This window comes from Nocardioides sp. F233 (assembly GCF_057813895.1).
Window position 1 is genome coordinate 505232 of sequence record NZ_JBVASH010000001.1, and the last position, 57413, is coordinate 562644.

Sequence of the window (57413 nt, forward strand, 5' to 3'; positions counted from 1 at the left end):
TCGAGCCGGCTGGTCGGGACCGGCATGGCGGCGTACGCCGCAACGGCGGTGACCGCAGCGCTGGTGCTCGCCGACTCCGAGGCCGCGGCGACGACGACGCTGGTCGTCGGCGCCACCGGGCTGGTCTGGGTCGGAGGCTGGGCGGCTTGCAACCGGAAGCTCGGACGGATGGCCTCGCGCGCAGTCCGCGAGCACGAGCAGGCGGTGCGCGCCGACGAGACGGCCGAAGCGCAGGCGGTCGCAGCGCTGATCCGGGCGCGCTGGCGGCTTGCCGGGATCGAGGACGCGGCGTGCCTGCTGCGCGAGCTCGGCTGCACCCTGGACCCGGCATCCCCTGAGGCGCGAAGGCGCTGCGGCACCGAGGAGACCTACCTGCGCCAGCTGATCCTGCTCCCGCCCGAGCTGGTCAACATCGGCGGATGGATCTGCCAGGCGCTGTCCACCGCCCGCGAGCGCGACGTGAACCTCAAGATCCGCGCGGGCGTCGCGGACGTCGGCTCGGCGACCGCCGAGCGTTGGGGGCAGTACCTGATCGACGCGACCGCCGCCGTCGAACCCGGGACCGATCTCGTCGTCTCCCTCTTCGACGCCGGCGACGGGCTGCAGCTCCGGATGGTGGCCGACGACCCACGGGTCGCCGCGCTCGCCCGGGGCCGGGACTGGGGCGCCGAGGTCGAGCTGGAGATCCAGCAGTTCGCCGAGCAGCTGCTGGTCCGGGTCGGGCCGGCGTAGGCCCCAGTCCACCGCCGGGGCGAATTCCTCTGGCCCTGCGACCGGTCCCGTGCCACGCTTGACGCATGACCGCTAGCGGCACGGCCATCGAATCGGTCGACTTCGCCCTCGCCGCCTACCGCGAGGAGGGCGTGTGGCAGCTGGCCGAGCTGTCGCCCGATCATGCCACCGACGTCGAGACCCTCGCCGCCGCGCTGCGGCGCTTCCCGGGTGACGGCGGGGCCCTCGGCCTGGTCGCGGTCGAGGAGGACTTCTTCGTCGTCGTCCGCGTCGCCGGGCCACGCACCCGGGTGATGCTCTCCGACATCACCGCCGCGAGCGAGTGGGAGGTGGCCGCGGTCGTGCTCGAGCACCTCGGCCTGCCGCCGGTCGAGGACGAGGACAACCCCGAGCCCGCCGGCGACCTCGAGCTGCTCAGCGACCTCGGCGTCGACGCGATGGACCTCGCCGCGATCCTCGACGACGACGAGCTCTACCCCGACGAGATGCTGTCCGAGATCGCCCGCGGCCTCGGCTTCGGCGACCTCTTCGACGACACCGTCGGCCTCACCTCCGCGTGAGGGCACCGCTTGCCCGCTGGGAGGAGCCGATGCGCGCCGCCCTCGCCGAGGCCTCCGCCGCGCTCGCCACGGGCGACGTACCCATCGGCGCGGTCGTCGTGTCCGCCGACGGTGTCGTCCTCGGCACCGGCCGCAACGTCCGCGAGCGCGACGCCGACCCCACGGGCCACGCCGAGGTCGTCGCGCTGCGCGAGGCCGCCGCCGCTCGCGGCGAGTGGCGCCTCACCGGCTGCACCCTCGTCGTCACGCTCGAGCCGTGCACCATGTGTGCCGGCGCGGCCGTCCTGTCCCGGGTCGACCGGGTCGTGTTCGGTGCCTACGACGACAAGGCCGGTGCCGTCGGCTCGCTGTGGGACGTCGTACGCGACCGCCGGCTCAACCACCGCCCCGAGGTCCTCGCCGGGGTGCTCGCCGAGGAGTCGGCGGCGCTGCTCGACGGCTTCTTCGCCTCCCAGCGGGGTTGACGCACGAGCTCACCCCAGGGCGGCAGCCTCTGCGGCGAGCTTGCTGATCCGCTCCCAGTCCCCGGCGGCGACGGCGTCGGCGGGGGTGAGCCAGGAGCCGCCGACGCAGCCGACGTTCGGGAGCGCGAGGTAGCCGGGCGCGGAGGCGGGGGTGATGCCGCCGGTCGGGCAGAACCTTGCCTGGGGGAGGGGGCCGGCGACCGAGCGGAGGTACGGCGCCCCACCGGCCGCCTCGGCGGGGAAGAACTTCATCTCCGTGATGCCCGCCGACAGCACGGCCATCACCTCGGAGACGGTCGACGTACCGGGCAGGAAGGGCACGCCCGTGTCCTGCATCGCCGCCAGCAGGGCAGGGGTGCAGCCGGGGGAGACCAGGAAGCCCGCGCCCGCGGCCACCGCGGCCGACGCCTGGCCGGGGGTGACGATCGTCCCGGCGCCGAGCGCGATCTCGGGCACCTCGGCCGCGATCAGACGGATCGCGTCGAGGGCCACCGGGGTGCGCAGGGTCAGCTCGATGGCGGGCAGGCCGCCGTCGACGAGCGCCCGGGCGATGGGTACGGCGGTCGCCAGGTCGTCGATCACGACCACCGGGAGCACGGGGACCAGGTCGAGGGCGGAGTCAGGCGCGGACAAGAGGCACCTCCGGGGAAGCAGCAGCGGGGACGGGGAAGATCGAGGCACCCTGGTCGGCCGGGCCGACGGTGGCGCGGAAGGCGGCGAACAGCTCGCGGCCGGTGCCGGCCCAGGCCTCGCCCGCGGGAGCAGCCCCGACGGAGGGGCGTCCGGCGAGGTCGGCGGCGATGGTCAGCACCCCGGCGTCGGCGTCGAGCGTGATCACGTCGCCGTCGCGGACCCGGGAGAGCGGACCGCCGAGGGCGGCCTCCGGGGTGACGTGGATGGCGGCGGGGACCTTGCCCGAGGCGCCGGACATCCGGCCGTCGGTGACGATCGCGACCCGCTGCCCGCGGTCCTGCAGGACCCCGAGTGCCGGGGTCAGCTTGTGCAGCTCGGGCATCCCGTTGGCGGCTGGGCCCTGGTACCGGATCACCGCGACCAGGTCGATGCCGTCCAGCTCGCCCGCGGCGAAGGCGGTAAGGAAGTCGTGCTGGTCGTCGAAGACCCGCGCCGGCGCGGACACCAGGCGGTGCTCGACCGCGACTGCCGACGTCTTCACGACACCGGTCCCGAGCGGCCCGCGCACGACCTTCAGACCGCCGTCGGTCGAGAACGGCGCGGTGGCGGGCCGCAGCACCTCGACATCGAGGCTCGACGACGGGCCGGGCCGCCACGACAGCTCGCCGTCGACGAGGACGGGCTCCGCGGTGTAGCGCCGCAGCCCCCGCCCGACGATCGTCTCGACGTCCTCGTGCAGCAGCCCCGCATCGAGCAGGGTCCGCACCAGGAACCCGATCCCGCCGGCCGCGTGGAAGTGGTTCACGTCGGCCGCGCCGTTGGGGTACACCCGCGCCAGCAGCGGTACGACGGCCGACAGGTCCGCGAGGTCGTCCCAGGTCAGCAGGATCCCGGCGGCGCGGGCGATCGCGACCAGGTGCAGGGTGTGGTTGGTCGAGCCGCCACTGGCCAGCAGCGCGACGCAGGCGTTGAGCACGACCTTCTCGTCGACCAGCTCGCCGATCCCCGGGGCGGCGTCGGCGGCCCGGCGTACCGCCACCGTGGCCGCCTCCCGCGTGAGCGCCTCGCGCAGGGGCGTGTCCGGGTTGACGAAGGACGATCCCGGCAGGTGCAGGCCCATCACCTCCATCAGCAGCTGGTTGGAGTTGGCGGTGCCGTAGAAGGTGCACGTCCCCTTCGAGTGGTACGACGCCGCCTCGGCCTCGAGCAGCTCCTCGCGCCCGACCTTGCCCTCGGCGTACGCCTGCCGCACGCGCGCCTTCTCCCCGTTCGGCAACCCGGAGGTCATCGGCCCGGCCGGGACGAACACGGTCGGCAGGTGCCCGAAGGACAGCGCGCCGATCAGCAGCCCGGGGACGATCTTGTCGCACACGCCGAGCAGCAGCGCCGCGTCGAACATGTCGTGCGACAGCGCGATCGCGGTCGACATCGCGATCACGTCGCGGCTGTAGAGCGAGAGCTGCATGCCGTCACGGCCCTGGGTGATCCCGTCGCACATCGCGGGTACGCCGCCCGCGACCTGCGCCAGCCCACCCGCCCGGATCACCGCGTCCTTGAGCACGGGCGGGTACACGCCGTAGGGCTGGTGCGCGGAGAGCATGTCGTTGTAGCTGGTGACGATCGCCAGGTTGGGCTTGTGCCCACGGGCGAGCTCGGTCTTCGCGCTGCCCTCGGCGGCGGCGAAGCCGTGCGCGAGGTTGGCACAGGCGAGCCGGCCGCGCGCCGGACCGCGGACGGCGGCAGCACGGACCCGGTCGAGGTACGCCGACCGCGTGGCCGCGCTGCGCTCGACGAGCCGCTGCGTGACGTCGGCCAGGACGGGGTGGAGCTCGTTCATCGGGTGCCTTCCTGCCAGGTGCGGCCGTCCCGAGCAAGCAGCCGCTCGGCGGCCGCTGGCCCCTCGGTGCCGGGGTGGTAGCGAACGGGTTCGACCTCGGACTGCTGCCACCGGTCGAGGATCGGCTCCACCCAGCCCCACGCGGCTTCCACCTCGTCGCGGCGCATGAACAGGGTGGGGACGCCGCGCATGACGTCGCGGAGCAAGCGCTCGTACGGGTCCGGGCTCCGCTCGTCGAAGGCCTCGGCCCAGGTCAGGTCGAGGGAGGCCGGGTGCAGCCGGATCCCGCCGGGGCCGGGGTGCTTGGCGGTGAGGTGCAGCTGCATGCCCTCGTCGGGCTGCATTCGGATGGTCAGCCGGTTGGGCGTCGTGACGCCCTCGCTGTCGGGGAACATCGCGTGCGGCGGCTCCTTGAAGACCACCTCGATCGTCGACTCCTGGCGGCCCAGCCGTTTGCCGGTGCGCAGGTAGAACGGCACCCCCGACCACCGCCAGTTCTGCACCTCCGCGCGCAGCGCGACGAAGGTCTCGGTGGTGCTGGGGTGCCCGAGCTCGGTGCCGTACGACGTGTACTGGCCGCGTACCGTCGCCCGGTCGACCTCGGTGCCGGTGATCGGCGCGAGGGCACGCAGCACCTTGAGCTTCTCGTCGCGGACGGCGTCGTGCGCGTCGCCGCCGACGTACGACGGCGGCTCCATCGCGACCAGGCAGAGCAGCTGCAGCAGGTGGTTCTGCACCATGTCGCGCAGAGCGCCGGCCCGGTCGTAGTAGCCGCCGCGCTCGCCCACGCCGAGGGTCTCGGCGACGGTGATCTGCACGTGGTCGACCCAGCGGGAGTTCCAGATCGGCTCGAGGAAGACGTTGGCGAACCGCGTGACGAGCAGGTTCTGCACGCTCTCCTTGCCGAGGTAGTGGTCGATCCGGAAGATCTGCCGCTCCTCGAAGACCCGACCGACGGCGTCGTTGACCTGGCGCGAGGAGGCGAGGTCGGCGCCGATCGGCTTCTCGAGCACGACCCGGCACTGCGGGGTGACCAGGCCGAGGTCGTCGAGCCGGTCGCAGATCGGGCCGAACAGGTCGGAGGCGACGGCGAGGTAGTGGATCCGGGTCACCTGATCCTCGGTGGTTGAGGTGCGAGCGCCAGCGAGCCTCGGAACCCGGTCCTTGAGCAGGCCGTGCAGCTGGTCCCAGCCCTCGGCGGAGCCGACGTCGAGGGTGAGGTGGTGCAGCCGGGCGGTCAGCCGGTGCAGGGCTCCGGCCTCGAGGTGGTCCTCGGCGACGTGGTCGAAGAGGGCGCGGGTGACGAGGTCGCGGTAGCCGGCGTCGTCGAGGGGGCTGCGCGAGACGCCGATGATCCGGGTGCCGGCGGGCAGCTGCCCGCGGCGCTCCTGCTCGTAGAGGCCGGGCAGCAGCTTGCGCAGGGCCAGGTCGCCGGTGCCGCCGAACACGGTGAAGTCACAAGGGGGAAGCACGAGGTCGGGTGCGGTCACTCGCGCAACGCTAGTGCGTAAGGATGTCTGATGGAAGTCATGCTTATGACTTTTTCAGAACAAAGTGCACGGGGTTTAGAGTCTGCAGGCATGACGGAGGTGCGACAGCCGGTCGGTCGCGACACGGCGACGGCAGGTGAGCTGTTCGCCCTGGTGCGCGCAGGCAGGGCTTCGACCCGCGCCGACCTGGCCCGGCTCACCGGGCTGTCCCGCACCGCGGTGGTCGCCCGGGTGAGCGCGCTCGGCGAGTCCGGGCTGCTCCGGGTCGGCGCCGACCTCGCCTCCACCGGCGGCCGCCCGCCCGGCAGCCTCGCCCTCGCCGCCGACGCCGGCACGGTCCTCGCCGTCGCGATCGGCCGCTCCCGCTCCCAGGTCGCCGTCTTCGACCTGGGCGGCACCGAGCTGGCCGCCTCCGCTGTCGACCACGAGGTCGGCGCCGGCCCCGACCTGGTCATGCCGGGTGTCGCCGACCAGCTCGCGCGGCTGATCGGCGCGGACACCCCACCCGTGCTCGGCATCGGCCTCTCGCTGCCCGGTGCGGTCGACACCGAGCGGGGGGTCAGCGTCGACACGCCGGTCATGGCCGGCTGGGACGGCATCCCGCTGGCGCCCTACCTCGCCGCCGTGGCGGCCGACGCCCCGCTCTTCCTGGCCAACGACGCCGACATCCTCGCCCGCTCGGAGTACCTCGGCCACGTCGCGCAGGCCCGGGACCTGCTCGTGCTCAAGGCCTCGACCGGCCTCGGCCTCGGCGTCGTCGCCGATGGCCGGATCGTCGCCGGTTCCCTCGGCGCGGCCGGGGACCTCGGCCACACCAAGGTGCCCGAGGCCGCCGGGCGGCCCTGCCGCTGCGGGGACGTCGGCTGCCTGGAGACCATCGCAGCCGGCTGGGCGCTCGTCGCGCGGCTGCGCGAGGAGGGCCGCGAGGTCGAGCATGTCCGCGACCTGGTCGCGCACGCCCTGGCCGGCGACCCCGAGGCGAAGCAGCTGCTGCGCGAGAGCGGGCGGATGGTCGGCGAGCTGCTGGCCGTCGCCATCAACCTGCTCAACCCGCGCGCGGTCGTCCTCGGCGGCGACATGGCGGCGGCGTACGACGTCTACGCGGCCGGCGTGCGCGAGGCGGTCTACGCGCGGTCGTCCGCGCTGGCGACCCGCGAGCTGCAGTTCCTCCCGGCGACGTACGGCGACCGGGCCGGCCTCGTCGGGTGCGCCGCCCTGGCGTTGGACGAGGTGCTCAGCCCGGTCGCCGTCGACGCCCGGTTGCGCCGTCAGGCCTGAACGGCCCCGGCCTCCGCGTCGGTCAGCAGCCGCGAGCGGACCAGGAAGCGCACGCCGTGCGGCGCCTCGAGGGAGAACCCGGCGCCGCGGCCGGGGACGACGTCGATGGTGAGGTGGGTGTGCGACCAGTACGCGAACTGTGCCTTCGACATCCACACCGGCACCGCGCGGTCGAGGCCGACGTCGAGGTCGCCGAGGTGGACGTCGGCGTCGCCGAGCACGAAGTCCCCGTCCGGGTAGCACATCGGCGCCGACCCGTCGCAGCACCCGCCGGACTGGTGGAAGATCACCGGCCCGTGCGCCTCGGTGAGGCGACGGATGAGCTCCGCCGCCTCACCGGTGACTGCGACACGGCCCATCAGAAGAAGCCGAGGGCGTCCGGGCTGTACGACACCAGCAGGTTCTTGGTCTGCTGGTAGTGGTCGAGCATCATCTTGTGGTTCTCACGGCCGATGCCCGACTGCTTGTAGCCGCCGAACGCCGCACCGGCGGGGTAGAGGTGGTAGCAGTTCGTCCAGACCCGGCCGGCCTTGATCTCGCGGCCGGCGCGGTAGGCCTGCGAGCCATCGCGGGTCCACACGCCGGCGCCGAGGCCGTAGAGGGTGTCGTTGGCGACCTTGAGCGCGTCCGCCTCCTCGTCGAAGGCGGTCAGCGAGACGACCGGGCCGAAGATCTCCTCCTGGAAGATCCGCATCGAGTTGTCACCCTCGAACACGGTCGGCGTCACGTAGTAGCCCTCGGCGAGGTCGCCCTCGAGGACCGAGCGCTCGCCGCCGGTGAGCAGCTTGGCGCCCTCCTCCTTGCCGATCTCGATGTACGACAGGATCTTCTCGAGCTGGTCGTTGGAGGCCTGTGCGCCGATCATCGTCGTGTCGTCGAGCGGGTTGCCCTGCTTGACCTGCTCGACGCGCTTGACGGCGTCGTGCACGAAGTCGGAGTAGATGCTGCGCTGCACGAGCGCGCGCGACGGGCAGGTGCAGACCTCGCCCTGGTTGAGTGCGAACATCGTGAAGCCCTCGAGCGCCTTGTCGTAGAACGCGTCGCGCTCGTTGGCGACGGACTCGAAGAAGATGTTCGGGCTCTTGCCGCCGAGCTCGAGGGTGACCGGGATGATGTTCTGGCTGGCGTACTGCATGATCAGCCGGCCGGTCGTCGTCTCGCCGGTGAAGGCGACCTTCGCCACGCGCGGCGACGACGCGAGCGGCTTGCCGGCCTCGACGCCGAAGCCGTTGACGACGTTGAGGACGCCGGCCGGGAGCAGGTCGCCGATCAGCTCGACCAGCTTGAGGATCGACCACGGGGTCTGCTCGGCGGGCTTCAGCACGACAGCGTTGCCGGCGGCCAGCGCGGGGGCGAGCTTCCAGACCGCCATCAGGATGGGGAAGTTCCACGGGATGATCTGGCCGACGACGCCGAGCGGCTCGTGGAAGTGGTACGCCACGGTGGTCTCGTCGAGCTCGCCCGCCGAGCCCTCCTGCGCCCGCAGCACGCCGGCGAAGTAGCGGAAGTGGTCGATCGCCAGCGGGATGTCGGCCGCGAGGGTCTCACGGACCGGCTTGCCGTTCTCCCAGGTCTCCGCGACGGCGATCTCGGTGAGGTGGGCCTCGATCACGTCGGCGATCCTGTTCAGGATGTTGGCGCGCTCGGTGGCGGAGGTCCTGCCCCAGGCGGGGGCGGCCGCGTGGGCGGCGTCGAGCGCGGCCTCGATGTCCTCCTCGGTGCCGCGGCCGACCTCGGTGAACGGCTTGCCGTTGACCGGCGAGATGTTCTCGAAGTAGCCGCCCTTGATCGGGTCGACCCACTGGCCGCCGATGTAGTGGCCGTAGCGGCTGGCGACGGAGACGAGCGAGTCGGGCTGTCCGGGGGCGGCGTACACGGTCATGGTCTGCTCCAAGCGGTGTCGGGATCGTCGGTGTGACGGCGATCACGACGCTAGGCAGCGCCACGTTGCAGGTTCGTTGCGCTGCCGGCCGGGAGCGTCCTCCCGTCCGGCAGCGCGGGTGCGACCGTCAGGAGGCGAGCACGGTCTCGATGTCGATCGTGATCTCGATGTCCTTGCTGACGAGCAGTCCGCCGGCCTCGAGCACGACGTTCCAGGTGATGCCGAAGTCCTCGCGGTTGACCCGGGTGGAGGCCGAGAAGATCGCGCGTACGCCGCCCCACGGGTCGCGCACCTGGCCCTCGAAGCGCACGGCCAGGTCGACCGAGCGGGTCGCCCCGTGGATGGTCAGGTCGCCGGTGACCGTGCCGTTGCGGCCCTCGCCCCACGCGACGCCGGTGCTGCGGAAGGTGGCCTCCGGGAAGGCCGCGACGTCGAACAGCTCGGCCGAGCGCAGGTGCTCGTCGCGGTCGGCGCTGCCGGAGCTGACGCTCGCCATGCCGATCACGACGTCGACCTGCGACTGCGTGATGTCGTCGGCGACGGTCAGGGTGCCGGTGACGTCGGTGAAACGCCCCCGCACCTTGGTGACCATGAAGTGCCGGCCGGTGAAGGCGACGTCGGCGTGACCCGGGTCGATCTCCCAGCGGCCGGGCGTCGGGAGTGCGTGCGTGGTGACGTCGGTGGCGGTCATGCCGGCACCACGTTCTGGCCCGTCTCCACCGGGCGACCCGACTCGACCCAGTCCTGGATCCCGTCCGGGTAGGTGCGGACGTCGGTGTAGCCGAGCTGCTCGAGCCTGCGGGCGACCGCACCGCTGTTGCCGCAGGCGCGGTTGGAGCAGTAGGTCACGACGGTCCGGTCGCGGTCGGGGAGGACGACGGACGCGCGGGTGGCGACGTCCGGCTCGACCAGGTTGATCGCGCCCGGGAGGTGTGCCTGGTTGTAGTACGACTCCGGCAGGGCGTCGACCAGCGTCAGCGGGTGCCCGCTGTCGATGAGCTCGACGAGCTCGGAGCCGGTGAGGTCCTTGACCATGGGAGGTTCTCCTTCGAGTAGTTATGTGCGTGTGCACGCACATGATTGCTCGGGCCGATTCTGCTTGTCAAGGTGCGTGTGCGCGCACGTAGTTCTACGATGGGCCCATGGCACGCACCCCGGACGACGAACCCGGCGTCACCGCATGGGCCGCGCTGCTGCGCGCCCACGCGGCCGTCGTACCCAAGCTCGGGCGGGCGGTCGCCGCCGCCGGCCTGCAGATCTCCTGGTACGACGTGCTGCTGGTGCTCAACGCCGCGCCGGAGCGCCGGCTGCGGATGTCGGACCTCGGCGCTGCGGCCGTGCTGAGCCGTGAGCAGATCAGCCGCGTCGTCAGCGAGCTGGAGCGCGCGGGCCTGGTCGAGCGGGTCCCCAACCCGGACGACAAGCGGTCGTCGTACGCGACGATCACCGCCGCTGGTCGTCAGCGGCTGCGGGCCGCGGCGCCGTCGTACCTCTCCGCGATCGAGGAGCACTTCGCGCGACACCTGACCGCGACCGAGGTCGCCGCCGTCGCCCGCGCGCTCGGCAAGGTCGTCGCGGCGGAGGAGTAGTCCAACTCAGCCTCGAGGCTTCAGGCCAGGTCGGCGTCGAGACGCGCGAGCTGGCCCTCGACCAGGGCGCGCATCGGCGACGACGCCGGTACGACGGACCGCTGGGCCAGCCACATGTCGTAGTCGTCTCGGCCCCAGCCGGAGCGGGTCCAGGTCGACATCAGGTCGGGAGCGCCCGAGCGCAGCAGCGCCTGGCGCAAGGATGCGGCCAGCGACTCGCGCAGCCGGACGACGCCCGGTGCGGTCGAGCGGGGGAGCACCGGTCCGCCGTACCCCCGCATCGCGCTGCGCAGGTCGCCCGCCGCGAGCTGGGCCTCGACCGCGAGCCAGTCGCCGGTGACCGGCGCGGCGAGGCGGTAGGGGCGCGAGGCGAGCAGCTCGTCGCCGAGCAGGCCGCGCAGCCGGTTGAGCTCGGCGCGCAGGGTCGACGTACCGCCGTCCTCCTCGTAGAGCAGCACGCCGAGCTCGTCGCCGGACAGGCCGGCGGGGGAGGAGGCGAGCAGGGCGAGGATCTCGCTGTGGCGGCGGGAGAGGCGCAGCCGGGAGAGCTTGCCGCGGCCGTCGTCGATCGTCACCAGGGCCTCGTCGTGGCCGAGCAGCTCGAGCACGATCCGCAGCCCGGTGTCGCGGTCGCCGCGTGCGGGCGGGGGCGCCTGCCGGGCGAGCTCGGCCTCCGCGAGGCGGGCCGCCGCGCGGACCATCGCCATCGTCTGCGGTACGACGAGCGCGTCGCCGCCCGTCACGTCGAGCACACCGAGCACCCGGCTCGTGCCCGGGTCGTGGATCGGCGTTGCCGCACAGCTCCACGAGCGGACCGCCGAGCGGAAGTGCTCGTCGCGGGTGATGAAGGCGTCCCGGCCGGTGGCCAGAGCGAGCCCCGGTGCGTTGGTGCCGGCGAGCCGCTCGTCCCAGTTGCTCCCCTCGACGAAGCCGATCCGCTCCGCCTCGCGCAACCGCTCCGGCGTACCGCAGACCCAGAGCAGGGTGCCCTCCGCGTCGGCCAGCGCCATCACCGCACCGCAGTCCCGCACCTCGCGCCCGAGCACGTCGTCGAGCAGCGGGAACACCCGTGCCAGGGCGTGCGCCTCGCGCTGCCCGCGCAGGTCCGGCGTCTCGAGGGCGATCGGCGCTTCGCGCTGGGTGACCTCGACGCCGGCAGCGGCGGACCGCTCCCAGGACGCGGCGACCTCCGCGCGCATGCCGCGCGAGCGGTTGTCCATCAGCGCAGTAGCCACGGCGTCTCTCCCATGTGACGAGCGTCTCTCGGGACGACGATGACGGACAGAGGTTGCATCCAGGTTGCATCGCCCTCCGGGACGCGTGTCCCGGGGAGTCGGAGGACGGCTGTCCCGACTTCGCGTCCCCGCGTCCTGACTGCGCCCGAAGACCTTCTCCGCCCGGCCGCGGCTGCCTAGCGTCCTGCCCGTCCCCCTCCCCAGAGCCCCCGGAGAAGTCCCATGAGTTCCCGTCGTCTTGCCGCCCGCACCACCCCCGTCGGCCTCGCCGCCCTGGTCGCCGTCGCCGTCCTCGGCAGCACCGGCGGTGCGGTCGCCGGCACCCTGATCACCGGCGCCCAGGTCAAGAACGGCAGCCTCACCGGCCGCGACCTCCGCGACGGCTCCGTCGCCGGGGTGGACGTCGGCGACGGCTCGCTCACCGGAGCGGACGTGGGCGACGGCTCGCTCGCCGGCGGCGACATCGCGGACGGGTCGCTCTCCAGCAGCGACCTGGCCGACGAGGCCGGCGTGTGGGGTGCGGGCAGCGACCAGCACCTCACCGCGTCGGACAACGGCGGGGTGCAGGCCACCGCCACCTTCCCCACCGAGAAGGGCTTCCTCCAGGTCACCGGCACCCTCCAGGCCGAGGACGAGGGCGGTGACTCCGGGTTCGGCAGGGTGCTCTACCGCCTCCTCGTCGACGGCCGCCTCGCCTCACCGGTCCACCAGCTCGAGTTCGTCGCACCCGGCGTCAGCGCTCCCGGCACCGTCGCGACCGTCGTACCGGTCACCGCCGGGTCGCACACCGTCACCCTGCTCACGACCGAGGTCGGCACGGGCTCGGTCATCGAGGCCCGCGAGCTCACCGCCGTCTACGTCCCTTCCGGCGGCAGCACCTTGAACATCGGCTGACCGGCCCGCTACCCGGATTTCGGACCCTCGCCGCCGCTCCGGTAATGTCTCCCGCGGTGACGTGTCCGAGCGGCCTAAGGAGAACGCCTCGAAAGCGTTTGTGGGCGCAAGTCCACCGAGGGTTCAAATCCCTCCGTCACCGCCAGCCACGAGGGCGTTTGATCTGCGGATGCGGACCAAACGCCCTCGCGCGTTTCCGTCACGGGATCAGGCGAACCGGAGACATGCGCCGACTTCCTGCGGCAGGATGCGGACCCGGCCCGAACACAGGGGAACTCGTGAAGCTTGCTGCCGCCGGCGCCGTCACTGCCGCACTCCTCCTCGCCTCGGCCTGCGGGGGCGCCTCTGAAGGCGGCGCCACGGGGCAGTCCACTCGTGGCGCGGGGACCACGGAGGCCGCAGCCACGATTGGGACCGAGACGGCTCCAACCTCTGCTCCGGAGCCTGCGTACGCGCTTCTCCCGAAGAGCCGTCTCGACGCAGCACTGCTCACCATCGACGACCTGCCGGTCGGCTACAGCCAGGATCCTCCGAGCGAGCAGACCACCAAGACCTTCTGTGACTACAGGCAGCCCTTCACCGAGAAGGTGTCGGTCTCACGCGACTTCACCAAGGGTGGGGGGGTGTCGTCCGAGATCCTGCGTGTCGGGCTGCGCCAGTATGCGTCGGCGGACGAGGCCCGCGCGGCGTTCGAGGCGCTGACCGAGGCGCTGAGCACCTGCACGGGTGAGACGTACGACGGCAGCAGGCTGGTGTACGCCCCGATGTCCGCGCCCGAGGTCGGTGACAGGTCGGTGGGGGTGCGCATCACGGCAGACGGCTACACCCTGCTGCAGAACTTCGCCCTCGTCGGGCCGACCTTGGTCTCGACCGGCGGTGGCGGTCTCATGGAAGCCGACGCGGACGAGGTAGCGAGCCTTATCGAGGCCCAGGTCGAGCGCTACCAGGGAGAAGCGACTCCCTAGACCCCGCACTGCACCTACGGTCGGCGTCCTCGGAAGGTGCTGTGGAAGCCAGGGAGTCGCGGATGACTGCAGTCGGAGCGAGGGTTCACGCTGCCTTCATGTCCCCCTGCCTACGGTCAGCACATGACCGGGCTCCTCGAGCACCTCCTCGCTGTCCCCGCCTGGCTGGCCGTCCTGGTGGTGTTCCTGCTGCCTGCGCTCGAGTCCTCGATCTTCCTCGGCTTCGTGTTCCCCGGTGAGCTGGCTCTCGTGCTCGGCGGCGTGGTCGCCGGGCAGGGGCATGTCCCGGTCGCCGCGGTGGCGGCCGCGGGCATCGCCGGTGCCGCCGCGGGCGACACCTTCGGCTACCTCGTCGGTCGCCGGTGGGGCCGGCGGATCCTCGATTCCACGGTGGGCCGCTTCGTGCGGGCCGAGCGGCTGGACCAGGCCGAGCACGCGCTGGCGCGGCGCGGTGGCGCGGCGGTGCTGGTCGGCCGGTTCACGGTTGCGCTGCGGGTGCTGGTGCCGGGCCTGGCCGGGATGGGGCGGATGCCGTACCGCCGCTTCCTGCTCGCCAACCTCACTGGCGCTGTGCTGTGGGGCGGGATGATGGTGGCGGCCGGCTACCTCGCGGGCAGCAGCTGGCAGCACGTTGCCCACCAGCTCTCCAACGCCGGCCTGGTCCTGACCGGCGCGGTCGTCGTGTTCTTCGTCGGCCGCCACGTCCTCGGGCGCCTCCGGCGCAGCCGTCCGAGCACTACCGTGGAGCCGTGATGCGGGTACTGGTCGCCGAGGACGACGTGCGCCTGGCCGATCTGCTCGACGAGTCGCTCAGCGAGGCCGGCTGGGACGTGGAGGTCGTCCACGACGGGCGTACGGCGTACGAGCGGCTCCTCGCCGGTACGGAGTACGACGTCGCCCTGCTCGACTGGATGCTGCCCGGGAAGGACGGGCTGAGCGTGGCGCGCCAGCTGCGTGGTCTCGGCCTGGTGACGCCGATCCTGATGCTGACCGCGCGCGGCGAGGTGAGGGACCGGATCGAAGGCCTGGACGCGGGGGCCGACGACTACCTGCCCAAGCCGTTCGACCTCGACGAGCTGCTCGCCCGGCTGCGGGCGCTCTACCGCCGCAACAGCCTGACCGGCCTGGCGCCGATCCAGGTCGGCGACCTGGTCGTCGACCCGGGGGCGCGGCGGGTGAGCAGGGCCGGCCAGGAGGTCACGCTCTCGGCGCGGGAGTTCGACATCCTCGTCCTGCTCACTGCGCACGCCGGCCAGGTCGTCACCCGGTTGACCATCCTCGACGAGGTGTGGGACGGCGAGACCGACCTGCGCAGCAACGTGATCGACGTGCACCTGGCCGCGATCCGGGCCAAGATCGACCGACCGTTCGGGACCCGCACGATCACGACCCTGCGCGGCGTCGGCTACCGGCTCGACCCGCCGGACCGGGACCAGTGACCCCGGCGAGCCCGGTGCGTCCGAACTCCTGGCCGCTGCGGGTGCGCCTGGTCGCGGGCTTCTCGGTCGCGACGCTCGTCGTGCTGGTCGCCGCGGGTGCCTTCGTCTACTGGCGGGTCGACTACGCGCTCGACCGCGCGCTCGACACCGAGCTCGCCCACGGGGTCAGCACCCTGGGGCCGCTCGTCGGGGAGGACGGGACGGCCCGCGACCGCGACGCGGCCGAGGCGGTCGGGCTCGCCTGGCAGGTGCTGGACCCCGACGGGGCCGTCGTCGACCGCGGCGGACCAGCCGGTACGACGCCGATGCTCGTCACCTCCGGCTACGGCAAGCACGACGTCGAGGCGCGGCTCTCGACCGGGCGGGCGTCGTACCGGATCCGGGTGGTGGGGCTGGCGCACCAGCGCCGGCTGCTGGTGGGAGTACGGCGCGACCGCGAGGACGAGGCGTTGCGGGAGCTGCTCCTCCAGCTCGTCGTCGCCGGCCTCGGCACCCTGCTCGTCACGGCGTTCGTCGGTGACCGGCTGGCCCGCGCGGCGCTGCGTCCGGTGGAGCGGTATCGCCAGCAGGCAGCGGCGATCGCGGCCGGAGCGGCCGACCTGCGCCTCGAGGTCCCGGTCGGCCGCGACGACGAGGTGACCCGCCTCGGGCACACCTTCAACGACATGCTCGCCGGCCTGGAGCGGGCCCTGGAGCGGGAGCGCCAGTTCGTCGCCGAGGCCAGCCACGAGCTGCGCACCCCGGTCACCCTGCTCACCGGGCGGATCCAGCTGGCCCGTCGCCGGCAGCGGACCATCGAGGAGCACGAACGCATCCTCAGCGAGCTCGCCATCGACCTCGACCGCCTCGCGCGCCTCGCCGACCAGCTGCTCCACGTGGGCGCCGGTCCGGTCGGCGAGAGCGGGAGCGACCTGGCGCAGGTCGTCACGCGGGTCGTCGAGGAGCGCCGGGTCGCGGACCCGGCCGGGGCTGCGGGCTGGGAGGTCGAGCTGCTCGCGACCACGGCTCCGGTCGGCCTGGCCGACCACGAGGTGGAGCGGGTGCTGGCCAACCTGCTCGACAACGCCGCCCGGCACGGTGCTCCGCCGGTCCGCCTGGTCGTCGACCGGCCGGCTGCGGGTTGGGTGCGGCTGACGGTCAGCGACGCCGGTCCCGGGATGCCGCCGGCGCTGCTCGCCACTGCCACGCAGCGGTTCGCCCGCGCCGAGGAGGCCCGCTCCCGCACCGGCGCCGGGCTCGGTCTGGCCCTGGTCGCCGGGCTGACCGAGCGGGCCGGCGGCCAGCTGCGGCTGTGCCAGGCCGGGCAGCACGTGCTGCGACCGCCCGGAGCGAGCGTTCTCCCGTGCGACCACGGCGTCGGGCTGACGGTCACCGTGCTGCTGCCGGCACTGCTGGAGCGCCACGTCACGGATTGATCGCGCGTTGCCGCCGCGGGGTGCGTTCGCCGGTCCGGAACAACTCCGACCGCGCGCATCGCCCTGGTTCCGCACATGCCGGTGACCGCCTGCCCCTGTCCGGCACCGCGGCCGACCGTTGGCGGGCCGTGGACCCGCATGAGCCGCACCGGGTCTCCACTCCACTGGAGCTGCTGGTCGTCCTGGCCCTCGTGGTGGCCTTCGGCACGGCGGTGGCCGACGAGCTTGCTCGCGCGCTCGCCGAGGACGACGTGGCGCTGCAGGACGAGGAGGCCTGACCCCCGTTCGGGTGGCAAAATCGGTCGGATTCGCCCGGCTTTCTCCGGTGGCCGGGACTTCCGACCTACCGTCAGGTGAGGAGAGGTACGACACGGGCGCTCGGGCCGTTCGGCGTACCTGGTCCGGTCCATCACCGCCGCCGAGTGGCTCCCCGCGTGCAGTGCTGGTGGAACCGTCCGTTCATCGAAGCAACCCGGCCACAAGCCGATCAGGACGGGCTGGTGGACCCGCTGTCATCGCGGTCGGGGCGCCGGTCCAGGGGGAGTCATGGAGTTCACGTCCGAGGAAGTGCTGCTGGACCAGGTCCGTGAGGGAGACGAGGCCGCGTTCGGCGTCCTGTTCGTCCGTCACCGTTCCTACGCGCTCGCCGTGGCCCGGCGGATCGTCGGCGACCGAGACGCGGAGGATGTCGTCGCCGAGGCCTTCGAACGGATCTTCGCGATCCTCAAGAGCGGTCGTGGGCCGACCACGACCTTCCGGCCCTACCTCAGCGTCACGGTCCACAACGTGGCCGTGAACCGGATCCGGGTCCGCAGCAGGGAGGAGCTGACCGAGCCGACAGACCTGATCCCGTTGCTCGTCGCGGACGACACCTCGGGCAAGCACCTGACGAGCAGCGTCGTGCGCGAGGCGTTCATGGCGCTTCCCGCCCGGTGGCAGCAGGTTCTCTGGCTCTGCGAGGTCGACCGGATCCCGCACGGCGAGGTCGGTGAGCTTCTCGGCATCAGGGCCAACGCGGTCGCAGCCCTAGCACTGCGGGCCCGCCGCGGGCTTGCCGATGCCTACCTCGCGCAGTACGCCCAGTCCTCCGGTTCCGTCGAGTGCAAGAAGATCGCCACCCACCTGCCCGGGTACGTGAACGGCCACCTCGCACGCGCCCGACGTGAGGCCGTGGACCAGCACCTGAGGTCCTGCGGCACCTGCCCGGTCGCCGTCCTCGAGCTCGGCGAGGCACGCCGCGACGTGAGTGCCCTGCTCCTTCCGATCGCTGTGTCGGTCGCCGCCTCGGGAACGATCGGGGCGACGACCGTCGGCGGGATCGGCGCTGTCATCAGCGGTTCGTTCAGCAAGGGCCTGACCGGTGTGCTCGCCTCCGCCGCGGTCGCCAGTGCGGTCGCCGGCGTCGCCCTGGTGGCGGTCCGCTCGCCGGGCCCGCAGGAGACCGCCGCGCCGGTGGGGCCGCCCCGGACCGAGAGCAGTGTGGCGTCCGGCACGGGGACCCCGGTGCCCGCGCCCCCCTCCACGCGCCCGGCGCCGGACGCCGTGCACCCCGCGGCTGTCGACAGCCCGCCGCTCCGCAGGATCGTGCCGGCACCGGACGCCCCGCGCCGCCGATCCCCCGACCGGTTGCAGCCCGGCCCGAGCCCGGTGTCCGGGCAGCCGTCGAAGGCCGCCGCACCCGCCGCACCCGCCGCACCGCCGACCTCCTCGCAGCCGCCGACCACGCCGACCACGCCGAGCACCCCGAGCACCCCGAGCGCCCCGACCACCCCGACGTCACCTGCCGGTGACCCTCGGCTGGGCGTCCCGACCTGGGGCCCGTCCTCCTCCGGCCCGGCGTGGCGGCGGGTCACGATCCAGGTGGACGGCGACGGCCAGGTGGTCCGGGTCGCGCTCGGTGGCGTCGGTGCGACCAGCTACTGCGTGAGCGGCGCGGTCACCGGTGCTGGTGGCTGTACGTCGCGTGCCCAGCACATCGCCTGGGCCGACCTGGTCCCGGTGGGATCGGGGATCACCCAGCTGACGGTCGACGTGAAGGCTGCGCAGACGACATACCTCACCTTCGGCATCGTCGGTGCCGACAGCCGCGATGCCGACCTGGGCAACAACAACCGGTCGATCACGGTGCCGTCGCCGGGCCGCGGAAGCGCGGAACCGGCGGATTGAGGCGGGCGCGCCGAGTCGTCCAGCCGGGCCCGGGCGGCTTCGGCCGCGACGCGGCGGGCGAGGTCACGGCGAGATCGGACGCCGCGCGGCCCCGCTCGAGCTGTGCGACCAGGATGGCGTGCACGCGCAGCGCGTGGCGGCGCTGATGACACAGGCGGGGGCTCAGCAACGCGGTCGTGGTCAGGTTGTGGGTCATGCCGAGGGCGTGAGCAAGCACGACGTCGTCGACGAGGCCGGGCGCATCCGTCAAGCTCCGCAGTTGGAGCGCAGCGGGGTGGACGGCCAGCGCCCCAGGCACTCCACGACGCGGTGCGGCCAGCTCCAGGGTGGAGGGTGGGGGAGGTCTCGGCATGCTCAGTCGTACCTCGTAGGCGGACCAGGACCGCACCCCCGACGCGGCCCGCGATTTTCTTCCACGACCGCGTCATGTCGGCCGCCGCCACGTGTCAACCGGTCATGGGAGCCGTCACCACGAATCGTTGGTCGGACGAGCCGTCACCCGAGCGGGGCGACGGCCATCCGACCGAAGCCGCGCTGCAGCTGTTGGTCGACCACTTGATCAGCGAGAGCGTCGCCGACCTCGATCGTCCGCACGTCCTGGCCATTACCGAGGGTGGTCTCACCTACGTCTCCGGTCCGTACGCCGACGCTCAGGCGGCGGTCTGCGCGCTGGAGGACGACCGGCGGGTCAACGCCGACGTCGAAGGCGAGCGCAGCTACCGCGTCATGCCGTTGCTGCCGCCGTTCTGCCCCCACCCCGCGGAGCGGCCCGGGAGCGGGAGCGCGGATGAGTGACGTTCGCCTGACCCCCGAATGGGTGTCATTCGTCCGTGGGTGCGGCGCATTCGCTGTCGTCGGTCGTTTCGGTTCGTACAGGCTGCGCGCACCTGGAGCAGCGCTCCAGGACCGGGCCGGAAGAGACGTGCAGATCCATGTTGAACGACCCGGGGTCGCGCGCGGCGCGACGTCGAGATGAAGGGGACAGATCAGTGAGCAAGTCGAGTTGGAGTCACCGCGCGTGGCGGGCGTGGGTGGTGGGCCTGGTGCTCGCCGTCGGAGCCGTCGTCATGCCGTCGTGGACGCCGTCGGCGTCGGCGACGACCGAGCCGGGAGACGGTGACACCGTCTGGGTCGGCTCGCAGACACAGGGATACAGCGGGACCCCGCTGCACACCATCTACTCGCCCGTTCCGGCGAACACGAGCAACCCGGGCGCCGCGGACTACTGGGCCTACTGCCTCGAGAACCAGGTCCCGGCGAAGACCAGCACCACCGGTATCGCCGGTGACGCCTCGTCCTTCGTGGGCAGCAACCTCTTCGACACCGACCCGACCGTGGCCGGCAAGGTCCTCTGGATCGTCATGCACAGCTACCCGGCCCTCAGTCTTGCCGCCTTCGGCGCGGCAGCAGGCGCGCCCGGCATCTCGCAGAACGACGCGATCGAGGCCACGCAGTACGCCATCTGGCGCTACACCGACCTCGGGTTCGACGCAGCGTGGCCCTGGGCGTCGCCCGACTCGCAGGCCGCGTACGAGTACCTCGTCAACAGCGTCAACGGTGGCGCGACCATGTCGCCGGGTGACATCCCGTCGGTGACCGCGACGGTCACCGCCCCGGCGGGTGCGCAGCAGGCCGGCACCCTGGTCGGTCCGTTCACGGTGCACACCAACCAGCCCTCCGTCAGCCTCACCGTCGCCCCGGGTGTCGCGGTGACCGACGCCTCGGGCACGCTGATCAACACCTCGGCCGTCACCGACGGCCAGCAGGTCTACCTCGACCTGCGCGGCTCGACGACCGCCGGCTCCGCCACGGTCACCGTGACCGGCCAGGGCGCGGGCGGCTCGGGCACGGTCATCTCGGTGCCGACCACCTCCGGCGGCACGCCCACGGCAGGCAGCCACGCGCAGTCGTTGATGCTGGTCGCGGGCAGCACCGCCACCACCACCGGCTCGGCAGCCGTCACCTGGACCGCCGCCCCGACGCCGTCGATCGGCACCACGTTGGTCGACAAGGCCGACAGCGACCACACCATCCCCGCCGGTGGCGGCACGGTGGTCGACACGATCGCGTACCAGAACCTGACGCCGGGTACGTCGTACACGGTGACCGGTGAGCTGCGGAAGAAGTCGGACGGCACGGCGACCGGGATCACCGGGTCGAAGACCTTCACCCCGGCCAGCGCCAACGGCACGGTCCAGGTCGAGTTCACGGTTCCGGCCGGGTACGCCGGGCAGTCGCTGGTGGCCTTCGAGACGCTGACCGTCAACGGCGGCAGCACCATCGTCGCTGAGCACAAGGACATCAACGACCAGGCCCAGACCGTGGCGGTCACGCCCAACCCGTCGATCGGCACCACGCTGGTCGACAAGGCCGACAGCGACCACACCATCCCCGCCGGTGGCGGCACGGTGGTCGACACGATCGCGTACCAGAACCTGACCCCGGGCACGCAGTACACGGTGACCGGTGAGCTGATGAGGAAGTCGGACGGCTCGGCGACCGGCATCACGGGTACGAAGACCTTCACCCCGGCCTCGGCCAACGGCACGGTGGACGTGGAGTTCACGGTTCCGGCCGGCTACGCGGGTCAGTCGCTGGTCGCCTTCGAGCAGCTCAAGGTGACCGGCCAGACGCCGGTGGTGGCCTCGCACGAGGACATCAACGACGCCGCCCAGACCGTGGCCGTGGCCCCGGCGCCGAACCTGACCATCGGCACCACGCTGACCGACAAGGCCGACGGCGACCACACCATCCCCGCCGGGGGTGGCACGGTCGTGGACACCGTCGCCTACCAGGGCCTGACGCCCGGTACGTCGTACACCGTCACGGGAGAGCTGATGAGGAAGTCGGACGGCTTCCCGACCGGGATCACGGGTACCAGGACGTTCACCCCGACGTCGGCCGAGGGCAGTGTCGAGGTCGAGTTCACGGTTCCGTCGGGCTACGCCGGTGAGTCGCTGGTGGCCTTCGAGGAGCTGTGGGTGACGATCGACGGCGAGGACATGTTCCTGGTCGATCACAAGGACATCGACGACGCAGCGCAGACGGTGTCCGTCGCGAAGGGCGCCCCGACCGTGAACACCCAAGCCTCCGCGGCCACGGTCACGGTCGGCGCGGCCCTGCACGACGTCGTCACCATCGCCGGGTTCGTCCCGGGCGGCAACGCGACGGGCACCGCGACCCTCTACGGTCCGGTGACCACGGTGAACGACACGGTCTGCACCGAGGCGAACGTGGTCGGCACGGTCACCTTCACCCCGGCCAACGGCACCATCACGACGCCGACGATCACGGTCACCCAGCCCGGCCTCTACACCTGGCAGGTCAACCTCAGCGCGGATGATCGCAACGCGGCGGCCACGCATGCGTGCGGTCTGGCGGCCGAGACCACCACGGTGCAGCAGCCGGACACCGGCGCGGGCGGTCAGTCGAAGGTCTCGTTGACGACGGAGACCTCGCACGACCAGGTCAAGCCGGGTGCCCACGTCTCCGACAAGGTCACCATCACCGGCTTCGTCCCGGGGCACGGCGCGACCGGCTCGGCCACGCTGTACGGCCCCTTCGCGTCGCGCGACAAGATCGCCTGCACCCCGGCGAACGCGGTCGGCACGGTGGCCTTCACCCCTGGCAACGGCGTCGTCGAGACGCCGACGGTCCAGGTGAACCGGACCGGCTACTACACCTGGGTCGCCTCGACCACGGCGGACAGCCACAACACCGCCGCGACGCACGCCTGCGGTCTGGTGTCGGAGACGACGATCGTGCACAAGCCGTCGTACTCCACGCCGGTCGTCAGCACGGGCTTCAGCTCGCCGGGGCGCGACGTCGCCGGTCGTCGCACGATCGATCGGATCCGCATCCCATCGCTGGGCGTCAATGCCCGCACGTCCCTGGTCGGCATCAAGAAGGGCACGATGCAGGTGCCCGGCAACGTGGCCCGCACCGGCCAGCTCACCCAGTCGGCCGCCGCCGGTGACCTGATCGGTACGACGGTCATCGCCGGCCACGTCTCCGACCGGCACGACCGGCCGGGTGCGTTCTGGAAGCTCACCAAGATCCGCAAGGGCAAGGTCGTGACGCTCTGGCAGGGCGGCAAGAAGCTGCGCTACCGGGTCACCTCGATCGAGAGGTTCTCGCGGGCCTCGAAGCTGCCCGACCGGTTCTTCTCGACCACGGGTGAGCACCAGCTGGTGCTGATCAGCTGCGCCGGCAAGGTGACGACGTCGGGCGGCGGGTTCCACTACCGCCAGAACGTCGTGGTCACCGCGGTTCCGCTGAACTGACGGCGACAAGACTCCGGCGGCGGCGGTGGCGCTTCTCCACCGCCGCCGCCGGACACATCCACTGACCTATCACTCCGCAAGGAGAGAAGAGGAACGAAATGCCACCACGTCCGGAGTTGGGATATCTGGCGACAGTCTCGGGTGTCATGACGTTGAGTGTGTTGGCCGTGGGCTCCCCGGCCCAGGCCGAACCGGCCGCCGCGGCACAGGAGGGCGTGACCTGCCTGCTGCCGAGCGCACCGGACGGCAAGGCCGGCGCCGACGGCGCCGCCGGTCCGGCGGGCGATGCGGGACCGGCCGGCACCGACGGCGCCGACGGCGAGCAGGGACCGGAAGGTCCGGCCGGCGCGCAGGGTCCGGAGGGCCCCCAGGGCGCGGAGGGGGAGGCCGGCCCGGTGGGCGAGCCCGGTGCGCCCGGGCCGCCCGGTGCTCCGGGAGGAGGCGCGGGGCGGCTGGTCCATGCCGCGCCCGGTCCGGTCGACTGCGGCGCCGTACCCGGTGTCTGCGTCGTCGTGATCCCCGGCCCGGACGGCGCTCCTGGCATGCCCGGTCCTCGGGGCGACAACGGCCCGGCGGGAGCGGACGGGGCGGACGGTGCACCGGGTGCCGCCGGCCTGCCGGGGCCGACCGGTCCGCCCGGCCTGCCGGGCGCCGAGGGTGCGTCGGGCGCACCCGGCGCACCCGGAGAACCCGGACCGCCCGGACCTCCGGGTGCCGGATCGGCGCGGATCGTCCACGCCGTCGTCGCGACCGACTGCTCCGCCTTCGCCCCCGCCTGCGTCGCGACCGTCGTCGGAGCGCCCGGCCCGAACGGCGCGACCGGACCGAAGGGACCCAGCGGCGCCGCCGGCGAGGCCGGCGTCGACGGCGTCCCCGGAGCGCCGGGCCCGCGGGGCCCTGTCGGCCCGCAGGGCTGGGACGGCGAAGACGGCCCCTCCGGCCAGGAGGGGCCTCCGGGACAGCCCGGACCGCCCGGACCTCCCGGACCTCCCGGAGCCGCGGGCGGCGGCTCGCGCATCGTGCACGCGGTCGCTGCGACCGACGGCACCGTGAAGACCTTCCCGGAGATCTGCGCCGGCGAGGTCGGCGGCAAGAACAGCGGGAAGCAGGACGACGACGGAGCGGTCGAGGGAGCCGGGGCCGGCAACGGCTCGGGTGGGCTCCCGGCGACCGGTGCGGCCGGTACCACGCTCGGCATGCTCGCGCTGGGCACCGCCATGACCGCGGCCGGCGTGGTCGTGGTCCGGCGTTCCCGCACTCCGGCCGCCCATGAGTGAGAGCCTCGTGGAGGCGGGGGACGCCGTGGCGCCCCCGTCTCCACGGAGCATCGTCTACCGCCTCTGGAACGGCGTGATCCCGCCCGAGGTGTGCCAGGCGGTGATCAGCTCGTTCGCCGACGAGGAGCTGTACGCCGCCACGGTGCAGCTCGCCGACCGCCCGGTGGAGATCCTCTCCGAGTCCCGCAAGACGAAGCACACCTTCATCGAGCCGGGTCACTGGGCCGGAGCCTTGGTGTCCCACTTCGCCAACCTGGCGAACCTGCTGTGGAAGTTCGACGTGACCGGTCTCGGCACGCTGAGCATCCTGCGCTACGACGTCGGTGACCAGTTCACCTGGCACGTCGACGCGCTGAGCTACGACAACACCGACTACGGCCAGCTCGGCACCGGGCTCGAACGCAAGGTCAGCGTGACGGTCAACCTCTCGGACCCGAGTGGCTACGAGGGCGGCGACCTCGAGTTCATGAACGGCGTCGGACAGCTGCTGGCCCAGCCCCAGCTGCGCGACCAGGGCTCGGTCGTCGTCTTCCCGTCGACGGTCGGCCACCAGGTCACGCCGGTGACCTCGGGCGTGCGCTACTCGCTGGTGGGCTGGATGGTCGGGCCGCCCTTGCGGTGAGGGTGGACACGAGACATCGGGGACGGTGGGTCCTGGTGGCGCTGGCGGCCGTCGGCCTGCTGGCGCTCTCAGGATCGATCCCAGGGACCGCCGGCCGGTCGGCTCCGGCCGAGAGCCAGGACACCATCGAGGTCTGGGTCTGCGCGGTCCCGCTCGACACCCGGGCTCCGGTCTACCAGCCGTCGCCGCTGCGGCTCGACCTCGACCCGGCCACGGTCGCGGACCAGCTCGACGAGCACGTCCGGCGCTACTTCGCGACCCTGTCCCACGGCCGGTACGTCCCGCGCTTCGTCGCCGGCGGGGTGCTGTCCCTTCGTGCCGACGAGGGCGGAGAGGAGTGCATGGCGCGGGCCCAGGACCAGTCGCGCCGGACGGCGGACGTCGTCCTGGCAGTCGCGAACGCGGAGCACCGTGCCGACGCCCACGGCGGTCTCGGGAACCCCGGCGCCCGCTGCGCGCAGGCAGAAGCGCCCTGTCCGGCGAGCGTCTCCCGGCGCGGTGCGTACGTCGGAGCCAGCGACTTCCACCCCGCCTGGGGCCCGCTGCCGGCCTTCGACCTGGTCGAGCACGAGCTGGGCCACACCCTGGGCTGGCCGCACTCCGGAAGCCCGGCGGGGGAGTACGACAGCGCGCTGGACATGATGAGCGACAGCACCGCACCCCGAGCCGTGTTCCCGGACGAGCACCACGCCGGCGGCACGCTCGGCGTCAACCTGGCTGACGCCGGATGGATGCCGGCGGGCGACGTGGTGCGAGCGCCTCGGGAGGGCACCGCCTCGACGTACCGGATCAACCGCTCGGCCGGCCCGGACGGATTGCGGCTGCTCCAGCTGCCGCTCACCGCGGACCGGTTCCTCACCGTCGAGCTGCTGACCGCGGACGGTCTCGACCGCCATCTCCCCGAGTCGGGCATCGCGATCACCTTGGTCGATGCGTCGGCGTCGGCGTGCGGCACGCCGTGCGACCCGCTGCGGCGCCGGTACGTCGCGCAGCAGGGCGTGCCGCCGTACACCGACCTGCTGCAGGCCGGCGAGGCCCCCTGGTCGGGCCACGGTTGGCGGATCGAGGTCGACCGTGTCGACGACGAGACCGCGGTGGTCACGCTCACCAGCCGGCCGCGTGGCTCCGACGCTTCCGGCTGAACCGGGTCAGGCCGGTACGTCGAGCAGGATCTCCGCAACGTCCTGGCCGGCCACGGACTGCACCTTGGCGCGCGCCGCCAAGGAACCGGCCGCCGACCGCACACCGGCCCCGAGGTGCGGGTGCGCGCCGACGAGTGTCATCCGGGCACCCGCAGGGTCGGGGAAGAGGGTGACGGTCAGGTCGGAGCCGCTCGGCGTACCGGCGACAGCTGCCAGGACGACGCTGCCCAGGTCGGCGGCGACGTCGGCGGGCAGGTCGGCCCCGCCGGACCGCACGACCAGGCGGACGCCGCTGTCGTGGGCATCGTTGAGAGCCCGGGCGAACCACTGGCCGACGTGCACCAGATCCGGGTGGAGCAGGGTGAGCTGGCGCAGGTAGTCCTCCTCGGTGGCGCACCTGAGTCGCAGCGCGACGTTCCCGGGGTCGTCGGCGCTGCGGGCGGACTCGAGGAGCTCGAGGGAGCGGTTCAGCCCGGCGTCGCGCCAGCGAGCCCGGGACCGGTCAGCGGCCTCGCGCTCGGCGAGCCGAGTCCGGGCGGACCAGACGGCCTGCTGGTCCGCGGCTGCCCGGGTGGCGATCTCCCCGATCGTGTGCTGGAACCCACGCCACGCCGCGACCAGGCCGAGGCCGGCCGCTCCGGCTATCAGCACGATCGTCTCGGCCTGGTCGGAGGACTGGCGCCCGATCAGCACCGCGACGCTCACCACCACGGCCGCGTACGCCCCTCCGCCCCAGAGCACGGCGCTCGGCCGTGGGCCGAGCTCGGCGATCACGATCAGCAGGCCGGTGGCCCCGATGGCCTGCCAGAGCACCGGGTCCTCGCGCCCGTAGTCGACGGCCGCCGCGGAGAGCACGAACGCAGTCCCCGCGGCGCCGGTGAGCACGGCCACCGCCCACCACGGCACGCTGTCACGGTGCCGCGTCGTGTGCCAGGCGAGGGCGGCGCCGAGGGCGGCGAGGGTCGCCATCAGGTAGTCGGGCGTGGCCTCGCCGGGGTGGTTGTTGAGCGAGAGGAAGAAGCCGATCGCGGCCACACCGGCGGCGTACAGCAGGCAGCCACGGCGGCGAAGCAGTTGGACGACGCCGCCGATGTCGCTGCCGGCGCCCGGATCGTCGGAGCCGAGGGAGAACGTCGGCGCGGTGAGCGTGACCCGCGTTCCCCGGCCGGGCGCGGTGTCGACGTGGACGTCGATGCCCGCGTCCTGCGCCCGGGAGACGACGGACGTGGCCAGGCCGCCGCTGCCGACGCGGCCGTCGAAGCCCACGCCGTCGTCGGCGACGGTGACCACGAGGGCTCCGTCCCGTTCGTCGGCTCGCACCTCCACCTCGTCGACGCCCGCGTGCTTGGCGGCGTTCTGGACAAGCTCGGTCGTGGCCCGGCGCAGCGCCCGCAGCCGCAGGCTGGGAAGGGCCGCCTCGAGTCGGTCGAGGTGACCGTCGGCGATGCCGAGGTGGCGCACCCGGACCCGGGTGTCGTACGACGCCGCGCGCAGCCCGTCGTCGGTCACCGGCTCCGCGCCGTCCCGCAGCGCGGTCACTGTCGCGATGTCCCGGGCACAGCGCTCCCGGACCGCGGTGGTGTCGCTGATGGCGGCACCACCGCTGGCGAGGGCGGCGAGCGTGTTGATCACGGTGTCGTGGAGGACCCGGGCGTCCTCGGCGGAGGCGCGGCTGGCGGCCTCCTGCGTGGCGACCGCGGCATGTTCCCGCAGCGCAGCCGCCGCCTCCTCGTCGGCACGAGTGGCGAAGTCGTACAGGTAGGACAGGCCGATCCGGGTCGCGGCGACGATCGCCAGCTGGGTGCCGAGAACGGCGATCGGAAAGGCCGCCGGAAGGTCCGGGCGCAGCAGCAGCATGGCCGGAGGGACGAGGAGCGCGCCGAGGAGGGCCAGCACGAGGGCGAGGCGGCCGCGGAGCACGAACGCCGGTGTCGCGCTGCCCAGGTTCATCATCCAGCAGCCCGCGAACAGCAGCGGGTCGTTCATCGAGACCGCCCCCGCCCAGTCGGCGACGTACAGCGCCGGCACCGCGACGACGGGGAGCCAGAGCGGGAGCCGCCCAGCCCGGACGAGCAGGGTCGCGACGAGCGCGGCGGCATGGGCCGTGAGCAGCGGCAGCAGCCGGGTGACCGGGCCGGGTGAGGCAACGACCGCGCCGAGCATGACCAGCTGCCAGACGGCGGTCATCAGCAGGAAGGCGCGCGTCATCGCGTCGACGAGGGTGCGGGTGGCCCAGCCGTCCTCGTCCGGGACGAAGGGGGACGCGCGGCGGACCAGGTCGCGTGCAAGGGCGCCGGACCCGACCGATGCTCCGAAGCTGGTCACGCGGACATCCTCTCGCTTGCCGGACGGGTGAGTTCGGCTAACCCGCGAACATTCTTGTACCGGACTGCGAGACTTGTCCTCGTGGGAGTGGGTGGAGGGTCGGAGGTCTGGCAGGTCGCGCTCGTCGAGGACCACCTGCTGCAACGTCGCCGCACGGAGGAGATCCTCGGCCGGGAGTCGGGCCTGGTGGTGGTGGCGAGCTGCAGCACGCTGCCGGAGTTCCTGGCCTGGGTGCAGCGTGCGCCGGCCAGCTCCCGCCCGCAGCTGTTGGTGCTCGACCTCAGCGTCGACCGCGGACCGAGCGTCGATCCGGACGTGGTGGCCCGCCTCGTCGATGCGGGCCTGCGGGTGCTGGTGCTGTCGGCGCTGGCCTCGCCCACGCTGGTCCGTGCAGTGATCAAGGCGGGCGTCGCCGGCATCGTCGGCAAGCGGGACTCAGAGCAGGACGTCGTCGACGCGGTGTGGACCGTGCTGCGGCGCGGCGAGTGGATGACGGCGGACCTCGCCGCCGTGATCGCGGCCGACGCCGACCGCCCCCAGCTCAGCGACCAGGAGGAGCGCGCCCTCGTGCTCTACGCCTCCGGGCTGACCCTCGGGGCCGTGGCGGAGGCCCTCGGGGTCAAGCCGGACACCGCCAAGACCTACATCACTCGGGTGAAGACGAAGTACGCCGCGGCCGGCCGCCCGGTGCGCTCGAAGGTGGACCTGAGCCGGATCGCCATCGACGACGGGTACGTCGACGCCGGGTGATGCCATGTCCCCCCAAAGGGGGGCAAAAGCGACCGCCCGGGACCTCGCGGCCGCCTTCACGCCGCCGGTTCCTCCATCCTTCTTTGTGGCGCACTGCGCGCCCCCGGCAAGTACACCGGGTCGAGCGTCGGAGGAGGGACCGCCCATGCCCGGGGTCGTGTCCGTGCACGCCCTCCGCGCGATCATCGCGGAGGAGAGCCTCGAGCAGGCCGTCGACGCGTTCGAGTCGGACTGGATCGAGAGCTGGTACTCCGTCGGCCCTGATGCGCTGCGCGCGCTGGTCGGCACCTTCGACCTGACCACCATCACGCGGCGTCCGGTGCTGCGCCTGGTCGCCGTCGGCAGCGGCCTGGTGACCGGGGCGCAGGCGTGGGCGCTGGTCGACCACGCGATGGGCGAGGTGCGGCGGGGCGGCCGTCCCGACGACGAGGTGCTCGTCGCCCACCTGCTCGCCGCGTTCCAGCACCGGGAGAGAGGGCAGTTCCTCCAGGCCCGCCTGATCCTGGACGGCGCCCGCCCGGTCGCCGACCGCATCGGCCATGTGTCCGAGGATGCCGGGGTGCTGGCTCTGCTCGCCTTCCTGCGGCTGCAGGAGGGCCTGACCGCGCTGCTGGGCGGCGATGTCGCCGGCGCACGGCACCTGTTCCAGGCAGCGCACGACGCCGAGGGGCTGCGCGGTTCCCCGGCCGGTCGCGCCCAGGCGGCCGCTCACCTCGCCCTCGTGTGCGCGGTTGCCGGCGAGCTGCTCGAGGCCGACGACGCGCTCGCCACGGCGGAGGTGCTCGAGGCCGAGATCGGGCGGAGCGTGGCAGCCACGGCCGACGCGATCCGGCTGGCCCGCCTGGTCCTTCTCCTCGACCGTCGGCATCTTCCCGCGGCCGGGCGGCTGGTCCAGGGGCGCAAGCCCGCGTCGTACGGAAGCCTGTGGCCCCTGGCCTTGTGGTCCCATGCCCAGTTCCTCGTGCTGACCGGCCGTCATCGGCACGGGCTGCGCCTGCTCGCCCAGGCCGAGGAGGTCGTGCCCTCGGGGCAGGTGGGCGACGGCATCGCCCACGAGATCAAGCGAGCCGCGCGCGCCGACTTCAACGTCGCCCTCGGAAACGTCCGTGAGGCGTGGGTCGCCATCGAGCCTGGGACCTCCCGCACGTCGTGGTCGGCCGTCGCCGAGGCGATGGTCCTCTACGTGAGCGGCGAGTTCGAGACGGTCCGGTACGCCGCGCGCGTGGCCCGGGCCGCACACGACCTCACCCTGCGTGACGCGGCCCGGCTGCGGGCGCTCGAGGCCGCCGCGTGCATCGCGCGCGGCGACGCGGAGGGCGCACGGCGCCTTCTCGGCGTCGTCATGGACACGGCTCGGCAGCAGGTCTGGCGCTCCTACATCTCCTCGTTGCCCCGGCCGCTCGTCGCGTTCGCGCTCAGGGAGGACTGGCTCTCCGCGGACGTCGCAGCGTCCGCGCAGGACGCTGTCTGGATGCCCGGACCGGCGCTGGCGGCCCCCTTGTCGCCGCGCGAGCGTGCGGTCTTCCGGCTGCTGCTGGAAGGAGCCGCCCGGGCAGAGATCGCGGATCAGCTGGGCGTCTCGATCAACACGGTCAAGTCCCAGGTCCGCAGTCTCTACGCGAAGCTCGGCGTGACCAGCCGCGCGGAGGTCCTGCAGAAGGTCGCGTTGATGCCGCCTGCGTGGACCTACGACGTCCCCGGCTGGCCGGAGGCCTGAGGTGCGCGCACGGTTCGTCGCGTCCTGTCTCGTGGACACCAGTCGGCGGCTCGGGGTGAGTCGTCCTCACCCCGATTCATCTCTTTACTCGAACGAGCCCGGGCGCTCCCGTCCGGCAAATACAGTCCCGCGCATGTCCGTGGCATGCCCCGACCGAGGAGATCTCTGCTGATGAGGCGCTGGTTCGAACACGTGAGGCCGCGCGTGCCGCGGCACGCGACACGACGCCTGACCGCCCTGGCCCTGGCGGCCTCCGGCCTGGCGGTGCTGGGAAGCACCCAGGTCGCGGCACCGGCCCAGGCCGCGCCGGGCGACGGAACCGTGCGTGTGCGCGTGGTCCAGGACTACAACGGCAACGGCAGTTGGGACGACCCGTTCGTCGAGCCCGGCCTCGCCGGCGTCACCGTCCGGGTCACCGACGGCGCGGGGGTGAGCCAGGACCTCGTCACCGACGCGGACGGCTTGGTCACCATCGTGGGCGCGCCGGGCAGCTACCGGGTGCAGGCGCTCAACCCCGACCCGGCCACCTACCAGCCGGCGATCGCGCGCGAGAAGACCGGCACCGCGGACACCCCCGGCGCCAAGTGGCTCTCCTCGAACGACGAGTTCGTGACGGTGGCGGCGGACAAGACGGTCGACGTCACGACCGCCTTCTGGGAGGTCCGTGACTACTGTCAGTCGAACCCGCTGATCGTCAACGCCTGCCAGCAGCCGATCTTCACGCCCGGCGGCGCGCTCGCGAACAACGGCAGTGCCGAGACCCTCTTCACCGCCCCCTACCGGGCGTGGGGCATCGACCGTGACAAGACCAAGCTGGCCACCAAGGCCGACACCGGTGCGGTCTACGGCATCGGCTACCGCAAGCAGGACAAGCGGATCTTCGCCGCCGCGTTCGCCAAGCGCGGCATCGCCTACGGTCCCGGTGGCTCCGGCGCGATCTACGTGACCCCGGCCGCGGGTGGCGCGACCACCGTGTGGGGCACCGTGCCGAACGCCGGCGCCCGTGCGCACAGCTTCGACACCGCGGGCCTGCGCCAGGACTGGGACTTCGCTCCCGCCGTGGGCAAGGAGTCGCTCGGCGACCTCGACGTCTCCGAGGACGGCGACGACCTGCAGGTGATCAACCTCAACGACCGCAAGCTCTACGTGTACGACGCGACCGCCGCCACCATGGGCGCGCCGACCCACGTCGTGGACCTGTCCGCGAACCCCGGCTGCGCCGCGGCCTCCGACTGGCGCCCGGGCGCGCTCGGCGAGCGCAACGGCGTGCTCTACGTCGGTGGCGTCTGCTCGGCCGAGTCGACCCAGAACCCCGCCGACCAGCGGGCGATCATCCTGACCTTCGACGCATCGACCTACACCCAGACCGGCACGGTCATGGACCAGACGATCAACCGCAAGCGCGAGGCGCAGTGGTTCCTCGCCGCGCAGTGCGACCCGCGCGACACCGCGGACGGCGTGCACAGCACGACCTTCCGCCCGTGGATGGACGGGATCAGCTGCAACTTCAAGAGCGGCGGCCGGCTTCCCGACCCGCAGGCCTGGATGGACGACATCGTCATCGAGAACAACGGTGACCTCGTCATGGCCTTCCGTGACCGCACCGGTGACCAGCAGATGGGCGCCAGCTCGCGCTACTACGCCAACACCGACGGCACCGGCGCCCTCGTCGGCGTCATCGACTACGTCGTCGCCGGTGACATCAACAAGGCCTGCCCTCCGGTGGGCGGCGGCGACTTCGTGCTCGACATCAACGGTGGCTGCGGCAAGGAGAACCGGGCCCAGACCGCGGTGTCGGACGAGTACTTCGGCGGCGACGGTGGCGTTCACGCCGAGGAGGCCTACGGTGGTATCGCCCTGAGCCGCGGCGAGCGCGGCATCGTCAGCAGCGCGATGGACCCGGCCGGCGGCATCTTCACGCAGGGCTACTTCCGCGTCGACCGTGAGACCGGCCGGCCGCTCATCTCGGGTGACGGCGGCACCCAGCCGACCTCGCCCGAGAGCCTGCAGGCCGACGGTGGCAACGGCGGTGGCAACCGGATCACCGGCGCTGACAGCTTCAGCAAGGGCCAGGGCATGGCCGACATGGAGGTGCTCTGCGACCTGGCGCCGATCCAGATCGGCAACCGGGTCTGGAACGACACCAACGACGACGGCATCCAGGACCCGGGTGAGGACGGCATCGCCGGCGTCACCGTCAACCTGTACGCCGCCGACGGCGTCACCCTCGTGGCGACGACCGTGACCAACAGCCGCGGTGAGTACTACTTCGACTCGATCAACGATGACGTCGAGTTCAACACCGACTACGTGATCCGGCTCGACAAGCCTTCCGACTACACCGGCAACGGCAACCTGGCCGGCGTGGGGCTCTCGGACGAGGACCAGGGCACCGGCCCGGAGCAGGACCGCCTCGACTCGGACGGCACGATCGTCGCCAACTACCCGCAGGCGTCGATCACGACGGGCAACCGTGGCGAGAACGACCACACCATCGACTTCGGGTTCAGCCCGGCGTCGGTGTCGGTGGGCAACTATGTGTGGGTCGACAGCGACGGCGACGGCATCCAGGACCCGGGCGAGTCCGGGATCGAAGGCGTCGTGCTCAAGCTGACGGACTCCAACGGCGATCCGGTCGTCGACGTCAACGGTGACCCGGTGGGCCCGGTGACGACCGACGCGAACGGTCACTACGTGTTCGACAAGCTGCCCGTGCTGCCGCCTGGCGAGCACTACACGGTGACCATCGACCAGACGGCGCCGTCGACGCAGACCGCGCTCGCGCCGTACAACCCGACACAGGCGGGCCAGGGCGGCGACCCCGCACTGGACTCCTCGCTGTGGACGGCCGACTCGACTGAGCTGACCACCGCGGGCGCCAAGGACCTCACGCTCGACTTCGGGTTCACCCCGAAGCCGGTCTCGGTCGGCGACTACGTGTGGGTCGACAGCGACGGTGACGGCATCCAGGACCCGGGCGAGCCCGGCATCCCCGGGGTGACCCTGACCCTGCTGGACCCGGACGGGAGCGTCATCGGGACGACCACCACGGACGCGAACGGCCACTACGTCTTCACGGACCTGCCGGTCCTGCCCGACCCGGACGACCGGTACACGGTGACGATCGACAACAGCCAGCCCGCGCTCGCGCCGTACGTGCCGACGCAGGCGGGCCAGGGTGGCGATCCCGCCCAGGACTCCTCGACCGGCAGCGCCACCTCCGGGCCGCTCACGCAGGCCCAGGACCGGGACATGACCCTGGACTTCGGGTTCGTGCCGGCGAAGGTGTCGGTCGGTGACCTGGTGTGGGCCGACACGGACCGCGACGGCGTCCAGGACGCCGTCGAGCCGGGAATCGAGGGCGTGGTGCTCACGATCGTGGGTCCGAACGGCGACCCGGTGACCGACATCCACGGCAACCCCGTGGGTCCGGTGACCACGGACGCCGACGGCAACTACTCGTTCGACGACCTGCCGGTGCTGCCGGCCGGCCAGCACTACACGGTGAAGATCGACCAGACCGACCCGTCCACGATCGCCGCGCTGGCCGACTACATCCCGACCCAGGCCGGGCAGGGTACGCCGGCCACCGACTCCTCGACGTGGGAGGCGGAGTCGGGCGACCTGACCGGCGACGGTGACCGGGACCCGACCCTCGACTTCGGCTTCGTCCGCCCGGCGGTCTCCGTCGGCGACTTCGTGTGGGCCGACGGCGATCGGGACGGCATCCAGGACGCGGGCGAGTCCGGCATCCCGGGCGTCGTGCTGGTCCTGACCGGTCCGCGCGGCGAGACGGTGACCGACATCCACGGCAACCCCGTGGGTCCGGTGACCACCGACGCCAACGGTCACTACGTGTTCGAGAACCTGCCGGTGCTCGCGCCGGGTCAGAGCTACACGGTCTCCATCGACCGTGACGCTCCCTCGACGCAGACGGCGCTGGCGCCATACGGACCGACGCAGGCCGGTGCCGGCAACGACCGCGGAGCCGACTCGTCCACCTGGTCGGCGACGTCCGGTGACCTCACCGACGACGGTGACGCGGACCTGACGCTGGACTTCGGGTTCGTCCTCCTGCCGACCGACGTGACGCTGACGACGAAGACCTCCCACACGGAGGCCAAGGTCGGCGTGGCGCTCTCCGACGTCGTGACGATCACCGGCTTCCGCAGCGGTGGTACGGCGACCGGATCGGCGACGCTGTACGGCCCGTTCAGCAGCGCCGCGGCGGCGACCTGCACGCCGGCGACGGCGCTCGGGACCGTGGCCTTCACCCCGAAGAACGGCACGACGACCACGCCGTCCATCACGGTGTCCGCCCCGGGTCACTACACCTGGATCGCCAGCACGACGGCCGACGACCTCAACAAGGCCGCCACCCACGGCTGCGGTCTGAAGGAGGAGACCAGCCTGGTCCACCGTGCGGTCAACCCGGTTCGGGTGATCGACACGGGCTTCGCCGGCACGGACAAGACGGCACCGTCCGCTCGGATGACGCAGCCCGCGCTGCTGCGGTTCGCGAAGCTCGGCATCGACGCCAAGGTCAAGCCGATCGGCCTGACCGGGAAGAAGGCGAACGTCCCGGGCAACCGGATGCTCACCGGCTGGCTGCGGACCTCGGCGGAGCTCGGTGACGTCATCGGCACCTCGGTCATCGTGGGTCACGTGTCGGACAACCACGACCGTCCCGGCGCCTTCTACGACCTGAAGAAGGCGAAGAAGGGCCAGACGATCGAGCTGACCGACAAGTCGGGTGTCGTGCGCACCTACAAGGTGGTCAAGAAGAAGCGGTACCTGCGGTCCAAGCCGCTGCCGAAGAGCCTGTTCTCGATGACGAGCAGCGCCCGGGTGCAGCTGGTCACCTGCACCGACAAGGTGACCTACAGCAACGGCCGGTTCCACTACCGCAAGAACCTGGTGGTCACCCTGGTCCCCGTGAGCTGAGCTGGGGGGCTCAGGTTCGCGGCCCCACCACCCCGGGTCCCCGTCGAGGCGGGGACCCGGGGTGTGGCACGTCAGCACCCCTCAGCGACGATGGACCGAGAACTCAGGAGGAGGCAGCAGTGGTACGGACAGGACGCAGGACCCTGCTCGGCGGCGCCCTCGGATTGGCTCTGCTCGGTGTCGGCTGCGGGTCGACGGAGGAGAAGCCGGCGCCGGAGGCGCGGGCGCTGACCGGCGAGGAGGCCGAGGCGCTGGCGCTGGTGCGCTTCCAGATGTACTCGACATCCCCGGTACGGGTTCAGATGACCTGGCCGGGATCGCCGAGGATCAGCTACACGACCGCCCTCGACCTGCGCGAGCACCTGGCGTACGGCAACTTCGAGACGCAGGACGACGGCTCCGACGACGGCAGCACCGGGTTCGTGGTCTGGGACCTGGCCACCGTTGCCACCGCCCCCGGGGTGGCCGGCGACGCACCGCCCGAGCTCGGCGCGTGGACCCAGCGGGCGCTGTCGACGCAGCACCCCCAGGACATCTTCTTGGCCCTCGCCCTCAACCTGGGCAGCGACCGCCCCGAGAACCCGGCCCTGCTGCAGCAGAGCACCGCCCGCTACCTGCGTTCGGACAAGATCGGCGGCGCCCGGGTCTCGGTGCTCGAGGGGCCCCAGCCGGCGTCGGCGTCGGCCTCGGACGGTGAGGCGGCGTCCGGCACCGGCCGGACCCGGTACTGGATCGACGGGGACGGCGCCCTGATGCGCTTCGAGGCCTACCTCGGCCAGTCCGACGGTTCGTTCGCCAGGATCGACGTCGTCGACCCGGGCAGTGCCGCCGAGGTCGACGTCGCACTGCGGGACCGTGCGAGCGAGGTGCTGGCCTCCCGCACCGGTGGCTGAGCGTCGTCAGGCCCCGAACAGGCCGGCACCGAGCGGCCGGTCCGCGGTGAAGCCGGGCAGCACCAGGTAGCCGATCTCGGCGGTCGGGGTGGCGAAGTCCATCAGCCGGTCGATCCGGTCCATCCGCTGCTGGGTGCGGGCGAAGACGCCGACATCGTTCTGGAAGCTCCAGAAGAGCAGGCCGGGCCGCGTGAGTCCGTCTCGGTCCTCGACCCGGATCGCGTAGCTGCGCCGGCTCATCAGCGGCGACCCCGTGAACGACGGGTGGGCCGCGCGGGCGTGGGCGTCGGCGGGGGTCAGGTAGTCGCCGTGGGCGGTCTTCGCGACCAGGTCGACCTCGGCGTCAGGGCCACCGCCACTCAGCGGCGTGCCGTCGGGGCGACGCCCGATGACGGCGGCCTGCTCGTCCGCGTCGAGCGCGCCGAACTCGGCCGCGTCGAGGACGAACCGGCGCACGACGCCGATCGTGCCGTCGGCCGCGGCGCCGTCGGCGATCCACACGCCGGCGTCCATCCCCGCGGCGCCCTCGGGCTGGATGATGCCGTCGCGGAAGCCGAGCGGGTTGCGGACCACGGGGCCGATGCCGGGCGACCGGAAGCCGCGCTGACTCCACAGGACGCGCAGCCCGCCGCGGCCGAGGAGGTCGGCGAGCAGGATGTCGACGACGTGGTCGGGCAGCGCGGGGTCGTCGGCGGCGACGGCCAGGACCAGGTCGCCGGCACGGACGTCCGCGGCAAGCTCGTCGCTGCCGCGGAAGGGTGGCAGCCGGACGCGCGCACCCAGGCCCGGCTCGCCGAACTCTGCCCAGGCGGCGCCGACACCGACCTGGATGGTCAGGTTGCCCGGCCCGTCCGGGATCCGGGGGTCGACAGGTTCGCTCGCGGTGAGCGCGCGGACCAGGTCACCGAGACCGGCCAGCAGCGCGGCCACGCCCGCCCGGTCGCGGGGATCGGCGCCGGTTTCGCCCAGGACCACGAACGTCAGCTGACGTGGGGGAGTACCCGGCCGGTCGACCCCGGCCTGGCGGGTGCCCTCGGCCTCGACGGCCGGCCCACGCGCATCCCGTGCAGCGGCCGGCTCCGCCGAGGGGGCCGCCTCGTCCTCCCGGGACGCGGCCCACCAGCCGCCCGCGCCCCCAGCCGCCACGCCGGCGACCGCGCCGGCCATGCTGCCGGCCAGCAGCCGGCGCCGGGTGGGGCCAGGCGTCGCGTCCGCCACGCCGCTCATCCGAGGTCGGCGAGCAGGGACGCCGCGGGAACCGGGACCTGGGCGGGGTCCGGGTGGGTGGGGCCCGCCGGCAGCGGCGCGGGCACCTCGTCGGTAGCGGTGAGCGACGGCAGGTCGCGAGGCAGCGGGACCTCGAGGAAGCTCATTCCCTCCGGCGCCTGGCCGCCGGGCAGGTCGGCCCCGGTGGCGGCCGGCTGCGTGGGCGCCGTGCAGGTGCGGAGGAGGCCGGCCGGCAGCGCCGACAGCCCGACAGGCGGACGGGCACAGTTCCCAGCCGCTGGAGCGAGGTCGCTGGAGGTGTTGGCGACGTCGACGCCGTTGGCGCCCAGCTGGTTGCCCTCGAGGCTGTTGCCGGTGCTGGGCACGTCCTCGGCGCTGTCGAGGAGGATGCCCGCGCGCAGGTTGCCCGTGATCAGGTTGTGGACCAGCCGGTTGTCCTGCCCGCCGCCGATCCCGACCCCGACGCCCCAGCCGCCGTCGGCCTGCGACGGGGACCGCGGCTCACTGTTGTCGGTGACCACGTTGCCCGCGACCAGGTTGCCCTTCTGGGGGACGAACGCCTCCTGGTAGTTGGAGGTCAGCGTCATCCCGACCCGGTTCCCGCTGAACCGGTTGCCGACGATCGTGAGCGAGTCGGAGGCGTTGGCGTTCTCGAAGCCCACCGCGTTGCGGGTCGCGACGTTGCCGGACACGACGGTGTCGCACTCGCGGCACTGGCCGACGTAGATCCCACTGTCCGCGGACCCCGACGCCCACGAGTCGGCGATCACGCCGTGGCGGGTGTTGAACGCGTAGATGCCGTAGAGGCCGTTGTTGGTCGCCGTCACGTGGTCGATCCGGAACCGCTCCAGCGGTGGGAACTTCTCCGGGTCGAAGGTCTCGTAGCCGTCCTGGCCCGGGGTGCGTACCTCGCGCCCCTCGTGGACGCCGGTGAACAGCACGCCGTACAGCGTGGTGCTGGTGACGGTCAGGTTCTCGACCGTGACACCGTCGGCGATCACGACGATCCCGGACGTGCGTCGACCCTCTCCGGTGACGACGACCTCGTTGCGATCCGTGCCACGGATCGTGACGCCGGGGACGTCGACCAGGACCTTCTCGGAGTACGTACCCGGACCGACGAGGACCAGGCCGTTCTCGGCTACCGATTCCAGCGCCTTGCCGAGGGTCGGTGCGTCCTCGGGGACTCGCACCACCTCCGCGGGCGGGGCATCGGGGCCGCCCTTGCGGCCCCCCTCGTCGGGGCCGTCGGACGAGCAGCCAGTCAGCCAGCTGGCGCCCAGCACGAGTGCGATCAGTGCCGCCGGGAGCCGACCTCGAATCACGGACAACCCCTGCTCCTTCTCCATCGGCGCCCACGTGCACGCCAACGGTAGTCACCCGATGGTGGGCGTACTGCCCGAACCCGTTGCTTTGACTGGCTCAGGGGTGAGTTCGAATCACCCGGCGAGGGTCGGGCCGAGGCAGACGGCGACCAGCTCGCCCGCGGCCTCGCCCAAGAACACGGCCCAGCCGTGGTCGAAGGACACCACCTCGGTGACGCCGTCGGGCGTGCGGACGATGGCCTTGCTCGGGACCACGTCGCGGTCGAATCCGGTGAGCGAGCACCGGTTCTCGCGCATCATCGTGTCGAGCGGCCCCGACGACATGTCGATGCGGCGAGCGGGCTCGGCAGGCCGAGGGGTGGCGACCGAGCTCATCGCGCCGTAGCCGACGAGCAGGGTCAGCGCGGAGACGGTCGTCGCCGTACGCAGGGCGTGGACAGCGACCCGCAGCCAGGACGGGGACGCGGCAACGACACTCATGAAGCCCCCCTTGCCCTGTCCTGATCAGCCCGTGTCCGGGTCTCTTCCCACTGCCCATCTCAACGACGACGGGGCCGCCGGGTCACGACCGCGTGACGTGGCAGACACCGACGCACGGCAGGATGGGGCCATGACCTGGTTCGACGCCCCGGCCGACGCGGCCACCCGGCTCGCGACGGCGGGCTACCTCGCGGACGCCGCCACGGCGACCACCACCTACCTCGCCGGCGCGCTCGAGAAGCCGCTGCTGCTCGAGGGGCCGGCCGGTGTCGGCAAGACCGAGCTGGCGAAGGCGGTGTCCCGGGCGACCGGTGCCGATCTGGTCCGGCTGCAGTGCTACGAGGGCCTCGACGAGGCGCGGGCGCTCTACGAGTGGAACTACAAGAAGCAGCTGCTCCGGATCCAGGCCGCCAACGCCGGCGGTCGTGACGGCGGTGTCGACTGGGACGCGACCCACGACGACATCTTCAGCGAGGAGTTCCTGCTCACCCGGCCGCTGCTGACCGCGATCCGTCGCGAGGAGCCGACCGTCCTGCTGATCGACGAGGTCGACAAGACCGACATCGAGGTCGAGGGCCTGCTGCTGGAGGTGCTCAGCGACTTCCAGGTGACCATCCCCGAGCTCGGGACCGTGGCTGCCACCCGCCGTCCGTTCGTCGTCCTGACGTCGAACGCGAGCCGCGAGCTGTCCGAGGCGGTCAAGCGGCGCTGCCTCTACCTCCACATCGACTACCCCGATGCCGAGCGTGAGCGGCAGATCCTGCAGCAGCAGGTCCCCGGCCTCGACGACCGGATCGCCGAGCAGCTCGTCACCACCGTCGGCCGGCTGCGGGAGCTGGAGCTGAAGAAGGCGCCGTCCATCGCCGAGTCGGTCGACTGGGCGCGGACGCTGATCGCCCTCGAGATCCGCGACCTCGACGCGAAGGCGATCGGCGACACCCTCGGCGCCGTGCTCAAGCACCAGTCCGACCACGAGCGCGCGGTCAAGGAGCTGAAGCTGGCGAGGTCCTGACCATGGCCTCCGAGCGACCGGACCACTCCGGGCTCCTCGACCGCCACCTGGCGTTCGTCGAGGCGCTGCGCGGCGCCGGCCTGTCGGTCTCGCTCGCCGAGGACATCGACTCCCTCGCCGCGCTCGGCGCGGTGCGCTGGGGGAACCGGGCCATGGTGCGCGACGCGTTCGCCGCGACGATGGTCAAGAAGCAGGCGCAGCGCACGACCTTCGACGCCCTCTTCGACGTCTACTTCCCGGCGATGGTCGGCAACGGTGCCGGGGCCGAGGAGGGGGACGAGGCCGGCCACGGGCAGGTCCGCGACAACGCCTCCGCCCTCGTCGACTTCCGCGACCGCCTGGCCGAAGCCCTCGAGGCCGGCCAGGTCGACGAGGCCGAGCTGCGCCGGATGGCCGCCGAGATGGTCGGCGTCTTCGGGGCGATGCCCGGCCGCGGGCCGGGGCTGTCGTCCTGGTCGGCCTACACCGCGCTGCAGCGGGTGGCTCCCCAGGAGCTCATCGACAAGCTGGTGGCCGGACTGATGGGCGAGGGGACCGACGAGGAGGATGCCCGCCGTCAGGCCAACCGCCGGATCGGCTCGTTCACCGCGATGGTGGAGGACGACGCCCGCCGCCGGATCGCCGAGGAGAAGGGGCCCGACCACGTCGCCGAGGTCGCCGTGCGCCCCAGCATCGACAAGCTGGCCTTCATGGCCGCCCGTCGAAGCGACCTCGACGAGATGCGCAAGGAGATCTTCCCGCTCGCGCGGCGGCTCGCGACCCGGCTCGCCAAGGAGCAGCACTCCCGGCACGCGCGGACCGCGCCGCTCGACTTCCGGCGTACCGTCCGCGCCTCGATCGCCACCGGCGGCGTACCGATCACTACGCACCACCGTCCCAAGCGGCCGCACCGCGCGGACCTCGTCGTGCTCTGCGACGTCAGCGGCTCGGTGGCCAACTTCGCCCAGTTCACGCTGCTCTTCGTGTTCGCGCTGCGCGAGGTCTTCCAGAGCATGCGGGCGTTCACGTTCATCGACCACGTCCACGAGGTCACCGGCCACTTCCGGCCCGGCGCCGACCCGGTCGACGTCCTCACCGACCTGGCGGCCGCGACCTCGCACGCCGCGCTGTGGGGCCGCACCAACTACGGCCGGGCGTTCACCAAGTTCGAGCAGAACCACCTCGACGCCCTCACGCCCAAGACCACCCTGCTCATCCTCGGCGACGCCCGGTCCAACTACAGCGACCTCCACGAGGACGCGCTGCGCCGGCTGACCGGCTCGGTGAAGCGGACCTTCTGGCTCAACCCCGAGCACGAGCGCAACTGGGGGACGGGCGACTCCGCCGCGCCGGCGTACGGCGAGATCGTGCGGATGATCGAGTGCCGCAACCTGACCCAGCTCAGCGAGTTCGTGCACGACCTCGCCTGGTGAGGGGCCGCCACACCTGGGCGCAGCGAAGGTATGGGTGAAGGCCGAAGATCGAGGAGCGCCGACGGACTCGCGCTGCGGAGCAGGCGAGGTCGTGGCGCGTCACGAGATCGCCGTACGAACGACGAACGCCGACCACCCCCCTAGGGTGGTCGGCGTCCGTCGTGTTCGGGCGACTACGTCCGGGTGATCACGGACGGTTCGGTCCGGACAGGGTCCGGGTCGGGTCGGCTCCCTTGGCGACCTCGCGGCCGTCCGAGGCGCCACCGCGGTCGGTGTCGAAGTCGACCGGGCTGCTCTTGCGCTTGCCGAACCGCTTGGTCGCGTTGCCCTTCAGCTCATTGCTGTCGGAGAGCCCGTCGCCGTCGGTGTCCGGGTTGACCGGGTTGGTGACGAACGAGCCGATCTTGAAGGTCTTGACGACCTTGCCCCCCTTGGCGACGAAGACCTTGGTCTTGAGCTTGTAGCCGTTGAGCTCGGCGTCGTCGCGCAGGCCGTCACCGTCGGTGTCGGCGACGCACGGGTTGGTCGACACGTGGCCGATCGCCGCGCCCTTGCCCTTCCGGTTCTTGCTGGTGCGCACCTTCTGGGTCAGGTCCCAGCCCTTGACCTCGGCGCCGTCCTTGAGGCCGTCGCCGTCGGTGTCGGCCTTGAGGGGGTTGGTGCCGGCCTTGCAGGAGCCGACGTTGCCCGCGGTCTCGACGCCGTCGGACAGGCCGTCGCCGTCGGTGTCGGCCTTGTGCGGGTCGGTGCCGAGCTGCGCCTCCTGGGCGTCGGTCAGACCGTCGCCGTCGGAGTCGCCCGGAGGCTGGACGACGGGAGTGTCGTCGATCTCGGCCAGACCGGAGTACTGCGAGACGTAGCCGCTCGCGCCACCCTCGGTCTGGACCCGGATGAAGCCGTCGGTGTGGGCGGTCGGGATCGAGACCCGACCGGCGGCGGTGACGTTCTCGATCTTGCCGAGGTACTCCTCGGCGTTGTCGTCGGCGGTCCAGTAGACGTGCAGCGTCAGCGGCGGCGTGGGCGGCAGGTTGGCGCCCACGGCCGGGTCCACCGGCGCCACGTCGAAGGAGACGGCGCCGTCGGCGAACTTCGCGTTGGCCGGACGCCAGGTCTGGATCCGCGAGTTGGAGTTGCCGTTGTTCCACAGGAACCACTGGGTGCCGGCCTCAGACTCGGCCGCGACCGTCGTACCGTCGGTGCGCGGGCCGAAAGTGTTGCCGTAGACCTTGGTGCGGGCCAGTGCGGTGCCGATGGTGATCGGAGCCTCGGCCGAGCCGTCGATGCCGTCGAAGTGGTTGTTGGTGATCTGCCAGCCGGAGTCGTCACCGTTCGCGGCGACGGCGGTGGCGAGCCAGACGCCCCACCGGTTCTCCTCGGCGTCCGGGCCCTGGATGAACTGGTTGCCGTCGATCACGTTGCCAGACTGGTCGTTGCCCGGGTCGCTCTCGATCTTGATGTCAGTGCGGACAGCGCCGATCGCGTCCCGGAAGGTGTTGCCGGTCACGGAAGTGCCGGTGTACTTGGCCTGGTCGAAGTTGAGCGCCTCGACCATGCCCTCGAAGGTGTTGCCCGAGAAGGTGCTGTCGGCGAAGCTGCCACCGCGGTCGTCCCAGACGTACTCGAAGCCGGTGGTGTGGTTGTTGGTGAGGTCGAAGTTGGTGGCCTCAGTGCCGGGCCCGAAGACGAGCGCGGACTTGAAGCCCGCCGCCGGGCCGATCATCGTGTTCTTGTCGAACGACACATTGCTCAGGTCCGAGTTGTCCTCGAAGTGCGCGACGAACTCGGTGTCGGTGCCGACATCGCCCTGGTGCACGCTGATGTCGAAGGTCGAGTTCTTGACGACGAGGTCGGAGATCGTGGATCCCGGCTTGCCGGCGTGGATGTCCGACCACCAGGTGCCCCGGGTCTCGAGCCCATCGAGGGTGATGTCGGAGGCGCCGTCGTCGAGGAAGACGCAGATCTCCTGGGCGTCGCTGAGGTGGTCGTCGCAGGTGACATTCTTCAGCGTCGTGCCCTGGTCCGTGTCGACCACGAAGGCCGACTCCGCCGAGCGGACGTTGACGGCGTTCTCGATCGTCGCCTGCGAGCGCAGCAGGAAGGCGCTCAGACCCCAGTCGTAGCCGGCGCCTCGGGTGTCCGCGTCCTCGACCCCGGAGACCACGCCCACCCGGTTGCCGAAGTCGATGGTCACCGGGACCTGCGAGTCGACCAGGAACCAGGCGCCGCCGCCAACGGTGTCGTCCGGCGCCGGATCGCCTCCGGTGTAGTCGAACATGGCGTCTCCGGCCTCGGTGCTCGGCAACCAGATGGTGCCGTTGAGACCGGCGTCGAAGTTGATGACGACGCCCTCGGGGTTGGTCGACGCGTTGGCGTCCACGATCGCGTCGGCGAGCGCTGCGCGGGTCAGCTCGGTGACCGTGATCGTGTCAGCGGCCGCGTGCGCCGCCGTCGCCGACAGCACGGTCGCGGAGCCCGCGACGAGGGCCGCCGCGACGGCCCGGCTCGCGTGGCGGCCGAGAGCGGCCCTCCACAGCGGGATGTGTGAACTCATGTTCCCCTGTACCTCAGTCCTGGGTAGGCGCCGCTCGTGGCGCGACGTGCGGACGAGGCCCCCCATGGGCCTCGGTCGTCGCTCGTGGCTGCGACGACAGGCTCAGGATGCTGAGGTTGGTGGGGGTGATGGGGTGGATCGGCGGGCTGCGCCACGAATTGTCACCCGAACGGGGGGGCGGGGCCTGGGTGGCCCGGCATCACCCCGGGGGGTCGCGTGGATCCCCGGCTGTCCGGTGATCCACGCAGCGGGCTTCAGGCCGAGAACTCGAGTGCCTCGTCCTCGACCGGCTTGCGGAACACGAGGACGTCCTTGAAGTAGTTCATCTTCAGTCGCCACGGGAACGTCGCACCCTGCTTGGGCAGCGAGTCGATCGAGCGCATCACGTAGCCGGCCTCGAAGTCGAGGAAGGGCTCCTCGGCGACCGACGGGTCGCGCCGGGGCATGACCAGCCGGGTGCCGGTCTCGTCCATGCGGCGCAGCACCTTGACGACGTACTCGCAGACCAGGTCGGCCTTCAACGTCCACGACGCGTTGGTGTAGCCGATGATGAACGCGAAGTTCGGGATCTCACTGAGCATCAGACCCTTGTAGGCCATGGTCTCCGAGGGAGCGATCTTGGTGCCGTCGACGCCCAGCGTGGCGCCGCCGAAGATCTGCAGGTTGAGGCCGGTGGCGGTGATGACGATGTCCGCCTCCAGCTCCTTGCCGGACGTCAGCAGGATGCCCTTCGGCGTGAACCGGTCGATGTGGTCGGTGACGATGTCGACCGTGTGGTGGCGCAGCGCCTTGAACAGGTCGCCGCCGGGGACGGCGCACAGGCGCTGGTCCCACGGGTCGTACGGCGGCTTGAAGTGCTCGTCGAAGCTGACGTCGTCGGGCAGCTGGCGCTCGAGCAGCCTGCGCAGCAGGGCGCGCGACTCCTTGGGACGGGCCTGGCAGAACTCGTAGAACGCGATGCGGCTGGTGAGGTAGCGGGTGCGGACCAGCTTCTGGGCCAGCTTGTCGGGCAGCCGGCGGTACATCTCGGCCGAGACCTTGTCGTACGTCGGCTGGCTGATGATGTACGTCGGCGTGCGCTGCAGCATCGTGACGTGACCGGCGCCCGAGCTGGCCAGCGCCGGGATCAGGGTGACCGCGGTGGCGCCGGAGCCGATGACGACGACCCGCTTGCCGGCGTAGTCGAGGTCCTCGGGCCAGTGCTGCGGGTGGATGATCTGGCCCTCGAAGTCCTCGGCGCCGGCGAAGGCCGGGGTGAAGCCCTCGTCGTAGCGGTAGTAGCCGGAGGTCGACCACAGGAAGCTCGCGGTCAGCTCGATCGTCTCGCCGGTGTCGGTGCGCTCGACGGTCACCGTCCAGCGGGCGTCCTCGGTGGAGAACTCCGCGTGCACCAGCTTGTGGTGGTAGCGGATGTGCTGGTCGATGCCGTTCTCGGCAGCCGCCTCCTTCAGGTAGGCGAGGATGTCGGGCCCGTCGACGATCGCCTTGGTGCCCTTCCACGGCTTCCAGCCGAAGCCGAGGGTGTGCATGTCGGAGTCGGAGCGGATGCCGGGGTAGCGGAACAGGTCCCACGTTCCGCCCAGCGAGTCGCGCATCTCGAGGACGGCGTACGACTTGTCGGGGAACGCCTTGGTGACGTGGTACGCCGCGTCGATCCCGGACAGGCCGGCGCCGATGATCAGCACGTCGAGGTGCGTGGAGTCGCTCATTCAGGCTTCCTTGAAGTTGAGGAGCTGCTCGACCGGGAGGTCGGGCACCTCGATCCTGCGGGAGGCTGCGAGTCCTTCGATCTGCAGCCAGGTCACGTCGGCGAGCAGCCGGGTGAAGGCGGGGGCCGGGGGGAGGAGCTCGTCGCGCGAGCTCCAGCTGCGGACGGCGGCGATGACGCCGCCGACGAGCAGGAAGACGTAGGGCGTGAGCGCGTTGCGGTCGTCGTCGTCGACCTCGGCGTCGAGGATCGCGAGGAAGCCGCCGATGACCAGCTCGATCTGCTCGGCGATCTGGCCGATCGCGACGTCGAGGGGCTTCGACGCCGCACCGGGGATGTCACGCTCGGCGAAGCGCATCAGGGCGACGTTGTCGGCGCCCCAGCCGACGTACGCGGCGATGATCCGGTGCACGATCTCGCGTGGCGTGCCCTCGAGGGTGACCGCGGCGAGCAGCAGCTCCCCGGCGCGGTTGCAGATCTCCTGCTGGATGGCGACGTCGAGGTCCGTCCGGTCCTCGAAGTAGCGGTAGAGGACGGTCCGGTGGACCGACGCCTCGTCGGCGATCAGCTGCACGCTGAGCTCGGCGCCGGGCTCGAGGTCGCGCGCGAGCACCGTCAGGGCGGCCTCGATCACGGCCTGGCGGCGGTCGGCGTTGTGCTGCTGCCAGCGGCGCTTGCGCCCGTCCGTCTGGTCCCGCTTCGGCGTCCCCATGCCGACACCTCCTGCGATCCTCACGATGTCAGCGACACGGTACGCCGGAGCAGTCCCCGGCGACGCACAGCCGGGGGCGCGGCGGCCGAGCGCTGCTCGGTGACGTCGGTGATCTTGACGCGGGGACGGCCGGCCTGCGCACCGTGCTCGCGCTCGGCGGCGTCGAGACGCTGCCAGGCGGCGAGGTCGGCAGCGTCGGTGTGCCGCTCGGCGACGAGCGCCGCGATCGCGGTGGCCGTGCCGGTGGGCGCGGGGAGGCCGGCGTCGAGGTCGTCGAGGATGGTCTCGACGGTCTCCTGGGCGTCGGTCTTGTTGGTGCCGATGAAGCCGACCGGACCACGCTTGATCCAGCCGACGACGTAGACGCCGGGCTCGACGCGTCCCTCGTGGTGGGGGACGGTCGCCGTCCTCTCGTCGAACGGCAGCCCGGCGACCGGGGTGCCGCGGTGGCCGACCGAGCGCACGACGAGGCCGGCGTCGAGGACGAAGGTGTCGTCGGTGGCCTCGGCGCGGATGCTGCCGTCGGCGGCCTCGACGAGCCGGTTGCGGGCGACCCGGACGCCGGTGACCCGGCCGCCCTCGCCGAGCACCTCGACGGGGGAGACCGCGAAGCTGAGCACGATCCGGCGGCGCGTCGGGTCGGACGAGGCAGGGCGCTCGGCGAGCTCGCGCAGCAGCGCGCTGCGCTGGTCGTCGCCGGTCAGCAGTGCGGGATCGACGTCGACGACCACGTCGACGTCGTCGAGCGCCGCGAGGCCGATCAGCTCGGGGACCGTGAACGCCGCCTGGGCGGGACCGCGGCGGCCGAGCACGACCACCTCGCGCACGTTGCTCGCGCGCAGCTGGTCGAGCGGGCCGGGCGCCAGGTCCGTGCGCTCGAGGACCTCGACCGGGCGGGCCAGGATGCGCGCCACGTCGAGCGCGACGTTGCCGTTGCCGATGACGACCGCGCGACCGGACGGGTTGGAGACCGCGCCGAGCGGGACGTCGAGGTCCTGCTGCTCGGGGTGGCCGTTGTACCAGCCGACCAGTGCGGTCGCCGGGACGGAACCGGCCAGGTCCTCGCCGGGGATGTCGAGGCTGCGATCGGCGGAGGCGCCGACGGCGTACACGACCGCGTCGTAGTGGGCGCGCAGATCGGCGAGGGTGATCCCCTCCGCGCCGACCTCGACGTCGAGGAAGTAGCGGAACCGCGGCTGCCGCTCGATCGCCTCGAACAGCCGGGTCACCAGCTTGGTCGACGCGTGGTCGGGGGCGACGCCGTGCCGGACCAGGCCGTACGGCGTCCGCAGCCGGTCGTAGACATCGACGCCACCGACCTCGGGGTGCTTGAGCAGCTCGTCGGCCGTGTAGAGACCGGCCGGGCCGGCGCCGACCACCGCGACCCGGAACGGACCGGAGCGGGTGAGCCGTCGCTGCTGCGGCACCAGCGCGACCGGGGTGCGGTCGGCGTGCGGGAACGCGTCGTAGTAGGACGCGTTGAGCTCGAGGAATGGCAGCTGCTTCGTCGTCAGCGCGGCGTCCGGCACCATCGCCCCGACCGGGCACGCGGTCGCACAGGCGCCGCAGCCGACGCAGGCCGTCGCGTCGACGTACACCATCTCGGTGGTGCCGAAGCCGGGCTCACCCGGCGCGGGGTGGATGCAGTTGACCGGGCAGGCGACGACGCACGAGGCATCGGCGCAGCACGACTGCGTGACGACGTACGCCATGGCTCAGACCGCGGCGGACTTGGGCTCGCTGCGGAAGCGCGAGGGGCTGCCGTGGATGCCGAGCGCGCGCCACACGAGGCGGGAGACCCGGTTCATCAGGCCGAGCTCCTCGGCGAGCATCCGCACGTCGCCGAAGGTGTCGCGCAGCAGCTTCTGGGACTTCTCCGACTTCCAGTAGACCTCGCGCATGACGTCCTTGGGGATGTCGAGGTCCTTCTGCATCTGCTTGGTCGGCTTCATGATCACGTCGCACAGCACGCGCATGATCAGCGGGTAGGCCAGCGACAGGCCGAAGCGCTGGATCCGGCCGTAGTCCTTGGAGCGCTCGACCAGGTAGGTGTGCGCGAAGCCGATGTGGCGGGCCTCCTCGGCCACGTGGATCTGCATCACGCGGGTGACGATCGGGTGCAGCTCGTGGCCCGAGCGCAGCACCGACTTCTGCAGGTAGTCGATCGGCTCCTCGCCGGCGAGGATGCCGAAGAAGAAGATGTTGGGCAGCGGGCCGCCGGCCAGGCACAGGAACGGCGCGACCTTGATGAACCAGCCCGGGCCGCCCTTCACGTCGACGCCGATCCGGTTCACACCCTCCTGGAACATCTGGGTGTGGTGGCACTCCTCGGTCACCTCGTGCGTGGAGTAGCGGAACTCCGCGCGGTTGTTGCCCATCGGGATGAGGTGGCTCATGATGCCGCCGATCAGCACCTGCTCGAACTGCAGGCCGACCTTCATGATGTTGGCGAGGCGGTACTGGCCGACCTCGATCTGCCGCTCCAGCGGGAGCTCGCGGTACCAGGTGGTCCCACCGAGGGAGTCGATCTCCGGGAGCACCCAGCGCGGGTCGTTGGGGACGACCTCGAACTCCGGGCTGTCCCAGGCGATGTCGAGGAAGGCGTCGAAGTGCTGGTGGACCGAGGCCTCGGACAGCACGCGCAGCGTGTCCTGGTAGCTGAGCCCCGCCAGGTCGTGCGTGGTGGGGGTGTCGATCGGGGCGTCGGCAGTCGCAGTCATGGGTCCTCGGTCCGTTCTCATCATCGAAATCGGGAGCGTGCTCGCTGTTAGCGCAACACCATGTTGCGTACATCGACCGGGGTTTTGTCAAGGAAATCGGACAGAAATGGACCGTGGGCAGGCTGACGCCGCCGTCCGTGTGACGGGGATCGCCCTGTTGGTCCGGCGCTCGGTGCGCTCGGCGGAACGTCAGGCGGGGCGCAGGAAGCCCAGCGCGCGCCAGCGGGCGAGGGCGGCGACGAGGTCCGGGTGGTCGGCCCGGTCGGCGGCGCGGCCGCCGGTGACGAGGGCGGGGGAGGCGGCGTCGGTGCCGGCGTCGTAGACGACGGTGAGGCGGTTGCTGGCGCCCGCGTTGATCAGCGAGCCGAGCAGGGCGACCGGGTTGCTGCGGTCCTCGAGCGAGAGCACCCGGACGTCGGCCGGGAGGTGGGCGAGCTGGGCCGCGGGGGCGTCGGCGGTGACGACCTGCTCGACCACGAAGCCGGGCAGGTCCGTGCGGGTCGCGATCTCGAGTGCGGCCGCGCCGCCGCTGCCGCGCCCGACCAGCATCACCCGGGCGGGCTCGTCGCCGGGCTGGCCGCCCGGATCGAGCGCGGCGGCGAGGGCGCGGACGACGGCGGAGGCCTCGCTGGACGCGTCGCCGGAGACCAACCGGAGCCGGCCGGGGGAGGGTGCGGGAGCCGCGGCGTCGGGCAGGAAGGCGACCAGGCGGCCGGGCGCCGCGCGCAGCACCCGGACCGGGCCGTCCTGCTGCTCGGTGAGGATCGTCATCAGGTCGCCGAGCCCGGCAGGTGCGCCGTCGACGGTCGCCGCCCCGCTGGGCACCGGCTCCGTGCTCTCGGCCAGGCCGACGGCGACGTCGCGCAGGGCGGCGCCCCAGTCGTCGGGCAGCGGGGCGATGCCGGTGGCGCGCAGGCCGCCGATCCGGGCGGAGCGTCCGGCGTCACCGGCCAGCACGCCGGCGGTGAGCAGCCCGCGCATCTGCAGGCTGTCGAGCACGCCGCCGCCGGTGGTGACGTGCTCCATCAGCTCGGGGTTGGCCTCGGCCAGCTCGCCGAGGTACGCCGCCACGCCGTCGCGGTCGAGCGCGTCGGTCTCGATCAGACCGGCTGCGACGATCGCGCCGCCGAGGTTGACCTCGGGAGCGAGGTAGCCGATCGCCTTGCCGGCGATCGAGCCGAGGGTCTCGTATGCCGCCGCCTGGAGCTCGTCGATCCAGCGGTACGTCATCACGGTCGCCCGCAGCACCAGTGCGTCGGCGTCGAGCTCGATGGACCGGCTCAGCAGGCTGCCCTTGCCGGTGGTCGCGGCGCGCACCTCGTCCTCGGCGGTCGACCACGTCGTGGGGGACAGCGGCGCGGAGTCGGCGACGTCGGGGTCGACCAGCACGTCGGCGCCGAGCTGCGACCACTCCCGCATCTGGGCGCCGGCGTCGTCGAACAGGTCGGCGAGCCGCAGCATCTGGTCGTACTTGTCGGCCAGGTCGGCGACCTCGACCGCGGTGAGCGGCTGCTGCTCCTCGGCGCTCATCGCGCCGCCTCCCCGAGGACCGGCGCGACCAGTGCGGCAAGGTCCTCGGGCGCGGCGGCCCTCACCTCGAGCCGGAGCACCCCGTCCTCGTGGTGGGGGCGCAGCGAGCGCCAGCCGTCGCCCAGCAGCGTCCAGGAGACGACGCCGACGGTGTCGACCGCGGCGCCGGACACGTCGGCGACCAGGGCCCGCAACCGCCCGCGGGCCTCGCCCGCCAGTGCGGCGAGCACGCCGACGACAGCCGCGTCGTCCACGAGCCCGTCGGCTCCACGGACCGCGCCGCTGTGCCGGGACACGAGCACGGGCAGCAGGTCACCCCGGCCCGAGCCGCTCGCCTCGGCGGCCGCGTCGGCGAGCTCGAACGGCAGGTCGACGTACGACGGCACGTCCGAGGACCCGAGCGCGACCTCCTCGGAGATCGCGGCGACCCGCGCCAGTTCGGCGGCCCAGGCGTCGGTGCCGAACCAGCCCAGCTCGAACACGATCCCGTCGACGGTGGCCAGCGAGGCGACGGCGCTCCCGCCCTGGCGGTGCCAGACCTTGGCCTGCACGCCGCCCATCGTGACGTCGACGTCGAGTGCGAAGCGCGGTGAGGCGAGCAGGCCGATCGCGCCGGCCAGTCCGGCGTCGAGGACGCCGTCGACCGTCAGGCCGCGGCGTTCGAGCGAGTCGGCGGGGTCGTGCAGCGCAGCGACGGCCGCACGGAAGGCCTCGTCGTCGAGCGACGCGGGGCTCTGTCCGAGGCGGGCCTGCATGGCGTCGGTGGTGGGCGGTGCGGCGACCTCGAACGGCAGCGGTGCGTCGCCGGCGAGGCGGGCGGCGTGCTGCAGCTCGGCCAGGGTCAGGCCGATCCGGCGGGGTGCGGCGGCGAGGGCGCCACCGTCGCCTGCCGGCGCTGCGGCGGGCGGGACCGAGGTGAGGTCGATGGTCGGCATCGGGCGATCAGCGCTCCAGGCCGGGGACGTCGACGGTGAGCCAGTCGCGGTGTCCGGCAGGCGGAGGGGTGAACGCGGCGAGCGCCTCGTCCAGCGGGTCGGGCGTGACCTGGAGCCCGTCGCCGGCCTCGTTGCGGCCGGCGATCGCGGCGATCCGGGCGTGCGCGTCGGTGACCAGTGCGTGCACCCGGGCCTGGGTCGTGGCGATCTCCTCACGCACCGCGTCGACGCTCTCGGCGTGGTCGGCCAGCGCATCGGCGGCACCGGTGTGCCGCTCGGCGGCCACTCGCAGGTGGCTGGCGCGGTCGGTGACCCGCTCGCGCATCGCGTCCGCGGCCCGTCCGGTCCAGCCGAGACCCTCGACCCGGGCGACGAGCTCGTCGGCCAGGGCGCGTACGTCGGCCCCCTGGTCACGCAGCTGGGTGGCACGACGCCGGATGATCTCGCTGTCGCCGTACATGAGTCGCGCCCTTCCCCATTCCATCCCGGCTCAAACCCCCGTATTCCGGACGCGGCGCGCTGCGAGTGCCACCGGCAGCGCGACGGTCAGCAGCAGGCCGGCGCCGGTGGTCCAGAGCACGCTCGCGGTGTCGCGGTCTGGCTCGAGGAGCGTGCCGACCGTGCCGAGGACCAGGAAGCCCGCGAGCAGGCCGCGTGCGATGACCCACCACCACGGCCGCTTGCGCCACCGGTCGGCCCGCGGGTGCGGTGCTCGGGGGCGCGGCTCGGGGGCGGGATCGCGCCAGCGGTACGGCACCGGGGCATCGCTCGGCTCGGGGGCGCCGCGGCGCCGGCGGACCGCACGGGCACGGTGCTGCGTTCGGGCGAGGCTTGCGGTGTAGAGGGCCGCGGGCGCGCTCATCAGGGTCACCACCAGACCGCCCCAGGCGGGTGCGTGGCCTTCGGCGACCGGGACGAAGATGATCAGCCACGAGGCCGCGAACAGTGCCCCGAAGAAGACGGCCAGGATCGACAGGCCCCACCAGCTGGTCACTTCCCGGGTGCTGCCGCGGGGTTCGAGGCCGATCTCGTCCGGCAGATAGCTGTGCAGCTCGCCGGTCCGGGTCAGCCGCAGCACCCGCTGCACGCCGGCGGTCACCGCGGCCCGGTGCTCGGCGTGGATCGCGTCGTTGCGCTGCTCGAGCTCCCGACGGTCGATCACCCCGTCACCCTAACGATGGTGAGGGGCCGCCAGATCAGAGGTTGCCGTCGAGCCGGTCCAGCGCGGTGGAGATGTCGTCGGCGGTGCCGGCGAAGCTGAACCGCAGGAACCGGCCGCCGTCGACGGTGTCGAAGTCGATGCCGGTCGCGACCGCGACGCCGGTGCGCGCCAGCAGGTCGCGGCAGTAGGCCATCGAGTCGGTGGTGAGGTGCCCGACGTCGGCGTACGCGTAGAACGCGCCGTCCGCGGGCGCCAGCCGGGTGATCCCGAGCCGCTGCAGGCCGTCGAGGAGCAGGCCGCGGTTGTGGGCGTAGCGCTGCACGTGCCCGTCGAGCTCGGCGTACGCCGTGTCCTCGAACGCAGCGAGCGCCGCGTGCTGGGCGAGCACGGGCGGGCAGATCGAGAAGTTGCCGGTCAGCACGTCGACCGGCCGGCGCAGCCGCTCGGGGGCCAGCATCCAGCCCAGCCGCCAACCGGTCATCGAGAAGTACTTCGAGAACGAGCCGAACACGACCGCCTCGCGCGAGGTCTCCCAGGCGCAGCCGGCGCGCGAGCCGGCGTACTGGATGCCGTGGTAGATCTCGTCCGAGACCAGCTGGACGCCGTTCTCCTCGCACCAGCGGGCGATCGCGGCGAGCTCCTCCGGCAGGAGCATGGTGCCGGTCGGGTTCGCGGGGCTCGCGACGACGAGGCCGTCGAGCGGCTCACGCGCGTGCGCCTCGGCGAGCTGCTCGACGGTCGGCTGGAAGCGGGTCCCGGGTCCCGTCGCGATCTCGACCACCGCGCAGCCGAGGGCCGCCAGCACGTTGCGGTAGCAGGGGTAGCCCGGCCGCGCGATCGCCACCCGCGCGCCCGCGTCGAAGGCCGCGAGGAACGCCAGCAGGAAGCCGCCGCTCGACCCGGTCGTGACGATCACGTCGTCGGGGTCCACGGCCACGTCGTACGTGCGGCGGTAGTGGCCGGCGATCGCCGTACGCAGCTCGACGATGCCGGTCGCGGTCGTGTACCCGAGCGGGTCGCCGCTGCCGAGCAGCCGGATCGCCGCGGCGTTGACCATCGCCGGCGCGCCCGTGCTCGGCTGTCCGGCGACCAGGTTGACCAGGTCGCCGTGGCTGCGCTGCCGCTCCGCCGCCGCGGCGAGCAGGTCCATCACGTGGAAGGGCGGGACGTTCGCCCGGGCGGCGGCGGTGAGGCGGTCGGTCACGCGCCGATCCTGTCATGCGCGACCCGGCAGAAACTGGCCCGGGTTTTGCGCCGACCCGGCAGAAAGTGGCTCCGAATTCACGCCGACCCGGCAGAAAGTGGCTTGTTTGCGAGCCACTTTCTGCCGGGTCGACGGGATTTGCGAGCTACTTCGAGCCGGGTCAGCGGATTTCAGGAGCCATTTCGAGCCGGGTCAGCGGGTGGCGGCGTGCCGACCGGCGCGGCGGCCGAAGAACGACCCCTCGCCGAGCTGGGTGCCGGAGCAGTAGCCGGCGCCGTCCTGGGCGATGTTGGAGGCGCAGGCGCCGGCGGCGTACAGGCCGGGGACGACCGAGCCGTCGGTACGACGAACCTCGCCGTCGACGGTCGTCGCCATCCCGCCGATGGTGAAGCCGGCGTACAGCGCAACGCCGAGCGACAGGTCGAGGACGGCCCACGGAGCGGCCGTCTGCGGGGCGATCCAGTCGGGGTGCTTGTGGAAGTCGGGGTCCTCGCCGTTGGCGGCGTTCTCGTTGTAGGTCTCGACCGTCTTCACCAGCGAGCCCGCGGGCATGCCGAGGCCGGCCTCCATCTCCTCGAGGGTCTCGAAGCCGTCCTTGAGCGGCACCAGCGGCATGTGGTCCTCGCCGAGGTGCTCGCTGTCGACGATGAGGTACGCGACGGCGTCGGGCTGCTGCACCACGTGGTACGACGTCCGCGCGTGGTAGCTGTCCTCCGACACGAACCGCTCGCCGTCCTTGTTGACGATGATCCCCTTGCACCGCGACGACGGCGGGTAGAAGGGCGCCGTGATGAACGGCTCCTCCATGTTCTCGAGCGCCGCGCCGACGGACTGGCCGAGGCGGATGCCCAGGCCGTCGTCGTACGTCGAGCCGAGCGTGAACAGCTTCGAGCCGAGCGCCGGCGTGTAGCGGGCGACCATGTCCGGGTTCATCACGAACCCGCCGGCCGCCACGATCACGCCGCCGGCGCCGATCGCGCCGTGCTCGTCGAAGGAGCGCCAACCCACGCCGACGACACGGCCCGACGTGGGGTCGCCGTCGACGACCAGGTTGGTCGCGCCGGTCTCGTAGCGGACCTCGACGCCGGCCTTCTCGACCTGCGTGCGCAGCAGGTCCATCACGATCTTGGTGCCCTCGGTGTCGCCGGGCACCGGCACCTTGTGGCCGCGCGGGGCCGGGGCGACCTGGTCGCGGAACGGCCAGACCTTCTCGTTGCCGGTGTACATCAGGCCCTGGGTGCCGGGCTGGATCACGGCCTTGCCGGGGAAGTAGGAGCGCTCGAACTCGAAGCCGAGGTCCTCGAGCCAGTCGAAGTGGGCGACCGATCCCTCGCAGTAGGCGCGGATCTTCTCCTCGTCGGGGTCCTTGGTCGAGGCCATCAGGTAGCCGACCATCGCCTCGACCGAGTCCTCGTGGCCGGTGGCCCGCTGGACCGCCGTACCGCCGCCGAGGTAGAAGTGCCCGCCCGACATGGAGGAGGTGCCGCCGTGGATCGCCGCCTTCTCGAGCAGCAGCACCCGGGCGCCCGCGCGGGCGGCCTCCAGGGCGGCGCAGCCACCGGCGATGCCGAAGCCCACCACGACCACGTCGAAGTGCTCGGCGCCGTCGAGGACGCTGGCCGGGAGAGCGTCGGGGATGGCGAGACCGGCGGGCTGGGAGGTCGTCATGCACCAAATCTAGAACATGTTCTACCGATAGACTACTGACCCTGCCACCCGACGGAAGCCGAGTGACTCTTGACCTTCGATGTCCACCAGCTCGACACCTTCCTGCTGATCGGCGCCGGAGTCACGTTCCTGGCCGTGCTGGCCGTGCGGATGTCGTCCGGGGTGGGCCTCCCGAGTCTTCTCGTCTACCTGCTGATGGGCGTCGCGCTGGGCGACGCGGGGCTCGGCATCGACTTCAGCGACGCGCAGGTGGCGCACGCGATCGGGTTCGGCGCGCTGGCCGTCATCCTCGCCGAGGGCGGTCTCACCACGAACTGGCGCGACGCGCGCCCGGCGATGCGGATGGGCCTGTCCCTGGCGACGCTCGGCGTGCTGGTGTCGATCGGCGTCGTCGCCGTCGGTGCGCACTTCCTGCTCGGCCTGTCCTGGCAGCTGTCTATCCTGCTCGGCGCGGTCTGCTCGCCGACCGACGCGGCGGCGGTGTTCTCGGTACTGCGCGTCGTACCGCTCCCCAAGCGGATCACCGGCACCCTCGAGGCCGAGTCCGGGCTCAACGACGCGCCGACCGTCGTGCTCGTCACCCTCGTCTCGTCCGGAGCGGTGGGTGAGCACGGCTTGCTCGGCACCACCGGCATCGTGGCCTACGAGCTCGTCGCCGGCGTCGCGTTCGGGCTCGCGGCCGGCTTCGGCGGTGCCTGGGTGATGCGGCGCGCGGCACTTCCGTCGTCCGGCCTGTACCCGATCGCAGTGCTCTGCCTGACCCTGATCGGGTACGGCGGCGCCGCGGCCGTGCACGCCAGCGGGTTCGCCGCGGTCTACGTCGCCGCGCTCGTCCTCGGCAACGCCGAGCTGCCGCACCGGATGGCCACGCGCTCGTTCGTGGAGGGCCTGGCCTGGCTCGCGCAGATCGGGCTGTTCGTCATGCTCGGCCTGCTGCTCTCGCCGGCACGGCTGACGTGGGAGGTCATCGGGATGGCTGTGGTGGCCGGCAGCATCCTGACCTTCGTGGCCCGGCCGGTGTCGGTGGTGGTGAGTGCTGTCGTACGGCCGATGAGGTGGGCGGAGCTCGCCTTCATCTCCTGGGCCGGGCTGCGCGGCGCGGTCCCCATCGTCCTGGCCACGATCCCGCTCGCTGAGGGGGTCGACGGGGCGACCCGGCTGTTCGACATCGTCTTCGTGCTCGTCGTGCTCGACACGCTGATCACCGCGCCCTCGCTCCCGCTGACCGCCCGCGT

The 57413-nt window shown here is 72.3% G+C and carries 48 protein-coding genes and 1 tRNA gene (2 of these 49 running past the window's edge); 25 read left to right on the forward strand and 24 right to left on the reverse strand.

The window, feature by feature from the left end:
• The 3 genes from ACZYRU_RS02380 to ACZYRU_RS02390 all read left to right on the forward strand — a co-directional run.
• On the forward strand, positions 1–732 hold the end of the coding sequence (locus ACZYRU_RS02380) for a sensor histidine kinase (protein ID WP_488955476.1). The gene continues 1506 nt to the left of window position 1, outside the view; the window shows 732 of its 2238 coding nt (coding positions 1507–2238); the start codon falls outside the window, past its left edge; its stop codon occupies positions 730–732.
• A gap of 65 nt (positions 733–797) precedes the next feature.
• Entirely contained in the window at positions 798–1292 is a 495-nt protein-coding gene (locus ACZYRU_RS02385) for a tRNA adenosine deaminase-associated protein (protein WP_488955477.1), read from the forward strand.
• Between the two features lie 29 nt (positions 1293–1321).
• Positions 1322–1756, forward strand: coding sequence for a nucleoside deaminase (locus ACZYRU_RS02390; RefSeq protein ID WP_488955478.1), 435 nt, complete (start codon positions 1322–1324; stop codon positions 1754–1756).
• A gap of 9 nt (positions 1757–1765) precedes the next feature.
• Here ACZYRU_RS02390 and eda read toward each other — a convergent pair whose 3' ends face one another.
• The 3 genes from eda to zwf are packed head-to-tail and all read right to left on the reverse strand — an operon-like array spanning position 1766 to position 5716.
• On the reverse strand, positions 1766–2389 hold the full coding sequence (eda, locus tag ACZYRU_RS02395; RefSeq protein ID WP_488955479.1) for a bifunctional 4-hydroxy-2-oxoglutarate aldolase/2-dehydro-3-deoxy-phosphogluconate aldolase: 624 nt from the start codon (positions 2387–2389) through the stop codon (positions 1766–1768).
• Complete coding sequence (gene edd / locus ACZYRU_RS02400; RefSeq protein ID WP_488955480.1) at positions 2376–4226, reverse strand: phosphogluconate dehydratase; 1851 nt, start codon at positions 4224–4226, stop codon at positions 2376–2378. The genes eda and edd overlap by 14 nt, the downstream gene beginning before the upstream one ends.
• Positions 4223–5716 carry a glucose-6-phosphate dehydrogenase gene (zwf, locus tag ACZYRU_RS02405; RefSeq protein ID WP_488955481.1) on the reverse strand — a complete coding sequence of 498 codons (1494 nt, stop codon included), beginning with the start codon at positions 5714–5716 and terminating at the stop codon, positions 4223–4225. Before zwf ends, edd begins: the two co-directional genes overlap by 4 nt.
• Before the next feature lie 90 nt (positions 5717–5806).
• Here zwf and ACZYRU_RS02410 point away from each other — a divergent pair, with 90 nt between their 5' ends.
• Complete coding sequence (locus ACZYRU_RS02410) at positions 5807–6994, forward strand: ROK family protein (RefSeq protein ID WP_488955482.1); 1188 nt, start codon at positions 5807–5809, stop codon at positions 6992–6994.
• On the opposite strand, the gene ACZYRU_RS02415 is transcribed toward ACZYRU_RS02410, so the two are convergent.
• The 4 genes from ACZYRU_RS02415 to ACZYRU_RS02430 all read right to left on the reverse strand — a co-directional run bounded on the left by ACZYRU_RS02415 (position 6985) and on the right by ACZYRU_RS02430 (position 9911).
• Complete coding sequence (locus ACZYRU_RS02415; RefSeq protein WP_488955483.1) at positions 6985–7353, reverse strand: DUF779 domain-containing protein; 369 nt, start codon at positions 7351–7353, stop codon at positions 6985–6987. The two genes, ACZYRU_RS02410 and ACZYRU_RS02415, sit on opposite strands and share 10 nt — an antisense overlap.
• On the reverse strand, positions 7353–8876 hold the full coding sequence (exaC, locus tag ACZYRU_RS02420; RefSeq protein ID WP_488955484.1) for an acetaldehyde dehydrogenase ExaC: 1524 nt from the start codon (positions 8874–8876) through the stop codon (positions 7353–7355). The genes ACZYRU_RS02415 and exaC overlap by 1 nt, the downstream gene beginning before the upstream one ends.
• A gap of 127 nt (positions 8877–9003) precedes the next feature.
• Complete coding sequence (locus tag ACZYRU_RS02425; RefSeq protein WP_488955485.1) at positions 9004–9567, reverse strand: YceI family protein; 564 nt, start codon at positions 9565–9567, stop codon at positions 9004–9006.
• Positions 9564–9911: a rhodanese-like domain-containing protein gene (locus ACZYRU_RS02430; protein WP_488955486.1), complete on the reverse strand. Its 348-nt coding sequence runs from the start codon at positions 9909–9911 to the stop codon at positions 9564–9566. Before ACZYRU_RS02430 ends, ACZYRU_RS02425 begins: the two co-directional genes overlap by 4 nt.
• 107 nt (positions 9912–10018) lie before the next feature.
• Between ACZYRU_RS02430 and ACZYRU_RS02435 the strand changes: the two genes are divergently transcribed.
• Complete coding sequence (locus ACZYRU_RS02435) at positions 10019–10465, forward strand: MarR family winged helix-turn-helix transcriptional regulator (protein ID WP_488955487.1); 447 nt, start codon at positions 10019–10021, stop codon at positions 10463–10465.
• 20 nt (positions 10466–10485) lie between these two features.
• Here the strand turns inward: ACZYRU_RS02435 and ACZYRU_RS02440 are convergent, their stop codons facing one another.
• Positions 10486–11700, reverse strand: a complete 1215-nt coding sequence (locus ACZYRU_RS02440) for a GAF domain-containing protein (RefSeq protein WP_488955488.1) — start codon at positions 11698–11700, stop codon at positions 10486–10488.
• A gap of 222 nt (positions 11701–11922) precedes the next feature.
• Between ACZYRU_RS02440 and ACZYRU_RS02445 the strand changes: the two genes are divergently transcribed.
• The 8 genes from ACZYRU_RS02445 (at position 11923) to ACZYRU_RS02480 (ending at position 18579) form a co-directional block, all read left to right on the forward strand.
• Positions 11923–12594: a hypothetical protein gene (locus ACZYRU_RS02445; RefSeq protein WP_488955489.1), complete on the forward strand. Its 672-nt coding sequence runs from the start codon at positions 11923–11925 to the stop codon at positions 12592–12594.
• A 55-nt stretch (positions 12595–12649) separates the two neighbouring features.
• Positions 12650–12739, forward strand: a tRNA-Ser gene (locus ACZYRU_RS02450).
• A 133-nt stretch (positions 12740–12872) separates the two neighbouring features.
• Positions 12873–13559: a hypothetical protein gene (locus ACZYRU_RS02455; protein WP_488955490.1), complete on the forward strand. Its 687-nt coding sequence runs from the start codon at positions 12873–12875 to the stop codon at positions 13557–13559.
• A 123-nt stretch (positions 13560–13682) separates the two neighbouring features.
• The gene (locus ACZYRU_RS02460; RefSeq protein WP_488955491.1) at positions 13683–14312 is read left to right on the forward strand and encodes a DedA family protein; all 630 of its coding nucleotides are present in this window, start codon (positions 13683–13685) and stop codon (positions 14310–14312) included.
• Complete coding sequence (locus tag ACZYRU_RS02465; RefSeq protein ID WP_488956235.1) at positions 14312–14998, forward strand: response regulator transcription factor; 687 nt, start codon at positions 14312–14314, stop codon at positions 14996–14998. Before ACZYRU_RS02460 ends, ACZYRU_RS02465 begins: the two co-directional genes overlap by 1 nt.
• Positions 14999–15012: 14 nt before the next feature.
• Positions 15013–16413, forward strand: coding sequence for a sensor histidine kinase (locus ACZYRU_RS02470; RefSeq protein ID WP_488955492.1), 1401 nt, complete (start codon positions 15013–15015; stop codon positions 16411–16413).
• 128 nt (positions 16414–16541) lie between these two features.
• Positions 16542–16691 carry a hypothetical protein gene (locus ACZYRU_RS02475; RefSeq protein WP_488955493.1) on the forward strand — a complete coding sequence of 50 codons (150 nt, stop codon included), beginning with the start codon at positions 16542–16544 and terminating at the stop codon, positions 16689–16691.
• Between the two features lie 268 nt (positions 16692–16959).
• Positions 16960–18579: a sigma-70 family RNA polymerase sigma factor gene (locus tag ACZYRU_RS02480; protein ID WP_488955494.1), complete on the forward strand. Its 1620-nt coding sequence runs from the start codon at positions 16960–16962 to the stop codon at positions 18577–18579.
• Here ACZYRU_RS02480 and ACZYRU_RS02485 read toward each other — a convergent pair.
• On the reverse strand, positions 18533–18829 hold the full coding sequence (locus tag ACZYRU_RS02485; RefSeq protein ID WP_488955495.1) for a hypothetical protein: 297 nt from the start codon (positions 18827–18829) through the stop codon (positions 18533–18535). The genes ACZYRU_RS02480 and ACZYRU_RS02485 overlap by 47 nt on opposite strands.
• A 206-nt stretch (positions 18830–19035) precedes the next feature.
• Here ACZYRU_RS02485 and ACZYRU_RS02490 point away from each other — a divergent pair, with 206 nt between their 5' ends.
• The 5 genes from ACZYRU_RS02490 to ACZYRU_RS02510 all read left to right on the forward strand — a co-directional run bounded on the left by ACZYRU_RS02490 (position 19036) and on the right by ACZYRU_RS02510 (position 25903).
• Positions 19036–19374, forward strand: a complete 339-nt coding sequence (locus ACZYRU_RS02490) for a hypothetical protein (protein ID WP_488955496.1) — start codon at positions 19036–19038, stop codon at positions 19372–19374.
• 194 nt (positions 19375–19568) lie between these two features.
• Complete coding sequence (locus ACZYRU_RS02495) at positions 19569–22862, forward strand: VaFE repeat-containing surface-anchored protein (protein WP_488955497.1); 3294 nt, start codon at positions 19569–19571, stop codon at positions 22860–22862.
• Positions 22863–23008: 146 nt separating this feature from the next.
• Positions 23009–24139, forward strand: a complete 1131-nt coding sequence (locus ACZYRU_RS02500) for an LPXTG cell wall anchor domain-containing protein (RefSeq protein WP_488955498.1) — start codon at positions 23009–23011, stop codon at positions 24137–24139.
• A complete protein-coding gene (locus ACZYRU_RS02505) occupies positions 24132–24761 on the forward strand; it encodes a 2OG-Fe(II) oxygenase (protein WP_488955499.1) in 630 nt (209 codons plus the stop codon). The genes ACZYRU_RS02500 and ACZYRU_RS02505 overlap by 8 nt, the downstream gene beginning before the upstream one ends.
• Positions 24762–24796: 35 nt before the next feature.
• Positions 24797–25903, forward strand: a complete 1107-nt coding sequence (locus ACZYRU_RS02510) for a zinc-dependent metalloprotease family protein (RefSeq protein WP_488955500.1) — start codon at positions 24797–24799, stop codon at positions 25901–25903.
• Between the two features lie 6 nt (positions 25904–25909).
• Here ACZYRU_RS02510 and ACZYRU_RS02515 read toward each other — a convergent pair whose 3' ends face one another.
• Complete coding sequence (locus ACZYRU_RS02515) at positions 25910–28228, reverse strand: sensor histidine kinase (protein WP_488955501.1); 2319 nt, start codon at positions 28226–28228, stop codon at positions 25910–25912.
• Positions 28229–28309: 81 nt separating this feature from the next.
• Between ACZYRU_RS02515 and ACZYRU_RS02520 the strand changes: the two genes are divergently transcribed.
• From ACZYRU_RS02520 to ACZYRU_RS02535, 4 genes are all read left to right on the forward strand, one after another.
• Positions 28310–28978: a response regulator gene (locus ACZYRU_RS02520; RefSeq protein ID WP_488955502.1), complete on the forward strand. Its 669-nt coding sequence runs from the start codon at positions 28310–28312 to the stop codon at positions 28976–28978.
• Between the two features lie 145 nt (positions 28979–29123).
• Positions 29124–30695 carry a helix-turn-helix transcriptional regulator gene (locus ACZYRU_RS02525; RefSeq protein WP_488955503.1) on the forward strand — a complete coding sequence of 524 codons (1572 nt, stop codon included), beginning with the start codon at positions 29124–29126 and terminating at the stop codon, positions 30693–30695.
• 192 nt (positions 30696–30887) lie between these two features.
• Positions 30888–35639, forward strand: coding sequence for an SdrD B-like domain-containing protein (locus ACZYRU_RS02530; protein ID WP_488955504.1), 4752 nt, complete (start codon positions 30888–30890; stop codon positions 35637–35639).
• Between the two features lie 119 nt (positions 35640–35758).
• On the forward strand, positions 35759–36532 hold the full coding sequence (locus tag ACZYRU_RS02535) for a hypothetical protein (RefSeq protein ID WP_488955505.1): 774 nt from the start codon (positions 35759–35761) through the stop codon (positions 36530–36532).
• Between the two features lie 6 nt (positions 36533–36538).
• Here the strand turns inward: ACZYRU_RS02535 and ACZYRU_RS02540 are convergent, their stop codons facing one another.
• From ACZYRU_RS02540 to ACZYRU_RS02550, 3 genes are all read right to left on the reverse strand, one after another.
• Positions 36539–37750 carry a Dyp-type peroxidase gene (locus tag ACZYRU_RS02540; protein ID WP_488955506.1) on the reverse strand — a complete coding sequence of 404 codons (1212 nt, stop codon included), beginning with the start codon at positions 37748–37750 and terminating at the stop codon, positions 36539–36541.
• A gap of 5 nt (positions 37751–37755) precedes the next feature.
• Positions 37756–39084 (reverse strand): right-handed parallel beta-helix repeat-containing protein, encoded by a 1329-nt coding sequence (locus ACZYRU_RS02545; RefSeq protein ID WP_488956236.1) that lies wholly within the window; start codon positions 39082–39084, stop codon positions 37756–37758.
• Positions 39085–39198: 114 nt separating this feature from the next.
• On the reverse strand, positions 39199–39564 hold the full coding sequence (locus tag ACZYRU_RS02550; RefSeq protein ID WP_488955507.1) for a hypothetical protein: 366 nt from the start codon (positions 39562–39564) through the stop codon (positions 39199–39201).
• A 130-nt stretch (positions 39565–39694) separates the two neighbouring features.
• Here ACZYRU_RS02550 and ACZYRU_RS02555 point away from each other — a divergent pair, with 130 nt between their 5' ends.
• Both ACZYRU_RS02555 and ACZYRU_RS02560 read left to right on the forward strand, forming a co-directional pair.
• The gene (locus ACZYRU_RS02555; protein WP_488955508.1) at positions 39695–40576 is read left to right on the forward strand and encodes an AAA family ATPase; all 882 of its coding nucleotides are present in this window, start codon (positions 39695–39697) and stop codon (positions 40574–40576) included.
• Positions 40577–40578: 2 nt separating this feature from the next.
• Positions 40579–41988, forward strand: coding sequence for a vWA domain-containing protein (locus ACZYRU_RS02560; protein ID WP_488955509.1), 1410 nt, complete (start codon positions 40579–40581; stop codon positions 41986–41988).
• A gap of 187 nt (positions 41989–42175) precedes the next feature.
• Here the strand turns inward: ACZYRU_RS02560 and ACZYRU_RS02565 are convergent, their stop codons facing one another.
• The 11 genes from ACZYRU_RS02565 to ACZYRU_RS02615 all read right to left on the reverse strand — a co-directional run bounded on the left by ACZYRU_RS02565 (position 42176) and on the right by ACZYRU_RS02615 (position 56178).
• Positions 42176–44539, reverse strand: a complete 2364-nt coding sequence (locus ACZYRU_RS02565; protein WP_488955510.1) for a binary toxin-like calcium binding domain-containing protein — start codon at positions 44537–44539, stop codon at positions 42176–42178.
• Between the two features lie 254 nt (positions 44540–44793).
• Positions 44794–46248 (reverse strand): flavin-containing monooxygenase, encoded by a 1455-nt coding sequence (locus tag ACZYRU_RS02570; protein ID WP_488955511.1) that lies wholly within the window; start codon positions 46246–46248, stop codon positions 44794–44796.
• Positions 46249–46959, reverse strand: coding sequence for a TetR/AcrR family transcriptional regulator (locus ACZYRU_RS02575; RefSeq protein ID WP_488955512.1), 711 nt, complete (start codon positions 46957–46959; stop codon positions 46249–46251). It lies immediately after the preceding gene.
• Between the two features lie 20 nt (positions 46960–46979).
• The gene (locus ACZYRU_RS02580) at positions 46980–48671 is read right to left on the reverse strand and encodes an FAD-dependent oxidoreductase (protein ID WP_488955513.1); all 1692 of its coding nucleotides are present in this window, start codon (positions 48669–48671) and stop codon (positions 46980–46982) included.
• A 3-nt stretch (positions 48672–48674) separates the two neighbouring features.
• The gene (locus ACZYRU_RS02585) at positions 48675–49679 is read right to left on the reverse strand and encodes an AurF N-oxygenase family protein (protein WP_488955514.1); all 1005 of its coding nucleotides are present in this window, start codon (positions 49677–49679) and stop codon (positions 48675–48677) included.
• Between the two features lie 189 nt (positions 49680–49868).
• Positions 49869–51209, reverse strand: a complete 1341-nt coding sequence (locus tag ACZYRU_RS02590; RefSeq protein WP_488955515.1) for a hypothetical protein — start codon at positions 51207–51209, stop codon at positions 49869–49871.
• Positions 51206–52144: a hypothetical protein gene (locus tag ACZYRU_RS02595; protein ID WP_488955516.1), complete on the reverse strand. Its 939-nt coding sequence runs from the start codon at positions 52142–52144 to the stop codon at positions 51206–51208. Before ACZYRU_RS02595 ends, ACZYRU_RS02590 begins: the two co-directional genes overlap by 4 nt.
• Positions 52145–52151: 7 nt before the next feature.
• Positions 52152–52604 (reverse strand): putative T7SS-secreted protein, encoded by a 453-nt coding sequence (locus ACZYRU_RS02600; RefSeq protein WP_488955517.1) that lies wholly within the window; start codon positions 52602–52604, stop codon positions 52152–52154.
• A gap of 30 nt (positions 52605–52634) precedes the next feature.
• Positions 52635–53306, reverse strand: a complete 672-nt coding sequence (locus tag ACZYRU_RS02605) for a hypothetical protein (RefSeq protein ID WP_488955518.1) — start codon at positions 53304–53306, stop codon at positions 52635–52637.
• Between the two features lie 34 nt (positions 53307–53340).
• Positions 53341–54510 (reverse strand): pyridoxal phosphate-dependent aminotransferase, encoded by a 1170-nt coding sequence (locus ACZYRU_RS02610; RefSeq protein ID WP_488955519.1) that lies wholly within the window; start codon positions 54508–54510, stop codon positions 53341–53343.
• Between the two features lie 192 nt (positions 54511–54702).
• Positions 54703–56178: an FAD-binding protein gene (locus tag ACZYRU_RS02615; RefSeq protein ID WP_488955520.1), complete on the reverse strand. Its 1476-nt coding sequence runs from the start codon at positions 56176–56178 to the stop codon at positions 54703–54705.
• Between the two features lie 69 nt (positions 56179–56247).
• Here ACZYRU_RS02615 and ACZYRU_RS02620 point away from each other — a divergent pair, with 69 nt between their 5' ends.
• On the forward strand, positions 56248–57413 hold the 5' portion of the coding sequence (locus tag ACZYRU_RS02620; RefSeq protein ID WP_488955521.1) for a potassium/proton antiporter. The gene runs 328 nt beyond the window's last position; the window shows 1166 of its 1494 coding nt (coding positions 1–1166); the start codon lies at positions 56248–56250; the stop codon falls past the right edge of the window.

Bases quoted from the DNA above. Each gene is read 5' to 3' on its own strand.
- ACZYRU_RS02385 (WP_488955477.1), top strand. From the start codon at position 798: ATGACCGCTAGCGGCACGGCCATCGAATCGGTCGACTTCGCCCTCGCC.
- ACZYRU_RS02390 (WP_488955478.1), top strand. From the start codon at position 1,322: ATGCGCGCCGCCCTCGCCGAGGCCTCCGCCGCGCTCGCCACGGGCGAC.
- edd (WP_488955480.1), bottom strand. From the start codon at position 4,226: ATGAACGAGCTCCACCCCGTCCTGGCCGACGTCACGCAGCGGCTCGTC.
- ACZYRU_RS02410 (WP_488955482.1), top strand. From the start codon at position 5,807: ATGACGGAGGTGCGACAGCCGGTCGGTCGCGACACGGCGACGGCAGGT.
- ACZYRU_RS02415 (WP_488955483.1), bottom strand. From the start codon at position 7,353: ATGGGCCGTGTCGCAGTCACCGGTGAGGCGGCGGAGCTCATCCGTCGC.
- exaC (WP_488955484.1), bottom strand. From the start codon at position 8,876: ATGACCGTGTACGCCGCCCCCGGACAGCCCGACTCGCTCGTCTCCGTC.
- ACZYRU_RS02425 (WP_488955485.1), bottom strand. From the start codon at position 9,567: ATGACCGCCACCGACGTCACCACGCACGCACTCCCGACGCCCGGCCGC.
- ACZYRU_RS02430 (WP_488955486.1), bottom strand. From the start codon at position 9,911: ATGGTCAAGGACCTCACCGGCTCCGAGCTCGTCGAGCTCATCGACAGC.
- ACZYRU_RS02435 (WP_488955487.1), top strand. From the start codon at position 10,019: ATGGCACGCACCCCGGACGACGAACCCGGCGTCACCGCATGGGCCGCG.
- ACZYRU_RS02445 (WP_488955489.1), top strand. From the start codon at position 11,923: ATGAGTTCCCGTCGTCTTGCCGCCCGCACCACCCCCGTCGGCCTCGCC.
- ACZYRU_RS02460 (WP_488955491.1), top strand. From the start codon at position 13,683: ATGACCGGGCTCCTCGAGCACCTCCTCGCTGTCCCCGCCTGGCTGGCC.
- ACZYRU_RS02465 (WP_488956235.1), top strand. From the start codon at position 14,312: ATGCGGGTACTGGTCGCCGAGGACGACGTGCGCCTGGCCGATCTGCTC.
- ACZYRU_RS02480 (WP_488955494.1), top strand. From the start codon at position 16,960: ATGGAGTTCACGTCCGAGGAAGTGCTGCTGGACCAGGTCCGTGAGGGA.
- ACZYRU_RS02490 (WP_488955496.1), top strand. From the start codon at position 19,036: ATGGGAGCCGTCACCACGAATCGTTGGTCGGACGAGCCGTCACCCGAG.
- ACZYRU_RS02500 (WP_488955498.1), top strand. From the start codon at position 23,009: ATGACGTTGAGTGTGTTGGCCGTGGGCTCCCCGGCCCAGGCCGAACCG.
- ACZYRU_RS02505 (WP_488955499.1), top strand. From the start codon at position 24,132: ATGAGTGAGAGCCTCGTGGAGGCGGGGGACGCCGTGGCGCCCCCGTCT.
- ACZYRU_RS02525 (WP_488955503.1), top strand. From the start codon at position 29,124: ATGCCCGGGGTCGTGTCCGTGCACGCCCTCCGCGCGATCATCGCGGAG.
- ACZYRU_RS02550 (WP_488955507.1), bottom strand. From the start codon at position 39,564: ATGAGTGTCGTTGCCGCGTCCCCGTCCTGGCTGCGGGTCGCTGTCCAC.
- ACZYRU_RS02555 (WP_488955508.1), top strand. From the start codon at position 39,695: ATGACCTGGTTCGACGCCCCGGCCGACGCGGCCACCCGGCTCGCGACG.
- ACZYRU_RS02560 (WP_488955509.1), top strand. From the start codon at position 40,579: ATGGCCTCCGAGCGACCGGACCACTCCGGGCTCCTCGACCGCCACCTG.
- ACZYRU_RS02565 (WP_488955510.1), bottom strand. From the start codon at position 44,539: ATGAGTTCACACATCCCGCTGTGGAGGGCCGCTCTCGGCCGCCACGCG.
- ACZYRU_RS02570 (WP_488955511.1), bottom strand. From the start codon at position 46,248: ATGAGCGACTCCACGCACCTCGACGTGCTGATCATCGGCGCCGGCCTG.
- ACZYRU_RS02575 (WP_488955512.1), bottom strand. From the start codon at position 46,959: ATGGGGACGCCGAAGCGGGACCAGACGGACGGGCGCAAGCGCCGCTGG.
- ACZYRU_RS02580 (WP_488955513.1), bottom strand. From the start codon at position 48,671: ATGGCGTACGTCGTCACGCAGTCGTGCTGCGCCGATGCCTCGTGCGTC.
- ACZYRU_RS02585 (WP_488955514.1), bottom strand. From the start codon at position 49,679: ATGACTGCGACTGCCGACGCCCCGATCGACACCCCCACCACGCACGAC.
- ACZYRU_RS02590 (WP_488955515.1), bottom strand. From the start codon at position 51,209: ATGAGCGCCGAGGAGCAGCAGCCGCTCACCGCGGTCGAGGTCGCCGAC.
- ACZYRU_RS02595 (WP_488955516.1), bottom strand. From the start codon at position 52,144: ATGCCGACCATCGACCTCACCTCGGTCCCGCCCGCCGCAGCGCCGGCA.
- ACZYRU_RS02600 (WP_488955517.1), bottom strand. From the start codon at position 52,604: ATGTACGGCGACAGCGAGATCATCCGGCGTCGTGCCACCCAGCTGCGT.
- ACZYRU_RS02615 (WP_488955520.1), bottom strand. From the start codon at position 56,178: ATGACGACCTCCCAGCCCGCCGGTCTCGCCATCCCCGACGCTCTCCCG.